Annotated in this window: 52 protein-coding genes, 1 tRNA gene, 1 pseudogene and 2 riboswitches (2 of these 56 only partly in view); of the genes and pseudogenes, 29 read left to right on the top strand and 25 right to left on the bottom strand. The window is 72.4% G+C overall.

What is annotated here, in order from left to right; all coding sequences use genetic code 11:
• The 7 genes from ygfZ to ADJ73_RS01275 form a co-directional block, all read left to right on the top strand.
• Positions 1-363, top strand: partial view of a CAF17-like 4Fe-4S cluster assembly/insertion protein YgfZ gene (gene ygfZ, locus ADJ73_RS01305; protein WP_050346760.1) — the 3' portion only. 684 nt of this gene lie to the left of the window's left edge; the window shows 363 of its 1,047 coding nt (coding positions 685-1,047); the start codon falls outside the window, past its left edge; it ends in the stop codon at positions 361-363.
• Positions 364-409: 46 nt separating this feature from the next.
• Positions 410-1,234, top strand: coding sequence for a 3-keto-5-aminohexanoate cleavage protein (locus tag ADJ73_RS01300; protein WP_050346759.1), 825 nt, complete (start codon positions 410-412; stop codon positions 1,232-1,234).
• Between the two features lie 110 nt (positions 1,235-1,344).
• Positions 1,345-1,806 (top strand): helix-turn-helix domain-containing protein, encoded by a 462-nt coding sequence (locus ADJ73_RS01295; protein WP_050346758.1) that lies wholly within the window; start codon positions 1,345-1,347, stop codon positions 1,804-1,806.
• The gene (locus ADJ73_RS01290) at positions 1,803-2,642 is read left to right on the top strand and encodes a hypothetical protein (RefSeq protein ID WP_050346757.1); all 840 of its coding nucleotides are present in this window, start codon (positions 1,803-1,805) and stop codon (positions 2,640-2,642) included. Before ADJ73_RS01295 ends, ADJ73_RS01290 begins: the two co-directional genes overlap by 4 nt.
• Before the next feature lie 67 nt (positions 2,643-2,709).
• The gene (gene dtd, locus ADJ73_RS01285; protein ID WP_050346756.1) at positions 2,710-3,135 is read left to right on the top strand and encodes a D-aminoacyl-tRNA deacylase; all 426 of its coding nucleotides are present in this window, start codon (positions 2,710-2,712) and stop codon (positions 3,133-3,135) included.
• Positions 3,136-3,158: 23 nt separating this feature from the next.
• Positions 3,159-3,464 (top strand): DUF2516 family protein, encoded by a 306-nt coding sequence (locus ADJ73_RS01280; protein WP_082176655.1) that lies wholly within the window; start codon positions 3,159-3,161, stop codon positions 3,462-3,464.
• 10 nt (positions 3,465-3,474) lie between these two features.
• Entirely contained in the window at positions 3,475-4,281 is an 807-nt protein-coding gene (locus tag ADJ73_RS01275) for an alpha/beta fold hydrolase (RefSeq protein ID WP_050346755.1), read from the top strand.
• Here ADJ73_RS01275 and ADJ73_RS01270 read toward each other — a convergent pair.
• Entirely contained in the window at positions 4,273-5,463 is a 1,191-nt protein-coding gene (locus ADJ73_RS01270) for an MFS transporter (RefSeq protein ID WP_050346754.1), read from the bottom strand. The genes ADJ73_RS01275 and ADJ73_RS01270 overlap by 9 nt on opposite strands.
• A gap of 73 nt (positions 5,464-5,536) precedes the next feature.
• Between ADJ73_RS01270 and ADJ73_RS01265 the strand changes: the two genes are divergently transcribed.
• Positions 5,537-6,613: a LacI family DNA-binding transcriptional regulator gene (locus ADJ73_RS01265; protein WP_050346753.1), complete on the top strand. Its 1,077-nt coding sequence runs from the start codon at positions 5,537-5,539 to the stop codon at positions 6,611-6,613.
• Positions 6,614-6,635: 22 nt separating this feature from the next.
• Here the strand turns inward: ADJ73_RS01265 and ADJ73_RS01260 are convergent, their stop codons facing one another.
• A complete protein-coding gene (locus tag ADJ73_RS01260; RefSeq protein WP_050346752.1) occupies positions 6,636-7,427 on the bottom strand; it encodes a hypothetical protein in 792 nt (263 codons plus the stop codon).
• An 80-nt stretch (positions 7,428-7,507) separates the two neighbouring features.
• Here ADJ73_RS01260 and mshA point away from each other — a divergent pair.
• From mshA to ADJ73_RS01245, 3 genes and pseudogenes are all read left to right on the top strand, one after another.
• A pseudogene (mshA, locus tag ADJ73_RS01255) lies at positions 7,508-8,772 on the top strand (D-inositol-3-phosphate glycosyltransferase).
• The gene (locus tag ADJ73_RS01250) at positions 8,769-9,335 is read left to right on the top strand and encodes a YbjN domain-containing protein (RefSeq protein WP_082176653.1); all 567 of its coding nucleotides are present in this window, start codon (positions 8,769-8,771) and stop codon (positions 9,333-9,335) included. The pseudogene mshA and the gene ADJ73_RS01250 overlap by 4 nt, the downstream one beginning before the upstream one ends.
• A 9-nt stretch (positions 9,336-9,344) precedes the next feature.
• On the top strand, positions 9,345-10,088 hold the full coding sequence (locus tag ADJ73_RS01245; protein WP_050346751.1) for a phosphoglyceromutase: 744 nt from the start codon (positions 9,345-9,347) through the stop codon (positions 10,086-10,088).
• A gap of 97 nt (positions 10,089-10,185) precedes the next feature.
• Here the strand turns inward: ADJ73_RS01245 and phoU are convergent, their stop codons facing one another.
• Positions 10,186-10,875 carry a phosphate signaling complex protein PhoU gene (gene phoU / locus ADJ73_RS01240; RefSeq protein ID WP_050346750.1) on the bottom strand — a complete coding sequence of 230 codons (690 nt, stop codon included), beginning with the start codon at positions 10,873-10,875 and terminating at the stop codon, positions 10,186-10,188.
• A 329-nt stretch (positions 10,876-11,204) separates the two neighbouring features.
• Between phoU and ADJ73_RS01235 the strand changes: the two genes are divergently transcribed.
• Together ADJ73_RS01235 and ADJ73_RS01230 are read left to right on the top strand one after the other, a co-directional pair.
• On the top strand, positions 11,205-12,386 hold the full coding sequence (locus ADJ73_RS01235; protein ID WP_253272699.1) for a sensor histidine kinase: 1,182 nt from the start codon (positions 11,205-11,207) through the stop codon (positions 12,384-12,386).
• Between the two features lie 41 nt (positions 12,387-12,427).
• The gene (locus tag ADJ73_RS01230; RefSeq protein WP_050346748.1) at positions 12,428-13,108 is read left to right on the top strand and encodes a response regulator transcription factor; all 681 of its coding nucleotides are present in this window, start codon (positions 12,428-12,430) and stop codon (positions 13,106-13,108) included.
• A gap of 70 nt (positions 13,109-13,178) precedes the next feature.
• Here ADJ73_RS01230 and ADJ73_RS01225 read toward each other — a convergent pair whose 3' ends face one another.
• On the bottom strand, positions 13,179-13,820 hold the full coding sequence (locus tag ADJ73_RS01225) for a hypothetical protein (protein WP_050346747.1): 642 nt from the start codon (positions 13,818-13,820) through the stop codon (positions 13,179-13,181).
• A gap of 374 nt (positions 13,821-14,194) precedes the next feature.
• Here ADJ73_RS01225 and ADJ73_RS01220 point away from each other — a divergent pair, with 374 nt between their 5' ends.
• The 3 genes from ADJ73_RS01220 to ispF all read left to right on the top strand — a co-directional run bounded on the left by ADJ73_RS01220 (position 14,195) and on the right by ispF (position 16,050).
• Positions 14,195-14,677, top strand: coding sequence for a CarD family transcriptional regulator (locus tag ADJ73_RS01220; RefSeq protein ID WP_050346746.1), 483 nt, complete (start codon positions 14,195-14,197; stop codon positions 14,675-14,677).
• A gap of 150 nt (positions 14,678-14,827) precedes the next feature.
• Complete coding sequence (gene ispD / locus ADJ73_RS01215; RefSeq protein WP_253272631.1) at positions 14,828-15,559, top strand: 2-C-methyl-D-erythritol 4-phosphate cytidylyltransferase; 732 nt, start codon at positions 14,828-14,830, stop codon at positions 15,557-15,559.
• Positions 15,556-16,050 (top strand): 2-C-methyl-D-erythritol 2,4-cyclodiphosphate synthase, encoded by a 495-nt coding sequence (gene ispF / locus ADJ73_RS01210; protein WP_050346744.1) that lies wholly within the window; start codon positions 15,556-15,558, stop codon positions 16,048-16,050. The genes ispD and ispF overlap by 4 nt, the downstream gene beginning before the upstream one ends.
• Before the next feature lie 63 nt (positions 16,051-16,113).
• Here ispF and ADJ73_RS01205 read toward each other — a convergent pair whose 3' ends face one another.
• Positions 16,114-17,784, bottom strand: a complete 1,671-nt coding sequence (locus ADJ73_RS01205) for a phospholipase C (RefSeq protein WP_050346743.1) — start codon at positions 17,782-17,784, stop codon at positions 16,114-16,116.
• Between the two features lie 211 nt (positions 17,785-17,995).
• Between ADJ73_RS01205 and cysS the strand changes: the two genes are divergently transcribed.
• On the top strand, positions 17,996-19,435 hold the full coding sequence (cysS, locus tag ADJ73_RS01200) for a cysteine--tRNA ligase (protein ID WP_050346742.1): 1,440 nt from the start codon (positions 17,996-17,998) through the stop codon (positions 19,433-19,435).
• Positions 19,436-19,438: 3 nt separating this feature from the next.
• Entirely contained in the window at positions 19,439-20,431 is a 993-nt protein-coding gene (rlmB, locus tag ADJ73_RS01195) for a 23S rRNA (guanosine(2251)-2'-O)-methyltransferase RlmB (RefSeq protein ID WP_050346741.1), read from the top strand.
• Between the two features lie 49 nt (positions 20,432-20,480).
• On the opposite strand, the gene ADJ73_RS01190 is transcribed toward rlmB, so the two are convergent.
• Together ADJ73_RS01190 and ADJ73_RS01185 are read right to left on the bottom strand one after the other, a co-directional pair.
• Positions 20,481-21,725: a DUF4032 domain-containing protein gene (locus ADJ73_RS01190; protein WP_050346740.1), complete on the bottom strand. Its 1,245-nt coding sequence runs from the start codon at positions 21,723-21,725 to the stop codon at positions 20,481-20,483.
• A 124-nt stretch (positions 21,726-21,849) separates the two neighbouring features.
• Positions 21,850-22,929 carry an ABC transporter ATP-binding protein gene (locus ADJ73_RS01185; protein ID WP_050346739.1) on the bottom strand — a complete coding sequence of 360 codons (1,080 nt, stop codon included), beginning with the start codon at positions 22,927-22,929 and terminating at the stop codon, positions 21,850-21,852.
• A gap of 312 nt (positions 22,930-23,241) precedes the next feature.
• Between ADJ73_RS01185 and ADJ73_RS01180 the strand changes: the two genes are divergently transcribed.
• From ADJ73_RS01180 to ADJ73_RS01165, 4 genes are all read left to right on the top strand, one after another.
• Positions 23,242-24,603 carry a sugar ABC transporter substrate-binding protein gene (locus ADJ73_RS01180; RefSeq protein ID WP_050346738.1) on the top strand — a complete coding sequence of 454 codons (1,362 nt, stop codon included), beginning with the start codon at positions 23,242-23,244 and terminating at the stop codon, positions 24,601-24,603.
• Positions 24,604-24,693: 90 nt separating this feature from the next.
• The gene (locus ADJ73_RS01175; protein WP_050346737.1) at positions 24,694-26,229 is read left to right on the top strand and encodes an ABC transporter permease subunit; all 1,536 of its coding nucleotides are present in this window, start codon (positions 24,694-24,696) and stop codon (positions 26,227-26,229) included.
• Positions 26,230-26,395: 166 nt separating this feature from the next.
• Positions 26,396-27,190, top strand: a complete 795-nt coding sequence (locus ADJ73_RS01170; protein WP_253272630.1) for a sugar ABC transporter permease — start codon at positions 26,396-26,398, stop codon at positions 27,188-27,190.
• Between the two features lie 76 nt (positions 27,191-27,266).
• Positions 27,267-28,280 carry a LacI family DNA-binding transcriptional regulator gene (locus ADJ73_RS01165; protein ID WP_050346735.1) on the top strand — a complete coding sequence of 338 codons (1,014 nt, stop codon included), beginning with the start codon at positions 27,267-27,269 and terminating at the stop codon, positions 28,278-28,280.
• A 161-nt stretch (positions 28,281-28,441) separates the two neighbouring features.
• On the opposite strand, the gene otsB is transcribed toward ADJ73_RS01165, so the two are convergent.
• Positions 28,442-29,230, bottom strand: a complete 789-nt coding sequence (gene otsB, locus ADJ73_RS01160; RefSeq protein ID WP_050346734.1) for a trehalose-phosphatase — start codon at positions 29,228-29,230, stop codon at positions 28,442-28,444.
• Positions 29,230-30,717, bottom strand: a complete 1,488-nt coding sequence (locus ADJ73_RS01155) for an alpha,alpha-trehalose-phosphate synthase (UDP-forming) (protein ID WP_050346733.1) — start codon at positions 30,715-30,717, stop codon at positions 29,230-29,232. The genes otsB and ADJ73_RS01155 overlap by 1 nt, the downstream gene beginning before the upstream one ends.
• Before the next feature lie 157 nt (positions 30,718-30,874).
• Between ADJ73_RS01155 and ADJ73_RS01150 the strand changes: the two genes are divergently transcribed.
• The 5 genes from ADJ73_RS01150 (at position 30,875) to ADJ73_RS01130 (ending at position 35,938) form a co-directional block, all read left to right on the top strand.
• Entirely contained in the window at positions 30,875-31,303 is a 429-nt protein-coding gene (locus ADJ73_RS01150; protein ID WP_050346732.1) for a CBS domain-containing protein, read from the top strand.
• A 72-nt stretch (positions 31,304-31,375) separates the two neighbouring features.
• Positions 31,376-33,259 (top strand): protein kinase domain-containing protein, encoded by a 1,884-nt coding sequence (locus ADJ73_RS01145; protein ID WP_050346731.1) that lies wholly within the window; start codon positions 31,376-31,378, stop codon positions 33,257-33,259.
• Between the two features lie 329 nt (positions 33,260-33,588).
• Positions 33,589-33,754: riboswitch (cyclic di-AMP (ydaO/yuaA leader) on the top strand.
• Positions 33,755-33,758: 4 nt separating this feature from the next.
• Positions 33,759-34,559, top strand: coding sequence for a transglycosylase family protein (locus tag ADJ73_RS01140; protein WP_050346730.1), 801 nt, complete (start codon positions 33,759-33,761; stop codon positions 34,557-34,559).
• A gap of 399 nt (positions 34,560-34,958) precedes the next feature.
• Positions 34,959-35,143: riboswitch (cyclic di-AMP (ydaO/yuaA leader) on the top strand.
• An 11-nt stretch (positions 35,144-35,154) separates the two neighbouring features.
• Positions 35,155-35,685: a transglycosylase family protein gene (locus ADJ73_RS17390; RefSeq protein WP_050346729.1), complete on the top strand. Its 531-nt coding sequence runs from the start codon at positions 35,155-35,157 to the stop codon at positions 35,683-35,685.
• A 180-nt stretch (positions 35,686-35,865) separates the two neighbouring features.
• Positions 35,866-35,938: transfer RNA gene (locus tag ADJ73_RS01130), tRNA-Thr, on the top strand.
• Between the two features lie 902 nt (positions 35,939-36,840).
• Here ADJ73_RS01130 and ADJ73_RS01125 read toward each other — a convergent pair.
• Positions 36,841-38,025, bottom strand: a complete 1,185-nt coding sequence (locus ADJ73_RS01125; RefSeq protein WP_050346728.1) for a Fic family protein — start codon at positions 38,023-38,025, stop codon at positions 36,841-36,843.
• Between the two features lie 423 nt (positions 38,026-38,448).
• On the opposite strand from ADJ73_RS01125, the gene ADJ73_RS01120 reads away from it, so the two are divergent.
• Complete coding sequence (locus tag ADJ73_RS01120) at positions 38,449-40,047, top strand: GGDEF domain-containing protein (protein WP_156188055.1); 1,599 nt, start codon at positions 38,449-38,451, stop codon at positions 40,045-40,047.
• Between the two features lie 60 nt (positions 40,048-40,107).
• Here ADJ73_RS01120 and ADJ73_RS01115 read toward each other — a convergent pair whose 3' ends face one another.
• The 5 genes from ADJ73_RS01115 to ADJ73_RS01095 form a co-directional block, all read right to left on the bottom strand.
• A complete protein-coding gene (locus tag ADJ73_RS01115) occupies positions 40,108-42,003 on the bottom strand; it encodes an ABC transporter ATP-binding protein (RefSeq protein WP_082176652.1) in 1,896 nt (631 codons plus the stop codon).
• 99 nt (positions 42,004-42,102) lie between these two features.
• The gene (locus ADJ73_RS01110) at positions 42,103-42,528 is read right to left on the bottom strand and encodes a hypothetical protein (RefSeq protein WP_050346726.1); all 426 of its coding nucleotides are present in this window, start codon (positions 42,526-42,528) and stop codon (positions 42,103-42,105) included.
• Between the two features lie 159 nt (positions 42,529-42,687).
• Positions 42,688-43,194: a YbaK/EbsC family protein gene (locus ADJ73_RS01105; RefSeq protein ID WP_050346725.1), complete on the bottom strand. Its 507-nt coding sequence runs from the start codon at positions 43,192-43,194 to the stop codon at positions 42,688-42,690.
• A gap of 70 nt (positions 43,195-43,264) precedes the next feature.
• Positions 43,265-43,729 carry a DoxX family protein gene (locus tag ADJ73_RS01100; RefSeq protein WP_050346724.1) on the bottom strand — a complete coding sequence of 155 codons (465 nt, stop codon included), beginning with the start codon at positions 43,727-43,729 and terminating at the stop codon, positions 43,265-43,267.
• Positions 43,730-43,919: 190 nt separating this feature from the next.
• On the bottom strand, positions 43,920-45,032 hold the full coding sequence (locus ADJ73_RS01095; protein WP_050346723.1) for a PLP-dependent cysteine synthase family protein: 1,113 nt from the start codon (positions 45,030-45,032) through the stop codon (positions 43,920-43,922).
• 113 nt (positions 45,033-45,145) lie between these two features.
• Between ADJ73_RS01095 and fgd the strand changes: the two genes are divergently transcribed.
• Positions 45,146-46,180: a glucose-6-phosphate dehydrogenase (coenzyme-F420) gene (gene fgd, locus ADJ73_RS01090; RefSeq protein WP_050346722.1), complete on the top strand. Its 1,035-nt coding sequence runs from the start codon at positions 45,146-45,148 to the stop codon at positions 46,178-46,180.
• Positions 46,181-46,193: 13 nt separating this feature from the next.
• Here the strand turns inward: fgd and ADJ73_RS01085 are convergent, their stop codons facing one another.
• From ADJ73_RS01085 to ADJ73_RS01040, 10 genes are all read right to left on the bottom strand, one after another.
• Positions 46,194-46,793, bottom strand: a complete 600-nt coding sequence (locus ADJ73_RS01085; protein ID WP_050346721.1) for a thiamine phosphate synthase — start codon at positions 46,791-46,793, stop codon at positions 46,194-46,196.
• Entirely contained in the window at positions 46,793-47,605 is an 813-nt protein-coding gene (locus tag ADJ73_RS01080) for a thiazole synthase (protein WP_050346720.1), read from the bottom strand. Before ADJ73_RS01080 ends, ADJ73_RS01085 begins: the two co-directional genes overlap by 1 nt.
• A 6-nt stretch (positions 47,606-47,611) precedes the next feature.
• A complete protein-coding gene (thiS, locus tag ADJ73_RS01075; protein WP_050346719.1) occupies positions 47,612-47,812 on the bottom strand; it encodes a sulfur carrier protein ThiS in 201 nt (66 codons plus the stop codon).
• A complete protein-coding gene (gene thiO, locus ADJ73_RS01070) occupies positions 47,809-49,005 on the bottom strand; it encodes a glycine oxidase ThiO (protein ID WP_172669674.1) in 1,197 nt (398 codons plus the stop codon). Before thiO ends, thiS begins: the two co-directional genes overlap by 4 nt.
• A gap of 171 nt (positions 49,006-49,176) precedes the next feature.
• Positions 49,177-50,691, bottom strand: a complete 1,515-nt coding sequence (locus tag ADJ73_RS01065) for an acetyl-CoA hydrolase/transferase family protein (RefSeq protein ID WP_050346718.1) — start codon at positions 50,689-50,691, stop codon at positions 49,177-49,179.
• Between the two features lie 210 nt (positions 50,692-50,901).
• Complete coding sequence (locus ADJ73_RS01060; RefSeq protein WP_172669671.1) at positions 50,902-52,200, bottom strand: trypsin-like serine protease; 1,299 nt, start codon at positions 52,198-52,200, stop codon at positions 50,902-50,904.
• Between the two features lie 211 nt (positions 52,201-52,411).
• Positions 52,412-53,176 (bottom strand): SDR family NAD(P)-dependent oxidoreductase, encoded by a 765-nt coding sequence (locus ADJ73_RS01055; protein WP_050346716.1) that lies wholly within the window; start codon positions 53,174-53,176, stop codon positions 52,412-52,414.
• A 43-nt stretch (positions 53,177-53,219) separates the two neighbouring features.
• Positions 53,220-54,368 carry an acyl-CoA dehydrogenase family protein gene (locus ADJ73_RS01050; RefSeq protein WP_050346715.1) on the bottom strand — a complete coding sequence of 383 codons (1,149 nt, stop codon included), beginning with the start codon at positions 54,366-54,368 and terminating at the stop codon, positions 53,220-53,222.
• 85 nt (positions 54,369-54,453) lie between these two features.
• On the bottom strand, positions 54,454-55,473 hold the full coding sequence (locus ADJ73_RS01045; RefSeq protein WP_050346714.1) for an LLM class F420-dependent oxidoreductase: 1,020 nt from the start codon (positions 55,471-55,473) through the stop codon (positions 54,454-54,456).
• A gap of 130 nt (positions 55,474-55,603) precedes the next feature.
• Positions 55,604-55,614 carry the 3' portion of a DUF559 domain-containing protein gene (locus tag ADJ73_RS01040; RefSeq protein ID WP_050346713.1) on the bottom strand. 907 nt of this gene lie beyond the right edge of the window, so only the last 11 of its 918 coding nucleotides appear in the window; its start codon lies off the right edge, out of view; it ends in the stop codon at positions 55,604-55,606.

Genomic DNA, 55,614 nt, shown 5'->3' with positions numbered 1-55,614 from the left:
CCCCGGCTCGGCTTCGAGACCGACCACCGCACCATCGCGCACGAGGTCGACTGGCTGCGCACCGCCGTGCACCTGCACAAGGGCTGCTACCGGGGCCAGGAGACGATCGCGCGGGTGCACAACCTGGGGCGGCCGCCGCGTCGGCTGGCCTTCGTCCACCTCGACGGCTCCGGGCACGTGCTGCCCGAGCGGGACGCCGCGGTGGAGGTCGAGGGGCGCGCGGTGGGGCGGCTGACGTCGGTGGCGCGCCACTACGAGGACGGCCCGATCGGCCTGGTCATGCTCAAGCGCAACACCCCCCTCGAAGCAGAACTCATGATTTCCGGCATCAGCGCCGCACAGCAGGAGATCGTCCCCCGCTGAGCCGTCCGCCCGGGAGGATCCACGTCGCGTGTGCCAGGATGGGCCCATGTCAGCGTCGACCCTCATCACCGTCGCCACGACCGGCGCCGAGTCCACCAAGCAGGACGTCCCCGCCCTCCCCACGACCCTGGAGGAGCTGGTCGAGACCGCCCAGCGGTGCGAGGCCGCGGGCGCCGCGCTGATCCACGTCCACGTCCGCGACGCCGACCACCGCCCCTCGCTCGATGTGGCACGGCTGCGCGACACGGTGGCGGCGCTGCGCGAGGCGACGGACCTCGTGGTGCAGCTGTCGACCGGGGGAGCGGTCACCGACTCCTTCGAGGCGCGGCTCGCGGTTCTGGACGCCGAGCCCGACTCCTGCTCCCTCACCTGCGGCACGACCAACTTCGGCGACGACGTCTTCCTCAACCCCTATCCCTTCATGCGGGACCTCTACCTCAAGGCGCGGGAGCGCCGGGTCGTGCCCGAGTTCGAGCTCTTCGACCTGGGGCACGTGCACGCGCTGGGCCGGCTGCTGCGCGAGTGCGGGCTGCCCCACGGCGGCGCGGTGCACTGCGACGTCGTGCTCGGGGTCCCCGGCGCCGCCCCGGCGACGCCCGAGAGCCTGCTGGCCTGCGTCGCGGCGCTGCCGCCCGAGGTCACGTCGTGGTCGGCCACCGGCGTCGGTCGCGGGCACCTGCCGATCATGGCGACCGCGCTGGCGGCGGGCGGCCACCTGCGGGTCGGCATGGAGGACAACCTGCTGCTGGCGCGGGGCGTGCCGGTTGAGCACAACGCACAGCTGGTCGAGCGGGCGGCCCGGCTGGCCGAGCTGATGCAGCGCCCCGCCATGTCGACGAGCCAGGCGCGCGAGCTGCTGCACCTGGGCTGAGGCCTGGCCGGCGACGCGGCCTGCCGGTGGGTGGTGACGTGACGCATCTGACGCGACGCGGCCGCTTGCAGGTGTTGCGGCCTGCTTGCAGGTGCAAGCACAATGGGGTCATGCCCCGCCTGCCCGGCACCACCCTGACGGTCACCGACCTCGGTGACTACCTGCGCGAGCAGCGGGAGGCGGCGCAGCTGAGCCTGCGTCAGCTGTCCGAGCTGGCCGGCGTCAGCAACCCCTACCTCTCCCAGATCGAGCGCGGACTGCGCCGACCGAGCGCCGAGATCCTCAGCGCGCTGGCCAAGGGCCTGCAGATCTCCGCCGAGTCCCTCTACGTCCGCGCCGGGCTGCTCGAGGAGACCCCCCGCGACGAGCGCCACGAGCCGTATGCCGACCACCCCCGCGCCTACCCGCCGGGCGTGGTCGCCGCCATCGAGGCCGACCCGCTGCTCACGCCGCGCCAGCGCCGCACCCTGGTCGACCTCTACCAGCAGCTGACCGACGGCGCCGGGGCCGCCCCGCGGCACCGGACCACCCCACGTCCCACCTCCACCACGTCCACGAGGAGCACGTCATGACCAAGAAGTCCGCCAAGCAGCCGACCGCCGGGCCCGTCTACGCCGCCGTCGGGGCAGCCGACCTGGCGGTCGAGCAGCTGCGCAAGACGCTCGGCCAGGTCGAGGCGCTCGCCGAGCAGATCCGCAAGGACCTCGAGGAGCGCGTCGCCAAGGCCAACACCGACGCCCAGCAGGCCGCCTCGCGCGCGGGCCGGGCCGCCCAGGAGACGCCGGAGCAGGTCATCAACCAGGGCCTGTCGGTCGCCAGCCTCGCCTCGCACGCCTACCAGGAGATGACCCAGCGCGGGCAGCGCGTCGTCGGCAAGGGCGTCGAGGACCTGCGCGCCGACAAGCGCGTCAAGGCCGCGACCGAGCGGGCCGAGACCACGGTCAAGGCCGCCACCGACACCGCCGCCACCGTCCGCGGGCTCGCGGACAAGGCCCTCGGCAAGAAGGACGCGGCGGCGGTCACCGTCCCGAGCACCGTCGTCGCCGGCGAGGCCGCCACCCCCGAGCCGGTCAAGAACGTCCGCGCCGCCGCGGCCGCCAAGGACAAGCCGGCCACCCCGCGCAAGCGCACGACCAAGCGCGCCACCACCGCGGAGGACCTCGCGCCGGACGCCCCGGCCACGCCCGCGAGCCGCCGGCCGTCCCGCGCCTCCGTGACCAAGGCTGCCGCCACCCCCGCCCGCGCCGCCAAGCAGGCGTCGGGCCGCCCCTCGCGGCGCACCGCCGGGTCGGCCGACCCGGTGGCCGCCTCCTCCGGCAACGCCGCGGCCACCAGCACCCCGCCGGCGACCTCCGACGTCGCGTCGTCCGCCGTCGAGGCGAGCGCCGCGCAGGCCGCCACCGAGTGAACCTCCCGCCGCCCGCGGGGCGGTTAGGGTCGGGGCCGACCCGACGTCGCCACCCGAGGAGCCGCCCGTGAGAGCCGTGATCAGCCGTGTGACCGCAGCCAGCGTCGTCGTCGCCGGCGAGGTGGTCGGGCAGATCACCCGGCCCGGGCTGCTGGTGCTCCTCGGGGCGACCCACGACGACGGGCCGGACCAGGTCGCCGCGATGGCCCGCAAGATCACCGAGCTGCGGATCCTGCGGGACGAGCGGTCGGTGCTCGACGAGGGGGCGCCTGTGCTGCTTGTCAGCCAGTTCACCCTCTACGGCGACACCCGCAAGGGTCGCCGCCCCTCGTGGAGCGCCGCCGCGCCCGGCCCGGTGGCCGAGCCCCTCGTCGACGCGGTCGTCGCCGCCGTGCGGGAGCGCGGCATCCACGTGGAGACGGGCAGGTTCGGCGCCGCCATGGACGTGGCGTCGGTCAACGACGGGCCGTTCACGATGATCGTGGAGGTCTGAGCCGTAGGCTGTCGCTCGTGCCGATGTACTCCCTGCAGAACCTCGTGGCCACCGGCCTCATGCTCGTCGTCGTGCTCGCGGGCGCCGTCGCCTTCGTGCAGTGCCTGATGACGCGACCCGACGCGTTCGTGGCGGCCGGCAAGCTGAGCAAGCCCGCCTGGAGCGCGATCACGGGCGTCGCGACGCTGGTGGCCTTCGCGTTCGGGCCGATCAGCCTGCTCGGCCTGATCGCGGTGGTCGGGATCGTCGTCTACTGGGTGGACGTGCGGCCCGCGCTGCAGCGGGTCCTCGGCCGCGGCGGCAGCGACGGGCCCTACGGCCGGTGGTGACCCGGCCGCGATGACCCCCGGGACTCGCTGGGTCGAGGGGCCCGCGGGCCCGCTCGAGGTGCTCACGGCCGGTCGCGGCGAGCCGGGCACGGTCTTCGCCCACGGCGTCGGGGCGGACATCGGGTCGACGCGCCCGTTCGCGTCCGGGGTGCGGGGCGCCCGCACCTTCTTCCACTTCCGCGGTCACGGCGCCTCGGTCCTGCCCGACCTCCCCTGGTCGTATGCCGACCTGGCCGCCGAGCTGCGTGCCGTCGCGGACCACGTCGCCGCCTCCCGCGCCGTGGGCATCAGCATGGGGGCCGGGGCCGTGCTGCGGCTGCTGGCCGAGACGCCGGACCGGTTCGAGCGGGTGGTGCTGGTGCTGCCGGCGACCGTCGACCAGCCCCGCCGCGGCCACGGCGTGGACGAGCTGCAACGGCTCGGGCGCCGGCTCGCCGAGGGGGACGACGCGGCCGCGCTGGAGTTCTTCGAGAGCGACGCCGGGGCAGGGTCGGCCGCTGCCGCGGCGGCCCGGGACTGGGCGAGAGACATGGCGGCCGAGGTCACCGGCGGGCGCCTCCGGCGGGCCGGCCTCGCGCGGGCGCTCACGACGATGCCCGGCCAGGCGCCGCTCGCCGACCCCGAGCCGCTGCGGCAGGTCCGCCGCCCCGTGCTCGTCCTGGGGCAGGACGGTGATGCGGTGCATCCGGCATACGTCGCGCGACACCTGGGTGAGCTGCTGCCCAGGGCGACGGTCCACGTGCTGCCGCCCGGCGGGCTGCTGTGGGCGCACCGGGACGAGGTGCGCCGGCTGGTCGGCGGGTTTCTCTCAGGCTGAGCGCTGCTCGCGGGTCGCGGGCACCAGCACCAGGGCCACGACCGCGAGCGCTCCGACCAGGAGCAGCGAGCGCAGCACCCCGACGTGGTTGCCGAGGAAGCCCAGGAAGGGCGGCCCGGCCAGGAAGGCCAGGTAGCCGATGGTCGACACGACGCTGACGCGGGCGGCCGCGTGGCGCGGGTCGTCCGAGGCGGCGGACATGCCGACGGGGAAGCCCAGGCTGGCCCCGATGCCCCAGATCGCGGCGCCGACGTAGGCCAGCATCGGGTTGCCGAAGACCACCAGCAGCGAGCCGAGGGCGGCCAGCACGAAGAGGCCCCGCAGCACGGGCACGCGACCGTAGCGGTCCAGGGCGCTCGTGCCGACGAGCCGGCCCAGCGTCATGGCGGTCAGGAAGGTCGCGAAGGCGAGCACGCCGGCCCACTGCGGCAGGTGGTGGCCCTCGATGAAGGCCACGGAGACCCAGTCGTTGGCGGTGCCCTCGGTGAGGGCGGCGACGAGGACGACGACCCCGATGAGCAGGGTGCGGCGCTCGGTCCACGCCTTGGCGCTGGACGGGCGGGGCTCGCGCTCCTCGTGGTGCTCCTCGGCCGTGGCGGGCAGGAAGCCGCGCACCGCGAGCCAGCCGATGAGGGGCCACAGCACGGCGACCGTCACGAGGTGCGCCCACACCGGGACGTGCAGGAAGGACAGCCCCGCGGTGAGCAGCGCCATCACGACGGTGCCGCCGCTGAAGCCGGCGTGGAACCACGGCATGATCGCCCGGCCGAGGTGCTGCTCGACGGCGGCGCCCTCGATGTTCATGGCGACGTCCCAGGTGCCGAGGCCGATGCCGAGCAGGGCGAAGCCGGCCGCGGCCAGCAGGTGCAGGTGCAGCAGGTCGGTGGCGATGCCGAGCAGGGCGAGGCCGACGCAGAAGACGGCGAGGCCCCCCATGACGGTCCGTGCGGCCCCGATGCGGCTGGTCACGGCGCCGGCGAGCGGGAGCCCCACCAGCGACCCGATCGATCCGCACATGAGCAGCCCGCCGAGCTGGGCGGGGTCGAGGTCCAGCGCGGCCTTGATCGCCGGGATGCGCGAGGACCAGGTCGCAAAACCCATGCCGTTGACGGCGAAGACGGCGGCCACCGCCCAGGCGGCGCGGCGCGCGGCCAGCTGGTCGACGGGAGCGATGGTGGGCACGGCGGGTCCTCTCGGGCGGGGTGTCAGCGCGGATCGAATCGTTTCGATCGAATCGATTCGATAGTATGTCGACATGGCTGGTCCCCGTCAATCCGTCCCGCGCCGCCCCACGCTCCGTGACGTGGCGACCGCGGCCGGGGTCTCGATCTCGACCGCGTCGCTGGTCTACAGCGGCAAGCAGGGCGTCTCCGACGCGACGGCGGAGCGCGTGCGCGCCGCGGCGGACCAGCTCGGCTACGCCGGGCCCGACCCGCGCGCGTCGTCGCTGCGCCAGGGGCGCTCGGGCGTCGTGGCCGTGCACGTCGAGGGCACCTTGGGCTACGCCTTCCAGGACCCGTATGCCGTCTCCGTGCTCGACGGTCTCGCACAGTCGCTGGACGAGGTGGGCATGGGCATGCTGCTGGTGCCCGAGCCGGCCGGTCGCAGCGAGGACGCCGCCCGGCTGGTCGGGGGGCAGGCGGTCGACGCCGTCGTCTTCGCCCTCTGCGGTCCCACCCGGTCCCCGCTCGTCGAGCAGGTCGCGGCCCGGGGGATCCCCATGGTGGGGACGGGCGCGCCGGTCGACGACCGGGTGGTGCAGCTGCGCGTCGACGACCGCGGCGCCACCCGCCGGCTGCTGGACCACCTGCTCGAGCTCGGCCACGAGCACGTCGCCATGCTCACGATGCCGCTGCACCCCGGCTCGCAGACCGGCCCCATCGACCTCGCCCAGGTCGAGGCGGCGAGCTACCCGGACACCCGGGACCGCGCCCTGGCCTTCGTGGACCGGCTCGGTCCGGACCGTCCCATGGTGCAGTCGGCGAGCCTGTCGATCGACGGGTCCGCCCAGGCGGCCGCGCTGCTGCTCGACGCGGACCCCCGCCCCACCGCCGTGGTCGCGCAGTCGGACCTGCTGGCGGCGGGGGTCATCCGGGCCGCGGCCGACCGTGGCCTGAGGGTCCCCGAGGACCTGAGCGTCGTCGGCTTCGACGGGGTGGAGCTGCCGTGGTTCGACGGGCGGCTGACCACCGTCGAACAGGACGGGCGGGGCAAGGGGCGCCGGCTCGGCGAGCTGGTGCAGCGGCTGCTGGCGGGGGAGGCCGTGACCGACGAGGACCACCCGGTGCGGCTCCGGATCGGCACGACCACCGCGCCGCCCCCGCGCCGCTGAGCGCACCCAGGACCCGACCCGGTCAGCCGGGCCGGACCGCCTGCCACGCCACGGTCAGCTCGCCCAGCCGCCACCGGGCGGGACCGTCGAGCACCGGCCAGCCGGCCCGCCGCAGCTCGGCCGCCGTCGCCACGAACCTCTGCCGCACGCCGTAGCTCGCCAGCGGCGCCTGCCGCGCCCACTCCTCGTCGACCGCCGCCAGCCAGGCGTGCACCCGCTCGCCGGGGACGTTGCGGTGGATCAGCGCCTTGGGCAGCCGCTCGGCGACGACGCCCGGGCGGACGAGCCCGCGCAGGTGCCAGGAGCAGGTCAGCGACAGCGGACCGGTGCGGTCGAGGGCGACCCAGGAGGCGAGCCGGCCGATCTCGTCGCAGGTCCCGTCGACCAGCAGCCCGTCAGGGCTCAGCCGCCCGCACAGCCGCTCCCACGCAGCCGGGACCTCCTCCTCGGGGTATTGCCGCAGCACGTTGAAGGCACGGATCACGGTCGCGTCCCGGCCGTCCAGGGGCACCTCGAAACCCCCGAGCCGAAACCGCAGCCCGGGGTGCTCCAGCGGCCGCCCGAGCGCCACCCGGGACGGCTCGATCTCGATGCCGACGACCGCCACGTCCGGGCGCACCCTCGCGAGGCGCGCGTGGAGCTCGACCGCCGTGACGGGGGAGGCGCCATACCCGAGGTCCACGGCGATCGGCGCGCTCGCGGCGCGCCGCAGCCGCCACGCCTGCGGCCCGGCCAGCCAGCGGTCGCACCGGCGCAACCGGTTGGGGTTGGTGGTGCCCCGGGTCACGGTCCCGATCGGTGCGTTCCTGGCCACCGGGTCAGCGTAGGGGGAATGCCCGGGCGACCTGTCGAGGTTGCCGACCTCAGGCGCCCCTCACCACCACCGGAGGTCTCATGCCCGAGCTGCAGCGGATCGCGATGCTGAGCGTCCACACCTCGCCGCTGGCGACGCCGGGGAGCGGGGACGCCGGGGGCATGAACGTCTACGTCGCCGAGACGGCGCGCCGGCTGGCCCGCCGGGGGGTCGAGGTGGACATCTTCACGCGGGCGACGTCCGGGCGGCTGCCGCTGGTCGTCGAGCTCGACGAGGGGGTGCAGGTGCGGCACGTGACGGCGGGCCCCTTCGAGGGGCTCAGCAAGCTGGACCTGCCCGGGCAGCTGTGCGCCTTCGCCGCCGGGGTGATGCGCACCGAGGCGCACAACCCCGAGGGTCACTACGACCTGATCCACTCCCACTACTGGCTGTCGGGGCAGGTCGGGTGGCTGGCCGCCGAGCGCTGGCAGGTGCCGCTGGTGCACACCATGCACACCATGGCCAAGGTCAAGAACCTCCAGCTGGCCCACGGGGACTCGCCCGAGCCCCCGGGCCGGGAGATCGGGGAGGAGCAGGTGGTGGCCGCCGCCGACCAGCTGGTCGCCAACACCGAGACCGAGCGGCGCGAGCTGGTCGACCTCTACGGCGCCGACCCCCGCCGCGTCGCGGTCGTCCCCCGGGCGTGGACCTGGACACCTTCCACCCGGGCGACCAGGGCGGGGCGCGGCAGCGGCTACGGGCCACCGGCGCGGACCTGCCGGACGACGCGGTGCTGCTGCTCTTCGTCGGACGCATCCAGCCCCTCAAGGCCCCCGACGTCCTGGTCCGCGCCGCCGCCGAGCTGCTGCGCGAGCGCCCGGGTCTGCGGGACCGGTTGCGCGTCGCGGTCCTCGGCGGGGACAGCGCAGGCGGGTATGGCGATCCCGACGCCCTGCCCCGGCTCGCCGCCGAGCTGGGGATCGGCGACCGGATGATCTGGCACCACCAGTCCACCCGCACCGAGCTCGCCGACTGGTTCCGGGCGGCCGACGTCGTCACCGTCCCCAGCCACAACGAGTCCTTTGGGCTGGTCGCGGTCGAGGCCCTCGCGTGCGGCGCCCCGGTGGCGGCGACCCGGGTCGGCGGCCTGCCGACGGCGGTCGGGGACGCCGGCCTGCTCGTCGACGGTCACGACCCGCGAGACTGGGCCCGGGCCATCGCCTCGCTGCTCGACCACGGCGACCCGGGCGGCATACGGGCTCGGGCCGCGAGGCATGCCGAGCGGTTCTCCTGGGAGGCGACCACGGACCGGTTGCTCGCCGTCTACGACGGCGCGATGACCGGCCGACGTAGCCTGGCCTCGTGACCACTGACGCGCACGACGGCCGCCGCCCCAGCCCGCAGCAGGTGCTGCAGGTGGTGCAGGACTTCCTGACCGCCCAGGAGCTCGAGTGGGAGCCCGGCGCCCGCGACGGCGAGGTCGTCGTCACCCTCCCCGGCGAGCGCAAGCTGCGGACCGTGGTCTCGCTGCTCGTGAGCGCGCGGGGGATGTCCAGCAGCGCCTTCGTGATCCGCCACCCCGACGAGGAGCACGAGCGGTTCTACCGCTGGCTGCTGCGGCGCAACCTGCGCCTGGCCGGGTTGGCCTACGCGATCGACGCGTCGGGCGACGTCTACGTCACCGCGCAGGTGCCCCTCGCCGCCGTCGACGACGACTACCTCGACCAGCTGCTCGGGACCGTCCTGCGGGCCGCCGACGAGCCCTTCAACGAGCTGCTGGAGATCGGCTTCCTCACCTCGATCCGCAAGGAGTGGGCGTGGCGGCTGTCCCGGGGCGAGTCCACCCGCAACCTGGACGCCTTCCGCCACATCCTGGACACCGGTCCGCAGGACGAGGCACCGGGTGAGGGCCGCGCGCACGAGGGATAGGGTCGCACCATGACCTACACCCTCATCCTGCTTCGCCACGGCGAGAGCGAGTGGAACGCCAAGAACCTCTTCACCGGCTGGGTCGACGTGGAGCTGTCCGACAAGGGCCGGGCCGAGGCCGCGGCCGGCGGGCGCCAGCTCAAGGACGCGGACCTGCTGCCGGAGATCGTGCACACGTCGCTGCTGCGCCGCGCGATCAACACCGCCAACGCCGCGCTCAACGAGTGCGACCGGCACTGGATCCCGGTCAAGCGGTCCTGGCGCCTCAACGAGCGTCACTACGGCGACCTGCAGGGCAAGGACAAGAAGCAGACCAAGGAGCAGTACGGCGACGAGCAGTTCATGCTGTGGCGCCGCTCCTACGACACCCCGCCGCCGGACATCGCCGACGACAACGAGTTCAGCCAGGCCGGGGACCCGCGCTACGCCGACCTCGGTGACGCGATGCCGAGGACCGAGTGCCTCAAGGACGTCGTGGCCCGGATGGTCCCCTACTGGGAGTCCGACATCGTCCCGGACCTCAAGGACGGCAAGACCGTGCTCGTGGCCGCCCACGGCAACTCGCTGCGTGCCCTGGTCAAGCACCTCGACGGGATCAGCGACGACGACATCGCCGGCCTCAACATCCCGACGGGCATGCCGCTGGTCTACCGCCTCGACGAGTCGCTGCGCCCGACCGTCCCCGGTGGGGAGTACCTCGACCCCGAGGCCGCCAAGGCCGCCGCGGAGGCCGTGGCCAACCAGGGCAAGTGACCTGCGGCCGGTCCGTCACCGGCGCGTATGACGAGAGCCGCCCCTCCCGGTCTCACCGGGCAGAGGCGGCTCTCGTCATGCAGGTCACGAGGCGGGATCAGTCACCGTCGTCGCCGACGTTGACGCCGGGGACCTCGACGCCCTCCTGGGCCCACTCGCCGGTGACGAGGTAGACGACGCGGCGGGACACCGAGACGGCGTGGTCGGCGAACCGCTCGTAGTAGCGGCCGATCAGGGTGATGTCGACGGCGGCCTGGATGCCGTGGCCCCAGTGGCCGCCCAGCAGGTGCTCGAAGACCTGGCGGTGCAGGGCGTCCATCGTGTCGTCCTCGGCCTCGAGGGCCACGGCCGCCTGGACGTCCTTGCCGGCGATGATCGAGCCGGTCTGGGCGACGATCTTCTCGGCCGCGTGACCCATCTCGGTGATGGTGCCGCGCAGCTCGGCCGGGACCGCGGAGTCGGGGTAGCGCAGCCGCGCGACCTTGGCGACGTGACGGGCCAGGTCGCCCATCCGCTCCAGGTCGGCGCTCATGCGCATCGCCGTGACGACCATGCGCAGGTCGGTGGCCACCGGCTGCTGACGGGCGAGCAGGTCGATGGCCGTGTCGTCGAGCTCGCGGCGGATGGCGTCGATGGCCTCGTCGGCCTCGATGACGGACTCCGCCAGCGCGAGGTCGGCGTCCAGGAGGGCGTGGGTGGCGCGGCTGATGGCCGAGCCGGTGAGGCGGGACATCTCGACCAGCCTGTCGGAGATCTTGTCGAGGTCCTCGTGGAACGCGTCGCGCATGGATTCCTCTCGCTGCTTCTCATGTCGTCGGCGCAGTCCAGGACGGCTGCGCGACTCATCGTAGTGGGGGGCCGTGGCGGTCGCACCGGTGGCGTCGGTGCGGGGGCTGACGGGTTGTCGTGGCGCCCTGCGGGGCTCAGGCGCCAGGGAAGCCCAGCCGAGCGTCCCAGCGGTGCATGAACGAGTCGCAGACCGCGGGTGAACTCTTGGCGATCACAGGGTGTGGTCGAGGCCTGCTGCAGCGTGACGACGGGCGTCCGGGCCTGCGCGCCGGGGTCGCGCGCCGCGGACCGGTCGACGGCGTGCGTATCCTCGACCGCGTGGAACCCATGGTCATGCTGGTCAGCGCTGCCCTGGCGGGTGTGCTGGCCGGAGGGGCCGTGGTCGCGTCCTGGTCACTGCGCCGCCGCCCCAGGAAGAGACCCGTCGAGATGGCCTCAGCCCCCAGCCCCAGCGCTGACGACGACGGCGAGCTGCAGCCGGGCGTCGAGGACGTCCTCGCCGTGCTGCGCTCGATCGGGATCGTGCTCGACGAGTCCGACGCGGTCATGCGCTCCACGCAGCCCGCGATCCAGCACGGTCTGGTCCGGGAGGGCGAGCTGGTCCACCGGGACCTGGTCGAGCTGGCCCGCCAGGTGCGGTCCAGCGGGGAGATCCGCGAGGCCGAGCTCGACCTGCCGCGGGGACCGCTCGGCCGGGGCCGGATGGTCGTGCACGTGCGCGCGGCCCGGCTGTCCACCGGGCACGTCCTGCTCCTGGTCGAGGACCGCACCCACGCGAGTCGGGTGGACGAGGTGCGCCGCGACTTCGTCGCCAACGTCTCCCACGAGCTCAAGACCCCGGTGGGCGGCCTGGTGCTGCTGGCCGAGGCGATCCAGGACGCGGCGGACGACCCCGAGGCGGTGGAGCGCTTCGCCGGGCGGATGATCATCGAGGCGGAGCGCCTGACGCTGCTCGTCAAGGAGATCGTGGACCTGTCGCGGCTGCAGGTGGCGGACACCCTGACCGAGCCGGTGCCCGTGGACGTCTCGGGCGCCGCGGCGGATGCCGCGGACCGGTGCCAGCTCGTCGCCGAGGGCAAGGGCATCACGATCGAGGTCACCCCCTGCGAGGGCGCCGTGATCTTCGGCGACCGCGAGCTGCTCACCACGGCGATCCGCAACCTCGTCGACAACGCCGTCGCCTACTCCGGCGAGGGGACCCCCGTGCGCGTCGTCGTGTCGCGCACCCGAGAGCTCGTGGACGTCGTGGTCAGCGACCTCGGGTCGGGCATCCCGGCCGACGAGCAGGACCGGGTGTTCGAGCGCTTCTACCGGGTCGACCCGGCCCGCTCGCGCTCGACCGGCGGCACGGGGCTCGGGCTGTCCATCGTCAAGCACGTCGTGGCCAACCACGGCGGCGAGGTGCGCCTGTGGAGCCGGGAGGGTCAGGGGTCGACGTTCACCCTGTCCTTCCCGGCGGCGGGTCTCGCCGATCTGGCGGCCGGCGCCGGCCCGCAGACGGCATCCTAGGTACGAGCGACGCCCGTCCCGGGCGCAGGAAGGTAGTGAGCATGACCCGCATCCTGGTGGTGGAGGACGAGGAGTCGATCTCCGACCCGTTGTCCTACCTGCTGCGCAAGGAGGGCTACGACGTCGCCGTGGCGGCGACCGGCCCCGAGGCGCTCTCGGAGTTCGAGCGCTCCGGCAGCGACCTGGTGCTGCTGGACCTCATGCTCCCCGGCCTGTCCGGCGTCGACGTGTGCCGCTCGATCCGGCAGCGCTCCTCGGTGCCGATCATCATGCTGACGGCCAAGGACAGCGAGATCGACAAGGTGGTCGGGCTGGAGATCGGCGCCGACGACTACGTCACCAAGCCCTACTCCGGCCGGGAGCTGCTGGCCCGCATCAAGGCGGTGCTGCGCCGGATGAGCGAGCCCGACGAGCTCGTGCCCTCCACCCTGGAGATCGGGCCGGTGCGGATGGACGTGGAGCGGCATACGGTCAATGTCCAGGGCACGCCGATCGCGTTGCCGCTCAAGGAGTTCGAGCTGCTGGAGATGCTGCTGCGCAACGCCGGGCGGGTGCTCACCCGGATGCAGCTCATCGACCGGGTCTGGGGCAGCGACTACGTCGGCGACACCAAGACCCTGGACGTCCACATCAAGCGGCTGCGCGCCAAGATCGAGCCGGACCCCGGCAACCCCGTCCATATCGTCACCGTGCGCGGGCTGGGCTACAAGTTCGAGATGTGACGGGGACGGCGAGGGCCCGGGAGTTCTCCCGGGCCCTCGCCGTGCGCAGGTCGTGTGCCGTATGCCGGCGTCAGCCCGCCGTGGTCGTCGGCGAGGCCGACGGGGTGGCGGAGCCCGAGGAGGACCCGGTGGTGGGGGAGGCGCTCGAGGTGGCCGTGCCGCTGGGGGTGGCCGTGCCGCTCGGCGTCGCGGCGCCGCTGGTCGCGCCCGCGGTCGGCGTCATGGTCGCGTAGGGACCGACCGGCGCCAGCACCGGCACGAGGGGGGACTGCTGACCCGCCGACGGGGAGGACACGACGATGTTGGTCATGGTGCCCGGCTTGCCGGGGACCTTGGGCAGCGAGAGGTGCTCGTGGCTCAGCGTGACCGCCTGGCCCGGCTTGACGGTCGTGGTCACCGGGGTGCCACCGTCGGGCAGCGCGAAGGACACCTGGGCGTCCTGCTGGCCCTGGTTCACCACGAGGCCGTCCAGCATGCCCGGCTTGCCCTCGCCCTCGGCCACGACCAGCAGGTTGCGGACCTTGACCTGGTCGAGGCTCAGCTCCACGCCGTCCGACGGGGCATAGCTGGTGTCCGTCTGCTGCGGGGACAGCTTGTTGCAGGCGGCCAGGCTCGTGGCGGTCAGGGCCACGGCGGCCAGGGTCAGGGCGGAGCGGGAGACCGACGTGGCGCGGGCGGCAGCGCGCGTCGGGATGGAGTCGTCGCGGGTCACGGCGACACCTTATCGCCTCGGCCCCCGGGCGGCCCGGTTCGCGGCGGTCGGCCGGTCGGTCAGCCGGCCGGGCGGTCGGGCGGGCGGTCGGTCGGGCGGGCGGTCGGTCGGTCAGGCGATCGGCCTGGACCGGCTCCCCGCCGGCGGAGCACGTCATTGGTCCAGGAGCCGCGGCAGGCGGTGCAGGGGGTGGGGCAGCGGCGGTGCCCGCGCGCGTAGCGCCCGATCGGGCGTCCGTCAACCCCTGTTTGAACGATCCCCAGTTTGCGCAAAGCGGAGCAGGTGTGCCTCTGACCTGCACAAACGCATCGCTCCGGACTTCTGCGTGCAGGCTGGGCGTGGTAGGATGGTGGTCGCGAAAGGGGCTTGACTACATGGCGTTCAAGGTCGGAGAAACGGTCGTCTACCCGCATCACGGGGCGGCACTCATCGAAGAGATCAACACCCGCACGATCAAGGGTGTGGACAAGATCTACCTGAAGCTCAAGGTGTCCCAGGGGGACCTCACCATCGAGGTCCCCGCCGAGAACTGCGACCTCGTCGGGGTCCGCGACGTGGTCGGCCAGGAGGGCCTGGACCGCGTGTTCGAGGTGCTGCGGGCCCAGTGCGCGGAGGAGCCGACCAACTGGTCGCGCCGCTACAAGGCCAACTTGGAGAAGCTCGCGTCCGGCGACGTCATCAAGGTCGCCGAGGTCGTGCGTGACCTGTGGCGCCGGGACAAGGACCGCGGCCTGTCCGCCGGCGAGAAGCGCATGCTGGCCAAGGCCCGCCAGATCCTGGTCTCCGAGCTGGCCCTGGCGGAGAAGACCGACGAGACCAAGGCCGAGTCGATCCTCGACGAGGTCCTCGCCTCCTGAGCCCCGCGCTCACCCTGTCCTCGAGGCCCGCACCCTGACCGGGTGCGGGCCTCTCCGCGTGCCCGCACACCACGACCGCGACTCGACCGGGCCACGACCGCGCCATGACCGCGCCATGACCTGGCGGCGTCCCGCGCTACTGTGACGCCCGTGAGCGTCGCCGTCATCATCGTGGCCGCCGGCACCGGGACCCGGCTCGGCGCCGGGATGCCCAAGGCCCTGGTGGAGGTGGCCGGCCGCACGATCCTCGAGCACAGCCTCACGACGGCGCTGGCCGTGCGCGACCTGGGTGAGGTCGTGGTGGTCGCCCCGGGCAGCCACCTGGACGCCGTCTCCGAGCTCGTCGACCGGCAGCGGCCGGCCGTCCCCGTCACGGTGGTGGCGGGGGGCGCGGACCGCACCGCCTCCGTCGCGTCCGGGCTCGCCGCCCTCGGTGACGCGCTCGAGCGCGACGACGCCGCCCCCGCCGAGCCCGAGCAGGTGGTCCTGGTCCACGACGCCGCGCGCTGCTTCACCCCCGTCGAGGTCTTCGACCGGGTCGCCGACGCGGTCCGGGACGGCTGGGTCGCCGTGGTGCCGGGCCTGCCGGTCGTCGACACCGTCAAGGTCGTCGATGCGCGGGGCGTCGTGCAGTCGACGCCGGCGCGGGAGGCGCTGCGGGCCGTGCAGACGCCGCAGGGGTTCCTGCGCAGCGAGCTCGAGGCCGCCCATGCCGGCGGCACCTCCGCCACCGACGACGCGGCTCTGCTGGAGGCGCTCGGGCACCGGGTGCTCGTCGTCGACGGCGACCCCGCGGCGTTCAAGGTGACGCTGCCCGCCGACCTCGACCGCGCCCACCGCCACCACGCCGACCTGGTCCGCACCCCGCAGGAGACCGTATGACGCCCCCCGTCCTGCCCCGCGTGGGGATCGGCACCGACACCCACGCCTTCGCCGAGCCGGGGTCCGGGCGCGAGCTGTGGCTGGCCGGGCTGCGCTGGGAGGGGGAGGTGGGGCTCGAGGGGCACTCGGACGCCGACGTCGTGGCCCACGCCGCGTGCAACGCCCTCTTCTCCGCGGCGGGCCTCGGCGACCTGGGGGCGCACTTCGGGACCGACCGACCGCAGTGGGCCGGAGCCTCGGGCGCCTCCCTGCTCGCGGAGGCCTGCCGGATCGTGGGCGAGGCCGGGTGGGAGATCGGCAACGTCGCGGTGCAGGTCGTCGGCAACCGCCCGCGCATCGGGCGTCGCCGCGCGGAGGCCGAGGCCCGGATGAGCGAGGTGGTCGGCGCTCCCGTGTCGATCAGCGGCGCCACCACCGACGGCCTGGGCTTCCCGGGCCGCGGGGACGGGCTGACCGGGATCGCGACCGCGCTGGTCTACCGGGTGGGGTGAGACGGCGGCGCCCGCCGCCCGCGGTGATCCGCGGGACGGCGGGCGCTGCGGCATACGGGCTGGTCAGTGGCGGCCAGGCCCGCCGGGGCGGCTCTTGCCCGCGGCGATCGCGGGGCCGAGGTTGTTGACCATGCCGTCGCGCGTGCCCACGGGCGCCAGGCCGAAGCTGTCCTCGATGGTCGCGAGGATCGACGTGGTGTCGTAGACCGTGTGGTCGACCGAGGACTTCTTCATGGCCGAGGAGATCGCCAGGGCCGGGATCCGGGTCCCCGGGCCCCACGCGTCGTAGGCGCCGCGGGTCGACGAGCCCTTGCCGGGAGGCGCCACGTGGTCCCACTGGCCGCCGAACTCGTCGTAGGTGACCAGGACGAGGGTGTTCTTGCCCTCCGGCCCCTCGGTCGCGGCCTTGATCAGCTCGACGAGGTGGTTGGAGCCGTAGTGCTCGGAGGCGTAGCCAGGGTGCTCGTTCTCCGCGCCGTAGGGCTTGACGAAGGACACCGCGGGCAGCGTCCCGGCCTTGGCGGCGGCGAAGAACTTCGTCTCGTCCTGCAGCTTGTCGCGGTCCTTGCCGCCGGGCGCGGTGTTGGCGAAGTAGGCGAACGGCTGGTGGTGGAACTGGAAGAGCGGGCCCGGCTTCCCGGCCGCCGCGTCGTCCCAGCCGCCGGCGTACCAGCTCCAGGTGATCCCCTTGGAGTCGAGGCGGTCCCCGATGTTGGGGTACTTCGCGTTGTCGATCAGCGGCATCCGCGCGCCGTTGCCGTAGGGCGCGGCGCCGGGCTGGGTGGTGTTGACCGCGAGGTTGCCGCAGGCCCGCAGGTAGTCCGCCGGGTTGCCGTCGCCGCAGCGGACGGTCAGCTGGCCGTCCTTGAGGTCGGTGGCCGCCGCGGGCGAGCGGTACTGCGCGTAGGAGGTCGGCATGCCGTTGGCGTCGATCTTGGAGTTGGCCGCGCCCATCGCACCGGCCGAGGTGTCCTCCGGCGCGCGCCCCGCCACGAGGTACTGGTGGTTGAGGAAGGACCCACCGAAGGCGCCCTGGAAGAAGTGGTCCATCACCACGTAGTTGGGGGCCTCGTGGGAGTGGAGGTACTTGTAGATGGCCAGGTCACGGGTGTCGTAGGTGCCCATGGTGAGCCCCAGCGCGTCCGAGCCCTGGACGTAGCGGTCCTGGCGGCCGCCGTTGATCTGGAACTGCTCCTGGTAGAACCGGTGCACCAGGTCCTCGGTGCAGCCGCCGGTCAGGCCCTGCCCCTTGAGCACGCCGTGCGGCGCGTAGACCCCGGCCGGGGCGCAGGTGGTGTCGTCCTTGCGGATGTAGTCGGTGACCTGGAAGGGCCGGTTGTCGAAGGCGCTGGCGGTGATGCCGTGGCCGGGGTCCTGCCGCAGGTTGGGCAGCGGCGGGGAGGTGAGGTTGACGTCGTTCTGGGGGAGCGCGGTGAAGGGCTTGCCGTCCTGCCCGACCTGGGTGCGGGTGCTCGCGGAAGCCTGCCGCAGCCCCTCGACCTGCTTGCCGCCGACCTTGCCCCAGGAGCCGTAGATGTTGTCGAACGAGTGGTTCTCCTGGTAGATCACCACGAGGTGCTGGTAGCCGCCCAGGATGGTCTGCTGCTGGGTGGGGGAGGGCTTGCCGTGCCCCTTGCCGCGCGGACCGTCGTGGTCGTGGGCTGCGGCCGTGGTGGAGCCAGCCAGGGCGATGGCGATCGCCGCGCTGGCGCCGAGGGTCAGTGAACGCTTCATGACGTTCCTCGTTGCTCGGTGGGGAGCCTGGTGCTCCTCAGCGCAGATCGTCCTCCCTGGACCGGCCCGGTGGCGCCTCGTGCAGCGAATACCAGGGGACGCCCAGGTGAACAATCGTTTACCTCGTCACGCCGGGTCCACCACCGCCCGACGACCCGTCGCGCACCGTCACCGGCGGGGCGGCGGGTGCCGGTCGCCTAGGATTGGGTGGGTGAGCCTCCATCTCTACGACACCGCCGCGCGCGAGCTGCGCGAGTTCCACCCGCTGCGCGAGGGCCAGGTCGGCATCTACATCTGCGGGCTCACCACGCAGGGCGCCCCCCACATCGGGCACGTCCGCTTCGCCGTCGCCTTCGACATCCTGCGCCGGTGGCTGACGGCCGGGCACGGCTACGACGTCACCCTGGTGCGCAACGTCACCGACATCGACGACAAGATCCTGCGCAAGGCCGCGGACCACGACACCGAGTGGTGGGCCTGGAGCTACACGCACGAACGCGAGACCTCGGCGGCCCTGGAGCTGCTGGGGGTGCTGCCCGCCACCTACGAGCCGCGCGCCACCGGCCACATCCCCGAGATGGTCCAGCTCATGGACACCCTCGTGGACAAGGGGCACGCCTACGCCGCGCCCGACGCCAGCGGTGACGTCTACTTCGACGTGCGGTCGTGGCCGGCATACGGCGAGCTGACCCACCAGTCGATCGACGACATGGAGGCCGCCGAGGACGCCGACCCGCGCGGCAAGCGCGACCCGCGCGACTTCGCCCTGTGGAAGGGCTGGAAGTCCGGCGAGCCCGTCACCGCGAGCTGGCCCACGCCGTACGGCGCCGGCCGCCCCGGCTGGCACCTCGAGTGCTCGGCGATGGCCCGCAAGTACCTCGGCGACGAGTTCGACATCCACGGCGGCGGCGTCGACCTGCGCTTCCCCCACCACGAGAACGAGCAGGCCCAGTCCCGCGCGGCCGGCCTGGGGTTCGCGCGCTACTGGATGCACAACGCCTGGGTCACCGTGCAGGGCGAGAAGATGTCCAAGTCCCTCGGCAACTCCCTGGTCGTGACCGAGATCGCCCGGCAGACCCGGCCGCTGGCGCTGCGCTACTACCTCGGGGCCGCGCACTACCGCTCGACCATCGAGTTCCACGAGGGCTCGCTGCGCGAGGCCGAGGCCGCGGTCGAGCGGATCGAGGGCTTCCTGCGACGAGCCCTCGAGGACCGTATGCCGCCCGCCGCGCTCCCCGAGGCCTTCCCCGACGCCTTCCGCGAGGCGATGGACGACGACCTGGGGGTCTCCGGGGCGCTCGCCGTCGTCCATGACACTGTCCGCGCCGGCAACACCGCGCTCGACGACGGCGACCGTGCGCTCGCCCGCGAGCTGGCCGCGCAGGTCGTCGCGATGACCGACGTGCTCGGCATCAACCCCCTCGACCCGCAGTGGGACTCGTCCGCCGGCGCGTCCGACGTGGCGCGCGGCGCGCTCGACGTGCTCGTGGCGGCCCAGCTCGAGCGGCGCGCCGCGGCCCGCAAGGAGCGGGACTTCGCGACCGCCGACGCGATCCGCGACGACCTCGCGGCCGCGGGCATCACCGTCGAGGACTCCCCGTCCGGGGCGCGCTGGTCCCTGGCGCACCCCACCACCAACCCCGAGGACTGACCCATGGCAGGCAACTCCCAGCGTCGCGGCGCCGTCCGCAAGGGCGCCTCCCGCAAGGGCGCGAGCGTCGGCAGCGGCGGTCAGCGCCGCCGCTCCCTGGAGGGCAAGGGCCCCACGCCCAAGGCCGAGGAGCGCCCCAACCACAAGGCCTACAAGGCCGTCCAGCGCGCCGCGAGGTCCGCCGGCACCGGGGGCGGCTCGCGGCCCACCGGGCAGCGCGGCGGGGACCGAGGCGGCCGCCGCACCCGCTCGTCCACCGAGGTGGTCGCCGGCCGCAACTCGGTGGTCGAGGCGCTGCGGGCCGACATCCCCGCGTCCACCCTCTACGTCGCGAGCCGGATCGACTCCGACGACCGGGTGCGGGAGGCGCTGCGGCTCGCCACCGAGCGCGGCATCGCGCTGCTCGAGACCCCGCGCGGCGAGCTGGACCGGCTCACCGACGGCGCCGTGCACCAGGGGCTGGCGCTGCAGGTGCCGCCCTACGACTACGCGCACCCCTCCGAGCTCGTCGACCCGCAGAGCGTGGGCATCCCCCTCGTGGTGGCGCTTGACGGCATCACCGACCCCCGCAACCTCGGGGCGATCATTCGCTCCGTGGGTGCCTTCGGCGGTCACGGCGTCGTGGTGCCCGAGCGTCGCAGCGCCGGCATGACCGCGGCGGCCTGGAAGACCTCCGCGGGTGCCGCCTCCCGGGTGCCTGTCGCGCAGGCCACCAACCTCACCCGCACGCTGCAGGACTTCCGCAAGGACGGCTACTTCGTCATCGGCCTGGACATGGACGGAGACGTCGAGCTGCCGGACCTGGACCTGGCCGACCAGCCGCTCGTCGTCGTCGTGGGCTCCGAGGGCAAGGGCCTGTCCCGGCTCGTCGGCGAGCAGTGCGACCAGATCGTCTCGATCCCGATGGCGTCGGGCACCGAGTCCCTCAACGCCGGGATCGCCACCGGGGTGACGTTGTACGAGATCGCCCGGCAGCGGGGGACCGGCCGCCGCTGAGCGGCTGCCGCTGAGGGGCCTGCTGCTGGGGCCTGCTGGGGGCCCGCGATCAGCTGGGCATGGCCACGATCGGCATCTCGACGGTGTCGACGCCGACGACGGTCTCCTCGCGCGGCTTCTCCGGCAGGATCCGCAGGATGTAGTCGGCGAGGCTCTGCCCGAGCGGCGTGTCGTGGCCGCTGCGCTCCGAGAGGTACCACCGGTGCTCGAGGATCTCGTGGAAGAGCTCGGCGGGCTCGAGCTTGCCCCGCAGGTCGTCCGGGATCGCGCGGGTCACCGGCAGGTAGACCTCGTTGAGCCAGCGCGTGGCGGTGATCGCCTCGTCCTCGCCCTGCACGTCGGTGGCGGCGCGGTAGGCGTCGAGGTCGTTGAGCAGCCGGCGGGCCTGGTTCTCCTCGACGTCGAGGCCGGTGAGGCGCAGCAGCCGGCGCGAGTGGTGACCGGCGTCGACGACCTTGGGCTGGATGCGCAAGGTGGTGCCGTCGACGTCGGTGGAGATCGCCAGCTCGTCGACGTCGAAGCCCAGCTCGTTGAGCCGCCGGATCCGCTCGTCCACCCGCCAGCGCTCCCCGACGGTGAAGGTCTCCAGCCCGGTCAGCTCCTGCCACAGCGCGCGGTACCGCTCCATGATCTGGTTGGACACGTCGATCGGGTCGTTGCCCTCCGGCAGCAGCCCGCCCGCCTCGAGGTCCATGAGCTCGCCGGCGATGTTGACCCGGGCGATGTCCAGGTCGTGCTCGCGCTGGCCGTCGGACAGCCGGTCGCGCAGCTCACCGGTCTCGGCGTCCACGACGTAGGCCGCGAACGCCCCCGCGTCGCGCCGGAACAGCGTGTTGGACAGCGACACGTCACCCCACCAGAAGCCCTGCAGGTGGAGCCGCACCAGCAGCACGGCCAGGGCGTCGATGAGGCGGGTCGCGGTGTCGGGCCGCAGCGTCTGGCTGAACAACGCGCGGAACGGCAGGGAGTAGTGCAGGTGGTGCGTGAGCAGGCAGGAGTCCAGCGGCTCGCCGTCGGACCCCACCCGCCCGCTCACCACGCCGTAGGGCCGCACGCACGGGATCGCGAGCCGGTTGAGGGCGCGGAGCATGTGGTACTCCCGCCGGGCGATCTCGTCCTTGATCTCCTTGATCGCGATCACGCCCGCCGGGACGCGGACGAACCGGACGATGTGCCGGGAGATGCCGCGGGGGAGGGCGGCCAGCTGGGACTCGGGCCAGTCCTCCAGCGGCGTGCTCCAGGGCAGGTCCAGCAGGGCCGGGTCCGGGTTGGCCGCAGTGATCTCGAGCGCCATCCGTCCATGGTGACAGACCCCGGCGGCGCAGCGCGGGATCCCAGGACGGTCGTATGACGCAGCGGCGGCCACCCCCCGGGGAACGAGCTCGGAGTGGGGTGGCCGCCGCCGGCGCTGCTCGACCTCAGTCGTTGAGGCGCAGCCCGCTCTCGGCGTCGAACACGTGGATGTGGTCGGCCTTGGGCTTGAAGAAGACGCTCTCGCCCTTCATCGGGGGGCGGCGACCGTCGACGCGGGCGATGATCTGGCCCGAGCCGTGGGCGTCGTCGGTGGAGCCGTAGACGTAGGCGTCGGCGCCCAGCTCCTCCACGACGTCGACGGTGACGGGCAGGCCCTGGCCGTCGTCGGCGAGCTCGAGGTCCTCGGGGCGCACGCCCATGATGACCCGGCGACCGGCGTCGCTGAGGGCGTCGCGCGGCACCGGCGTGGTGTGGTGGCCGAGGCGGACGCCACCGTCGGTGACCGGCACCTCCATGATGTTCATCGCGGGGGAGCCGATGAATCCGGCGACGAAGACGTTGTCGGGGTGGTCGTACATCCGGCGCGGGGAGTCGCACTGCTGCAGGATGCCGTCCTTGAGCACCGCGACGCGGTCGCCCATCGTCATGGCCTCGACCTGGTCGTGGGTGACGTAGACGGTGGTGACCCCGAGGCGACGCTGCAGCGACGCGATCTGGGTGCGGGTCTGCACGCGGAGCTTGGCGTCGAGGTTGGACAGCGGCTCGTCCATGAGGAAGACCTGCGGGTTGCGGACGATGGCGCGGCCCATGGCGACACGCTGCCGCTGACCACCGGAGAGGGCCTTGGGCTTGCGCTCGAGGTACTGCTCCAGGTCGAGGATCTTGGCGGCCTCCTCGACGCGCTTGCGGATCTCGCCCTTGTCGACGCCGGCGATCTTGAGCGCGAAGCCCATGTTGTCGGCGACGCTCATGTGGGGGTAGAGCGCGTAGTTCTGGAAGACCATCGCGACGTCGCGGTCCTTGGGGGACAGGTTGGTGACGTCGCGGTCGCCGATCCAGATCTTGCCGCCGTTGACCTCCTCGAGGCCCGCGAGCATGCGCAGGGAGGTGGACTTGCCGCAGCCGGAGGGACCGACGAGGACCAGGAATTCCCCGTCCTCGATGTCGATGTTGAGCCGGTCCACGCTGGGCTTGTCGTTGCCCGGGTAGAGCCGGGTGGCGTTGTCGTACTTGACCGTTGCCATGGGGTGCCTTTCCTTCACCGGCAGGAACGTGCCGGACGATCCGTCGTAAAGGGTGACCCGGGGCCGGGAGACCACGGGCGGCGACTCCGTGCCGTGCGAGGCGGACGTCGTTGTCGCTGGGAGGAAGTATGCAACACGTTGCACGCCCTGGGGACGTTGCCCCGGGTCAAACGCGTCACGCCGGGGGCGTTGCGATCGTTCAACGCGCCAGTGGCGAGGAGATCGATGCAACTTCTTGCAATCGCGGACGCGGTGTTGCAAGATTTTGCGCAGACTCGCGGAGCCGCGAGGTTCACCATCAAGGGAGATGACATGCACAAGCGTGCGTTTGGGCCGGTCGCCGTCGTGGGTGCCGCCGCCCTCCTCATGACCGCCTGCGGTGGCGGCAGCAGCACCACGACGACCACGAGCGCCACGACGTCCGCCGGCTCGAGCGGCTCGAGCGGGTCCTCCAGCGCCGCCGCGTCCGACACCTCGACGGCCGCCGCCCCCGCCACCTCGACCAGCACCGGCGCCCCCGTCCGCGACGCCAACGCCGACCTGGTCATCTGGTGCGACTCGACGCACGGCCCGGCCCTGAAGAAGATCGCGGACAAGTTCGCGGCCGACCAGGGCATGAAGGTCGTCGTCCAGACCACCCCCGACACCGAGACCCGCCAGCAGTTCGGCGACGCCACCAAGGTCGGCAAGGGTCCGGACATCGTCGTCGGCGCGCACGACTGGCTGGGCGAGTTCGTCCAGAACGGCGTCGTCGCGCCCGTCCCGCTGGACGCCGCGATCGCCGCGAAGTTCCAGCCCTCCACCGTCGCGGCCGTGAAGTTCAACGGCCAGAACTACGGCATCCCCTACGCCGTCGAGAACCTCGGCCTGGTCTACAACAAGGACATGGTGCCGACCCCGCCCAAGACGCTCGACGAGCTGGTCAAGCAGGGCCAGGACCTGGTCAAGGCCGGCAAGGCCAAGCAGGTCCTCGCGCTCAACGTCAGCAAGAAGGGCAACCCGTACATGGCGTACCCCTTCTTCTCCGCCTTCGGCGGTGGCGTCTTCGGGCAGAAGGCCAACGGCGACTACAACAAGGACGAGGTCATCGTCAACAACGCCGGGTCCGTCAAGGCCGGTGAGCTCCTCGCCAAGCTCGGCAAGGACAAGGTCATCTCCACCAACGTGGACGACACCAACGTCGACCAGCTCTTCGGCTCCAAGGCCGCGCCGTTCCTGGTGGGTGGCCCCTGGAGCATCCCGCCCGCCAAGAAGGCCGGCGTCAACTACGGCATCGCGCCGCTGCCCACCGTCGAGGGCGGGGGCCGGATGACGCCCTTCCTCGGCGTGCAGATGTTCTTCCTGTCCTCCAAGGCCAAGAACACCCAGATCGCCCAGGAGTTCCTCACCAACTACGCCACCACCTCGGAGGCGCAGGAGGCGCTCTTCGCGGAGGGCCAGCGTCCCCCGGCCCTGAAGGAGGCCTATGACAAGGTCTCCGCCTCCAACCCCGACATGAAGGCGTGGTTCGAGGCCGGCCAGGGCGGCAAGCCCATGCCCAACATCCCGGCCATGAACGCCGTGTGGGGCCCGTGGGGCCAGGCCGAGGCTGACATCGTCAGCGGCGCCGCCCAGCCCAAGGCCCGGCTCGACGCCGCCGCCAAGGAGATCCAGGCCGCGATCGCCAAGGGCTGAGCCCCGGCGTGAGCACCTGACGTCGGCCCGGCCCGGAGCGATCCGGGCTGGGCCGACCCCGCTCGCATCCCCACCCCCGAGGACCTGTCGATGAAGACCGTGTACCTGGCCATCAAGTGGCTGCTCGTCGCAGCGGCGCTGGCCGTCTGCTTCTGGCTCGCGACCCAGCTCGCGACCCAGGGCTACGCCCTCGCCGTCGCGGTCGTCGCCTTCGTGGCGATGGCCATCCTGCTCATCTACTCGACCCGACGCTTCGTCCCCATGAAGTACCTCTTCCCGGGGATCCTGGCGCTCATCGGGTTGCAGATCTGGCCCATGGTCTTCACCGTGTCCATGGCCTTCACCAACTACGGCAACGGCCACCTCGGCACCAAGCAGGAGTCGGTCCAGTCGATCGTGGCCAACTCGGTGCAGCAGGTCCCGGGCGCCCCGAAGTACAAGGCGTCGATCGCCGTCCCGAGCGGGGCGGACGTCGCCACCGGGGAGCTGCACATGCTGCTCGCGGACCCGACGACCAAGAAGGTCTACGACGGCACCACCAAGGAGCTGAAGGACCTCGACCCCGGCAAGGTCACCCAGTCCTCCGTCGGCAAGATCACCGCCGCTGAGGGCTTCACGGTCCTCAAGCCGCGCGAGGTCAACGCGCGCAGCAAGGACCTCGGCACCTTCGCGGTCCCCACCCAGGACGGCGGCGGGATCAAGCTGCTCGGCCTGTCCGAGGCCTTCGTCGGCAAGGCGGCGGTCATCTACGACGCCGGCAAGGACCAGCTGACCGACACCAAGACCAACAAGACGTATGTCGCCAAGGACGGCCGCTGGGTCGCGACCGACGGCTCGGGGGCGTTCTCGCAGGGGTGGAAGGAGAACGTCGGGCTCAAGAACTTCCAGACGATCTTCAGCGACCCCAACATCCGCGGGAAGTTCCTCGGCATCTTCGTCTGGAACGTCTTCTTCGCGGCGGCGACCGTGGTGCTGACCTTCCTGCTGGGCATGCTGATCGCGCTGCTCTTCAACACCCCCAACCTGCGGTTCAAGGGGCTCTACCGGTCGCTGCTGATCCTGCCCTACGCCATCCCGTCGTTCGTCACGGCGCTGCTGTGGCGGGGCATGTTCAACCAGGACTACGGCCTGATCAACACGGTCCTGCACCTCGGGGTCGACTGGTTGGGCAACGACTGGGCGGCCCGCGCGGCGCTCATCATCACCAACCTGTGGCTGGGCTTCCCCTACATGTTCCTCGTGTGCACCGGCGCGCTGCAGTCGATCCCCGGGGACGTCAAGGAAGCCGCGAAGATCGACGGCGCCAACGGCGTCCAGACCCTGGTGCGCATCACGATGCCGCTGCTGCTCGTCGCGGTCGGGCCGCTGCTGATCGCGTCATACGGCTTCAACTTCAACAACTTCTCCCTGGTCTACCTGCTCACCGAGGGCGGGCCGTTCAACAGCGGCAACTCCCAGATGGGCGCGACGGACCTGCTGATCACCTACGCCTACCGGGTCGCGTTCGCCGGTGAGGCTCCCAACTACGGTCTGGCAGCGGCGGTCTCGGTCGTCATCTTCGCGCTCGTCGCGGTGATGAGCCTGCCCGGCTTCCGGGCGACCAAGGCGCTCGAGGAGGTCAACTGATGTCGATGATCGATCCCGCCCACGGCGCTCCCGCGGCCGGCAGCGCCGCCGGGCGCCTGCAGGCGGCCCTGCCCCCGAGGAGCAGCAGCAGCTCACCAAGCCCCGCAGCGGCGGTGCCCAGGAGGGCAGCCACTGGTGGCGTCACGCGCTGGGGATCATCGCCCTGGTGTGGGCGCTGTTCCCCATCATGTTCCTGGTCTCCGCCGCGCTGAACCCCTCGGGCCAGCTGGCGACGTCGTCGCTGCTGCCCACGGCGTTCTCGACCGACAACTTCGCGGCGCTGGCCCAGGACCCGGGCCGGCCCTACTGGAGCTGGTATAAGAACTCCCTGATCATCTGCCTGGTCGGCTCGCTGCTGTCGATGTTCATCGCGGCGCTGGCGGCGTACGCCTTCTCGCGGCTGCGGTTCGCGGGGCGTCGGGTGGGCCTGCTGTCGCTGCTGCTGCTGCAGCTCTTCCCCGCGATCCTGGCGCTGGTGGCCATGTACATCACCTTCGCGAAGGTGGGGGACATCGTCCCGGCGTTCGGGCTCAACACGACGATGGGTCTGATCCTCGCCTACATGGGCGGGGCGATGGGCTCCAACGTGTGGCTGCTCAAGGGCTACTTCGACACCATCCCCAAGGAGATGGACGAGGCCGCCATCGTCGACGGGGCCAGCCACGCGCGGATCTTCTTCACGATGACGCTGCGGCTGGTCGGCCCGATCCTGGTGACGGTCTTCATGCTGTCCTTCGTCGGCCTCTTCGGAGAGTTCATGCTGGCCAGCGTCTTCCTGAAGGATGTCGACCAGCAGACCCTCGGGGTGGGGCTGTGGTCGCTGTCCAAGGGTCGTGACGCCAACGAGCGGTTCGGCTTCTTCGCGGCCGGATCCCTGCTGTGCTCGCTGCCGGTGATGCTGCTCTACCTGGCCTTCCAGAAGCAGCTCGTCGGCGGCCTCACCCAGGGGTCGGTCAAGTAACCAGCTCCGCGGGCGGGGGGCGACCTCCCCCTCCAGGCCCCCGCCCGCGGTCACCGCAACGCTCGAGGAGACAGCCATGCGTCCGCCACGTCTCGTGGACATCGCCGCTCACGCCAAGGTGAGCGAGGCGACCGTGAGCCGTGTGCTGAACGACAAGCCCAACGTCGCCGAGTCGACCCGCCAGGCGGTGCTCACCGCGCTGGACGTCCTCGGTTACGAGCGCCCCTTCCAGCTGCGCCGCAAGACCGCCGGGCTGGTGGGGCTCATCGTCCCCGAGCTCGACAACCCGATCTTCCCGATCCTCGCGCAGATCATCGAGACCGCGCTGGCGCAGCACGGCTACACGGCGGTGCTGTGCACGCAGACCCCCGGCGGGATGCACGAGGACGACTACACCGAGATGCTGCTCGACCGGGGGGTCGCGGGGATCATCGTCGTCAGCGGGCAGCACGCCGACACCACCACCAGCCCGGACCGTTACCTGCGGCTGCGGGAGGGCGGCCTCCCGCTGGTGCTCGTCAACGGCTACTACCCGGGCATCGACGCGTCCTTCCTGTCCAACGACGACGTCGCGTCGATGGACCTGTCACTGACCCACCTCGTGCAGCTGGGCCACACCGAGATCGGGCTGGCGGTCGGGCCGGACCGCTACGTGCCGGTCATCCGCAAGATCGAGGGCTACCGCGCCGGGATGGAGCGGCTGCTCGGCCGCACCGACGTGGACGGCCTGGTCGAGACCACGTTGTTCAGCGTCGAGGGCGGGGCGTCGGCGGCCACCCGCCTCATCGGCAAGGGCTGCACCGCCATCGTGTGCGGCTCGGACCTGATGGCGCTCGGGGCGATCCGCGCGGCCCGGGCGCTGGGGCGGCGCGTCCCGGAGGACGTCTCGGTCATCGGCTACGACGACTCGGCGCTGATGGCCTTCACCAACCCGCCGCTGACGACGGTGCACCAGGCGGTCGTCGCGATGGGGGAGGCGTCGGTGCGCTCGCTGCTGGACGAGATCGAGGGCAGCCCCGTGCCGCGCACCGAGTTCCTCTTCCAGCCCGAGCTGGTCGTGCGCGCCTCGACCGCCCCCGCCCCCCGCTGACCCCCTCTCCCGACAACGTGGTCCCTTTTGGTGCGTGGAGCGCCAACAGAGACCACGATTGTGGGGCCCCTCCCGACAACGTGGACGGTTTTGGTGCGTGGGGCGCCAAAAGGGACCACGATCGTGGGGAGGGAGGGGAGGGGAGGGGACGTCGTGGGTGGTCAGCCGGCCGTATGCCGCTGCCGCTGCTCGACGAGGTGCTGCAGCACCTCTGCTGCGGCCTCCGGGGAGTCCACCCGCCACCCGGCCCGGGTGTCGCCCTCCCCGACCTTGAGGGACAGGTCGTGCTCGCGGCCGGCGGCGGCCATGGCGGCGAAGGCGCGCTCGTCGGTCACGTCGTCCCCGGCGTAGAACACGGCGTCCGCGCCGCACCACGCCGCGAGGTCGGTGACGGCGGAGCCCTTGTCGGCGTCCACCACCGACAGCTCCACCACGCACTTGCCCGGCATCACGTGGGCCTTGGAGTGCTGCGCCGCCAGGGCGACGGTGTCGGCGGTCGCCGAGTCGGCCACGGGCTCGTAGACGCCGCGGGTGTGCAGGACCACGGCGGCGGGCTTGCGCTCGATCCGGGTCCCCGGGTGCCGCTCCACGATCGCGGTGAGGCCCTCGTCGAGCGAGGCCAGCGCGAGCCGCTGCGGCCCGGTCAGCTCGTGCAGGCCGGCCTCGGGGCGGGAGGACTGGGCGCCGTGGCTGCCCACGAGCACCACGCCGTCGTCGGGCCCGATCCCCGTGAGCCGGGCCAGGGTGTCCAGGTCCCGCCCGGAGACGGCGGCCACGGTGGTTCGCGGCATACGGGCCAGGCCGCGCAACGCCTCGACCGTGCCGGGGAGGGGTCGCGAGGTCGACGGGTCCTCCACGAGGGGGGCGAGCACCCCGTCGAAGTCCGTGGCCACCAGGACCGTCGGGCTCGAGGCGAGCTCCTCGATCGCGGCCCGGATCGCGTCGTCCATCAGTGCTCCTCGTGGGTGTGGTCGCGGGTGGGCTTGCGGACCGGGCGCACCGGCTTGTTGGGGGCGGCCTCGAGGGCGTCGAGGAAGGCGCCGGCCCAGTGCTGCACGTCGTTGCGGCGGACCCGCCGGCGCAGCGCCTTCATCCGCCGTGAGCGCTCCTGCGGCGAGGCGTGGGCGGCGTCCAGGATGGCCCGCTTGAGACCGACGATGTCGTGCGGGTTGACGAGGAAGGCCTCGCGCAGCTCCTCCGCCGCGCCGGTGAACTCACTCAGGAGCAGCGCGCCGCCGTTGTCGTGGCGGCAGGCGATGTACTCCTTGGCGACGAGGTTCATGCCGTCGCGCAGCGGCGTGACGACCATGACGTCCGCGGCGAGGTAGAGCGCGGCGAGCTCCTCGCGCCCGTAGGCCTGGTGGAGGTACTCCATGGCGGGGGAGCCGATGGCGGAGTAGTTGCCGTTGATCCGCCCCACCGCCCCCTCGACGTGCTCGCGCAGGTCGATGTAGGCGTCGATGCGCTCGCGGCTCGGCGTCGCGATCTGGATGAAGGTGGTGTCGGCGCCGTCGAGCGAGCCGTCCTTGAGCAGCTCCTCGTAGGCCTTGAGGCGGTGCCGGATGCCCTTGGTGTAGTCGAGCCGGTCGATGCCGAGCAGCAGCAGGCTCGGGTCGCCCAGCGACGCGCGGATCTCCCGGGCCCGCGCCCGGACGGAGGGGGTCCGGGCCAGCTCGTCCATGGACCGGAAGTCGACGGAGATCGGGACGCAGGCGGCGCGGACGTCGTGGCCGCCGGTGACCTTGCCGACGTGGATGACGTCGCCCTTGACGGTCATCCCGAGGATGTGGCGGCAGGCGCGCAGGAAGTTGCCGGCGTCCCCGGGCCGCTGGAAGCCCAGGAAGTCGGCACCGAGCAGTCCCTCGAGGATCGCTGCGCGCCAAGGGATCTGGGCAAACAGCTCCACCGGCGGGAAGGGGATGTGGTCGAACCAGCCGATCCGCACGTCGGGCCGCAGCTGGCGCAGGAAGGCCGGCACCAGCTGGAGCTGGTAGTCGTGGACCCAGACCGTGGCGCCCTCCGCGGCGACCTCGGCGAGGGTCCGGGCGAACCTCTCGTTGACCTCGCGGTAGACGTTCCACCACTTGCGGTGGAACTGCGCGGGCACGATGACGTCGTGGTAGACCGGCCACAGGGTGTCGTTGCTGAACCCCTCGTAGTAGGCCTGCACCTCGTCCTCGGAGAGAGGCACGGGGTGCAGCCGCATCCCGGCCTCGTCGAACGGCTCGGGCGCCTCGCCCGCCTCACCGGACCACCCCACCCACACGCCGTCGCGGTCGGCCATCACCGACTCCATGGCCGTCACCAGGCCGCCGGGGCTGCGGTGCCAGCTGACGTTGCCGTCCTCGTCGACCACGCGGTCGACGGGCAGCCGGTTGGCGGCGATGACGAAGTCGAAGGTGGATGAGGGTCGGGACGATCCAGCCGAGTCCGCCATGGTCGGGCTGCTCCTTCGGGTCACGTGGATGGGTCGGCGGCCGTATGCCGGTCACGCCGCCCCTGCACCTACCCGGTGCGCTGCCATCGTAGGCACAGCGGTCCGGGGAGCGACCCCCTGGTGGCGCGCCCGGGACCGCACGGACTAGCGTTCTGACATGAAGATCTCCGACGTGGTCAAGAGCAAGGGCGCTGACGTCGTGACCCTGCGACCGGACGCCACCGTGAGCGAGCTCCTGCGGGTGCTGGCCGAGCACAACATCGGGGCCGTGGTCGTCAGCGACGACGGCGAGGCCGTGAGCGGCATCGTCAGCGAGCGCGACGTCGTCCGGCACCTGGGTCGCGCCGGCGCCGAGATCCTCGAGCAGCCGGTCACCCACATCATGACGGCCGAGGTCCACACCTGCTCGCTCGGGGACGAGATCGAGGAGCTGGCGGGGGCCATGACCGAGCGGCGGATCCGGCACGTGCCGGTGGTCGAGGACGGCCGGCTGACCGCCATCGTCACCATCGGCGACGTCGTCAAGCACCGGATCAGCCAGCTGCAGGACGAGCGCGACCACCTGGTCGGCTACATCAACCAGTAGTGACCGCATCGTCACCTGCCCGCTGAGCCGGGGCCCAGCGGGCGCCGAGGCCGACGCCGTACCGTGGACGTCATGAGCACGTCGTCGACCACGCCGCCCGCAGGGCTGCCCCAGGCCTACGACACCCTGGGCCCCTACCGCCTGGCCGGGACGCTGGGGGAGGGCGGCATGGGGGTCGTCTACCTCGGCCTGGACCGGGCCGGGCGGGCCGTCGCGATCAAGGCGCTGCGGTCGCACATCGCCGGGGACCCCGAGGCGCGGGCCCGGCTGGCGCGCGAGGTGACGACGCTGGAGCGGGTGCAGCACCCGCGGGTGGCTGCGGTGCTCGACGCCGACCCCGACGGGCCGCGGCCCTACATCGTGACCCGCTACGTCCCGGGGCCGCCGCTGGACGACTACGTCCGCGTGCACGGGCCGTTCCGCGGCGACGCGCTGGTGCGCTTCGCGCGCGGGCTCTACGAGGCGCTGCAGGCGATCCACGCGGCGGGCGTGGTGCACCGCGACCTCAAGCCGGGCAACGTGCTCATCGTCGACGACGAACCGGTCGTCATCGACTTCGGCATCGCCCACGTGGCCGACGACGTGAGGCTGACCAGCACCGGCCTCGTCATGGGGACGCCCGGATACCTCTCGCCCGAGGTCCTCGAGGGCGGCCGGGTCACCGAGTCCACGGACTGGTGGGGCTGGGCGGCGTCCCTGGCGTATGCCGCCACGGGGTCACCCCCCTTCGGCAGCGGCCGGGTCGACGTCATCCTCGACCGGGTGCGGGCCGGCCACCACGACCTCGCGGGCGTGGACGCCCGGCTGCGGCCCCTGCTCGCGGCGGCGCTCGCGCCGGACCCGGTGCAGCGGCCCGCGGCGGGCACGGTCGTGGAGGCGCTGGAGCAGGCCGCCCGCGGCGACACCCCGCGTCTGGGGATCGGGGCGTCGGGGCGCACGGAGCTGATCCCGGTCGTGGGATCGTCCGCGGCGACGCAGCTGGTCTCGCCCGCGACGGAGCACGTCCCGGCGGCGACGGAGCACGTCTCACCTGCCGGGGGGCGCGCCGAGCCGTGGGCCGGGCAGGCGCCCGCGCCCACCCGGGGCGCTCCGGCCGGGCCGGGCAGCACCCGGGTCATGCCGGCGGTCGGTGGCGGGGCGGCCTATGCGGGGTTCCGGCCGGCGCCCCAGGTCGGGGGTGCGGGAGCCGGTGGGGGCTCGGCATACGGGCCGGTCGCCCCGGTGCAGGGGGCGCCTGTGCAGGGGGCGTCTGTGCAGGGGGCGCCTGTGCAGAGAGCCTCCGTGCAGGGGGCCTTCGTGCACGAGACGCCGGTGCAGGGGGCCTCGGTGCTGCCGGCCGTCGATCCTCGGCTCGGCAAGCCGGCCCGCACCGGGCAGCTGATCGGGCTCACGGCCGTCGTCGCGGCGCTCGCGACGGCCTGGCCGGTGCTCGCGCTCGCGGTGGGCGTGGTGTGGTCGGTGCTGGCGCGGACCGTGGACCGGTCGGTGACCGCCACCGTGATCCGACGCCACGAAGCGGGTGGGGCCCGGAGCACCGACGTGGCGGTGGCGGCGGTGCGCAGCCCGTTCCAGCTGGTGGCGGCGGCCGCCTCCACCGTGCTGTGCGGGCTGCTCGGGCTCGTCGCCGCGGTGGCCGTGAGCTTTGCCACATCCCTGCTGCTGCGGCTGGCGCTCGGCCACTCCGTCCCGCCGACCGCCTCGATCCCGCTCGCGGTCGGCGCGCTCGCGGGCTGCTGGACCTGCTGGTGGGGAGCCGGGGGGATCTCGCTGCGGCGGGGCTCGCGGATGCTGATGCGCGGCCTCACTCCCGGGCCGCTGACCAGGGACGTCGTTACCGCGCTGCTGGTGGCGCTGGCCGCCGGGCTGGCCCTGTGGACGCTGCTGCGGCATGGCGTGCCGGGGTGGTGGCCGCTGCAGGAGGCGCCGCTCGGCGGGGCGGTGGACTGGCAGTTCTGAGGCGGCGTGCGGCCGGCGCCGAGGCGGCCTGAGCCGGCCTCGAGCCGGCCTCGAGCTGGCCCCGATCCTGCCTCGACCCCGCCTCGATCCGTCCAGGGCGGGCCCAGGGTGACGGCGAGGGTTCCCCCGGTCGAGGGGAGATTCGTGCGGGGCGGCGTGGCTCGGTTTGGGATCGGGTGCCGATCGTGCCTAGGGTCGTAGACGCGGCGACCACCCGTCCTGGACGTGGTCGGATCGTCCGTGTCGCGGGGTACCACCTCGCCTCGGGGAACAATTTGATAGTCCCGAATTCATTTGTCGGACACGCCCGTTGCGCCGAGCAGCACCCGACGGGCGGCATGCCGGACCACCTCTGTCGTCCGGGTCCCAGGGTGCTGGTGGAGGACCCACTCGTGACTCGCGTCTCGCGAGTCTTGGGGTGAAGCCGCGTCAGCGGCCGGACACCTGACCGTCCGAACCCGACAGCTCACTTCACAGGCGTCGTCAGGAAAGGAACCCTGTGCGCAACGCACCTCGTCACGCCATCAAGACCCCCCGTACCGCTCGCTGGGCCACCACCGGCCTCGCCGCTGCGGCCCTGACCGTCGGAGGTGGCATCGCCACCGCGGGCTCCGCCCACGCCGACGACGTCTGGGACCGCGTCGCGGCCTGCGAGTCCGGTGGCAACTGGAACATCAACACCGGCAACGGCTACTCCGGTGGCCTGCAGTTCACCCCGAGCACGTGGCGCGCCTACGGCGGCTCCGGCTCCGCCCAGAACGCCTCCAAGGCCGAGCAGATCGCGGTCGCCAAGCGCGTCCTGCAGGGCCAGGGCCCGGGCGCGTGGCCCGTCTGCTCCCGCAAGGCCGGCCTGACCCGCGGCAGCGGCGGCGCCGCCTCCGGCACCGCCGAGGTCCGCGCCTCCCGCTCGACCGAGCGCAAGGCCGTCTCCACCGAGCGCTCCTCGCGCAAGGTCTCGGAGCAGGGCACCAAGCGCTACACCGAGAAGACCGTCTCCACCCCGAAGAAGTCCTCCACCAAGACGACCTCCGCGTCGACCCGCGCCGCCTCCACCGTCGGCTACCCGGGCGCCTCGGCCTTCGTCCTGGGTCACAAGGACGACGCCGTCACCCTGCTGGGCAAGCGCCTGCAGGCCCACGGTTTCGGCAACTTCTACAAGGTGGGGCCCGGCCCGACCTTCACCGAGGCTGACAAGGCTGCCGTGGCCGCCTTCCAGAAGTCCCTCGGCTGGACCGGCTCGGACGTCAGCGGTTACCCCGGCCCGGTCACCTGGGCCAAGCTGATGGCGCCCGCCAGCTGAGCTGACGCTCTCCGTCGCAGGGGGCCGATCCCGATGGGGTCGGCCCCCTGAGGCATGCCCGCGGAAGGTCCGACCGTGTCCGAGCTCTGTCTGAATGTGCTGTGCTCGTGTGGGGTCGGACGCGCACGGGCATGGCACATGTGAGGAACGCCACAATCACTACGCTGGGTGACCGGTCAACTGTGACGCCACGGGGCAAATCCGCCCAGGAGATCACCGCTGCGTGACCGAGCGGGCCGCGGAGACGCTCCCGACCGCCCACCCCAGGTTTGTCTCAGAAAGATAACGGCCCTTAAGGTTGCTCCCAGCCGCGACTGCCATGGGCAGGGGCGGCTGATCGCGGAGAGGCCCTCTCCGTCTCGGGACACAACTCCATAACCCCGAAATTTGAGAATGCGCATGCCCACCACGCCGAAGGTCATCCGGTGGGCATCGGCCGCCGGAGCCACTTCCGGGCGCGGGATGACCGTGGAGGACCCAATCCGACCCTGTGCGCAGGGTCTTGGGGTGAAGCCGCAGCAGCGGCCGGGCACCTGACCGCCCGAACCCGACAGCTCACTTCACAGGCGTCGTCAGGAGAGGAACTCCCCCCACCATGCGTTTCACCCCCCGTCACGCTGCCCCGAAGCGCGCCACCAAGCGCATCGCCACCGTCGGCCTGACCGCTGCTGCCCTCACCGTGGGCGGCGGCCTGGCCACCGCGTCGACCGCCTCCGCCGCCACCAACTGGGACGCCATCGCGGCGTGCGAGTCCGGCGGCAACTGGTCGATCAACACCGGCAACGGCTTCTACGGCGGCCTGCAGTTCACCCGCTCCACGTGGCTCGGCTACGGCGGCGGCGCCTACGCCCCCACCGCCAACCGCGCCTCCCGCGCCCAGCAGATCGCCATCGCCGAGCGCGTCATGGCCTCCCAGGGCCCCGGCGCCTGGCCGGTCTGCTCGCGCCGCGCCGGTGCGACCGCGTCCCGCTCGACCGTCCGCAAGCCGGTCCAGCGCGTCGTCAAGACCACCAAGAAGCGCGTCGTCAAGAAGAAGCGCTACGTCTCCAAGAAGCGTTACGTCATGAAGAAGCGCTACACCCGCTCGGGAAAGCGCTACTACGTGCGCGTCTACGTCCGCCGCTGATCCCGGGCGCCCCGGCGCCTGCTCAGCTCGCGGAGGGCCCGCTCCACCCCGACTCGGGGGAGGGAGCGGGCCCTCTGGCGTCGGGGTCGGGTGCAGGGGAGTTCGTCCCGGCCGACCGCCCCCACTAGGATCGGACGGCACGTATGACGGAAGCCCGCCCGTAGGGGCCACCGTCATCCCGCTGGAGTGGCGCAATCGGTAGCGCACCTGTCTTGTAAACAGGTGGTTGAGGGTTCGAGTCCCTTCTCCAGCTCTGTTCCCGCAGGTCACAGCCCGTTTCTCGGCTTCACGGGTCACCCGTCTCAGCCCCTTCCAGGCCTGTTTCGGGTCCGACACGCCGAGGAGCCCCCCCAAACTGAGTTGTGGGCTGCTCCCGGTTAGCGGCTCGCCTTAAGACGAGCCGGTTCCCCAGGTGCTTGATTCATCTCGGCGGGCGGGCTCATCACTGCTCTGCCGTCGGTAGGCCGTTGACGCAATCTCGCGGCGTGTGTCATCCACGACCTCGGCCTCGAAGGCCAGGGTCTTGATGAACGCGCTGATTCTCTCGGCCTCACGTCGCGACAGATTCTCGGGGAGCGTGATCTTCCCCTGCAAACCGGCCCTGATCGGGAACGGGTACGTGATGAGGCCAGGGGCGACAGGCAGTGAACGTCGGCGTCACTGCTGACGCCCGCCGCGAGGTAGACGCGGGCGAACACGTGCCACAGGTCATGGAGTCGCGTGCGGGGCGAAGTTGCGCCGGTCGCGTGCCGTCTGCCTCGATGCGCTGCGGAGCATCCTCCGTAGGGTTTAGCCGGCCGCTCGCGAAGTTCGGGGCGGGCGGGTAGACGAGCCGGTCGCGAGGCTCGGCATGGGCGTACGGGGCGCGAGTGGCGGGGTCGATTGCTGAGTCGCAACCGGTCCGTTTTAGGTCCGAAACCGGCGAGTCGGGGTGGGGCGGCGTGCCCAAAGTGGTGACTGTGCAGATCAGGGCGGGTGGACAGACGTCTGAGCAGGTCAGAGCGGGTATCCGGCCCGACTCGTCCCGCCCCGTAGCCGACGCCTCGGGAACAGGTGGTTGAGGGTTCGAGTCCCTCCTCCTGGGCCGTCTGTGCAGCCCAGGGGCTTTGCGTACGTCTTCGAGCGGCGGGGTGATGGCCCTCGGCCAGGTGGCGGCTAGTCGAGGGCAGGAGGGTCCGCATAGAGCATGGGTGCCTCCAGCACGTCGAACACCTCCTGTGCGAGCCAGGTCTCCCGACCGCCGCGTCCGAAGGTGCCCAGACTGCGAACAAAACCTTGGTCCTCGGCGCGACGGATGAGGTTGCGCGCCCCCTGGTTGGTCACCTCCAGCGCTGCCTGTACAGACCGTACAGTCAAGAAGGGGTTGTGGACGATGAGCTCCACCAGCGCCGGCAGACGCGATCGGTCCTGCGCTACGCGGGCCCGGTAGCCTTCTCTGATTCCGATCAGCCGTTTCGACCTAGCCACGCCATCGTTCGCCTGCTCGGTGACGGCGTGCAGGAAGAAGTGGAGCCAGCTGTCGATGTCACCACGCTCACGCACGCCCTGGAGCGCGGCGTAGTACTCCTGCCGGTGGGCCTCGAAGTAGCTCGACAGGTAGAGGAGCGGATGGGGGAGGCGCCCTCGCTCCTTCAGTATCACGTTGATGAGCAAGCGACCGATGCGGCCGTTGCCATCCAAGAAGGGGTGGATGGTCTCGAACTGATAGTGCATCATCGCCGCGTGGACGAGGACAGGGAGGGTGGGGGCGGGTTCATTTACGAATCGCTCCCAGTCGGTCAGGAGCGCCCCGATCTCGTCGGGGAGCGGCGGCACGTAGGTGGCGGTCTCCGGAGTCGCGCCGGCGTGGCCGACCCACACGGGTGTGAGTCGGAAAGCGCCAGGATTCTTCTCCTCCCCGCGGACGCCACGGAGCAGGGTCTCGTGAACTTCCAGGATGAGCCGCTGGGTGATGGGGAGCTCTGCGCTGAGGCGGTAGGCAAGGTCGGTGGCGTCCAGGTACCGGCGAACCTCATCGACGTCATCACTGCCCGCCTGGGCGTCGACCTCGGCCTGAAGGAGGTCCGACAGCGAGGCTTGGGTGCCTTCGATGCGAGACGAAGCGAGAGCCTCGCGACGCAGGTAGGGCCCGATGAGCGTGCTCGGATCGGTGATGAGGGTGCTGAGCCCGGCCAGGTTGCCAAGGGCCGTGTCGGCCTCCGATAGCGCCATCACCACGTGCATCGGCAGCGTGAGGCTTCGGGGGATGGGCTTCGGTTGGTAGTGCGTGAAGGCCCACCTGTCCCCAGGGCGGCGCACCGCAGCGCCGAACTGGCTGTCGATGAAGTCTGACGGGTCCACGCGAGACTCCTAACTCGATGGGAGATCGTTGGGAGCGGGTCTCTATCCCAACCACTTGGAGCGTGACGGCGATACTCCAACTATAGACGTATCTGTGTTGGAGCGATGGCCTGCATTGTGGGTATGCGTTGGAGCGTTCGCCGAGAACTCCAAGTCGGAACCCGGGCCATTGGGAGCGTGGCCTGAACCAAGGGCGGAGCCAGCCGACATCAGGCCGCGCCTCGAGCATGCACGGGCACCAGTGCTTGGCCTGGCCGCGGGTGGCGCGATTCAGGAACGCGCTGCAGGTCCGAATTGTCCTGACCCGCAAACTGATCCGCCGCCCACCCCGCCACCCCCGCCCCGGCGGCGCGCTTCGACCCGGCACCCCGACCGTCCGCGTGCCAAGGTAAACCCCTCACTCAGAGTGCACAGGGGGTGACGGTGCAGCGAGAACGCCTCGACGAGCTGCTGCTGCAGCGGCTCGGCCTGCCCGGGCGGGGCTGGACGACGACCACGCGCTGTGCGCATCTCGGGCTCGTCGGCGCGGGGCTGGTCCTCGTCACGGCGGTCGCGCTGGGTTCCCCGCCGTTCCTGGCACTGGGGGAGCACGCCGGGTTCGTGGCACTCCTGGTGGGGCTGCGGTTCTGGGCCGGCCTCAACCCCATCGTCATCCGCCGCGCCGGCATCGCCAACGAGACCATCCTCGAGGGCGGGGTCCTGGTCCTCGCGCTCGCCGCGCTGGGCCCCGGCCCCGGCACCGCGCTGTGGCTGGCCAGCTCGCTGGCGCTCGAGCTCGTCCAGCGCCACTACCTGTCGATCGCCCTGCTCAACACGGCGCTGCGGACCTTCCCCGGCGTGGCCGCAGCGGGCCTGCAGGTCGCCGTGACCGCCGGCGGCTGGCCGACCAGCCGCGCCGACCGCAGCGCGGTGGTGGGGCTGACGGTGGGGGCGGCATACGGGCTGGTGGAGTCGATCCTCAGCGACCTGGCGTCGCGGTGGATCTCGGGGCAGCTGGGCGCGCCGGTGCGGTGGTCCTCCCTGGGTCTCGCCGCCCTGGTGGGGGCGGGGCTGGGCGTGCTCGCCGGGCTCGCGCTCTGGATGTCACCGCCGGTCGAGGCGGCGATCGTGCTCGCGCTGCCGCTGGTGCTGGTGGCGCGCCTCGTCCGCGTCACGGTCGAGCGCGCCGACGGCCAGCAGTCCAACTGGATCCTGCTGAACGCCATCACCCGGCTCGCCTCGGCCGAGGAGCTGGTGGAGGTCGAGCGCGTCGTGCTCCAGGCCGCGACCGCCCTCGCACCCGCCTGCACCGTGGACATCACCACCGAGCCGCCGCTGCGCAACCGCCGCAAGCTCTGGTTGCCGCTGTCGTCACCCGGCCAGCCGACCGCCCCGCTCGACCACAGCCACGCCGCGGAGACGCGCTGGCTGCGGGCGACCCTGCGCACCTACGACGTGTCCCTGCCCTGCCACGAACGCGAGGCGCTCAGCGCCCTCGCCGCGGCCGGCCACGCCGCCACCGACCGCATCACCGAGCGCAACGACATGCACTGGCTCGCGCGGCACGACGCCCTGACCGGGCTGCTCAACCGCAACGGATACTGGCAGCTCGCGTTCGACGAGCTCCCGGACGGTATGCCGGCCGGCGCGCTGCTCATCGACCTGGACCGGTTCAAGACCGTCAACGACGTCTTCGGGCACGCCGTCGGCGACGAGGTGCTTCTCGCGGCGGCGGAGGCGCTGCGGGCGGTCCTGCCCAGCGACGCGGCCGCGGCTCGCTGGGGCGGCGACGAGTTCGTGGTGCACGTGACCGGCGACGCCGCCGTCGCCCGGCTCGAGCAGCTCGGCCACGAGGTCATCGTCGCGGTCGAGGACGCGGCCGCCGAGCTGATCCCGCGCGGGATGGTCTCGGCCAGCGTGGGATACGCCACCACCGAGGACGGGACCCGCGTGGACGCCGTCGAGCTGCTGCAGCGCGCCGACCAGTCGATGTACTCCGCCAAGCGCGCCGGGCGGGCGACGGTGCGCGGCCACCGGCTGTGAGGCGGGAGCGCCGGCGGCGGCTGAGGCGAGCTGCGGCGGGCTGAGGCGGGCTGAGGCGGGTTACTGCGCCGTCTGGTAGGCGTTGAGGTAGGAGTCCTCGCCGCGGCGCTGCAGGGCCAGGAGCTCGGCATACACCCCGCCGGAGGTGGCCAGCTCGGCCGGTGAGCCGATCTCGTCCACCTGGCCGTCCTTGATCGTGACGATCCGGTCCACGCTCGCGATCGTCGACAACCGGTGCGCGATGATCAGCGAGGTGCGGCCGGCCATCAGCTGCTCGAGCCCGGCCTGCACGGCCCGCTCGGAGCGCGTGTCCAGGGCGCTGGTGGCCTCGTCGAGCACCAGGACCGAGGCGTCCTTGAGCATGGCGCGGGCCACAGAGATGCGCTGCTTCTGACCGCCGGAGAGCTTGAGCCCGCGCTCGCCGATCATGGCGTCGAGCTCACCGTCCAGGCCCCCGATGAAGACGCTGGCGTTGGCGCGCTCCGCCGCGAGGGCGACCTCGTCCTCGGTGGCGGTGGGGTGGCCGTAGCGGATGTTCTCCCCGACGGTGTCCGAGAAGAGCGAGGGGTCCTGGAAGACCAGGGAGATCCGCCGCCGCAGCTCGTCGTGGGGGAGCGTGGCGATGTCGACCCCGTCGATCCGGATCTGCCCGCCGCGCAGGGGATAGAGGCCGAGCAGCAGGTTGACGAGCGTCGTCTTGCCGCCGCCGGACTCGCTGACCAGGGCGACCCGCTCGCCGCGCCGCAGGTCGAAGGTCACGTCGCGCAGCACGTCCGGGCCGTCGCCGTAACCGAACCGCACGTCCTCGAACTCCAGCACCGGCGCGTGCTCGTCGCGGACCGGCAGCTCGGGCATCTCGCTGACGTGCTGCACCTCGGCCGCCGCCATCACCCGGAAGTAGTCGCGCGACCCCGCCACCGCCCGCTGCGACGCGTCGAGCACCCAGCTCATCATCTCGACGGGCATGCGGGCCATGGCGATCAGCTGGATCAGCAGCACCATCTGCCCGACCGAGAAGCCGCCGTCGAGGGTGCGCCAGAAGATCAAGAGGTACATCGCGGCGAAGGTCAGGTTGAGCACGCCGCGACGGATCACGTCCATGGTGTGCCAGTGCCGCGACTGCTTCTTGGTCGTGGCGTCGGTGCGCAGGAAGTGGTCGGTGAAGGTGTCGAGCTCGTGCCGCTCGCGGGTGAACGACCGCACCACGCGGATCTGCCCCACCACCTCGGCGAAGCGACCCCCGGCGGTGTCGACGTGGAGGTTCTTGTCGGCCTCGAGCCGCTGCCAGGTGCGCGACGTGAGCCCGGTCAGCCACACGTAGGTGGGGAACACGAAGGCCAGCAGCAGCGCCAGCGGCCAGTAGTAGATCGCGCTGATGACCAGCACCGCGGCGGTCTGGATCAGCATCGTGAAGAACGTGTTGGCCAGCGACTTCGCGAAGTTGGAGACCTCGGTGATCGACCGGTTGAGCCGCGACACGATCGACCCGGTCATCTCCTCGTCGAACCAGCTCTGCGGCAGCCGCAGCAGCTTGTCGAGGTAGCGCGTAGACAGGATCGCGCGGATCCGGTTGCTGAGCACGTCGCCGGTGTAGCCCCCGATGTTGGACACCAGCGTGCTGATCAGCTCCGCCGCGAGGATGGCGAGCGTGAGCACCGCCAGCGTCGGCAGCACGCTCGTGCCCCGCCCATCGCGCACCGCGCCGACGATGAGGTCCGTGGCCCGCCCCACCAGGAAGGGGGTCGCGAGCCCCGCCGTCGCGGTGACCACGGCGCACGCCGCGACCCCCAGGTAGTAGGGGCGCAGCTCGCTCGTGAACCGGATGATGTGGGCCAGCGACGCGAAGAGACCCTCGGGGCGGGCGGGGTCGGAGGCGGTGCCGTCGCGGCCGGCGCCCTGGCCGGCGTCGCTGGCGTCGTCGGCGTCGCGCGTGGCAGGGCTCACGCTGGTGCTCATCGGGGACTCCTCGCTGGCGGTGCTCCGCGGCCGTCGGGGACTGCGCGGGGCGGACACCCGGTCAACGCCGCCGGCGGCGATCGTCTTCCCCGCGGCAGGTCAGCACAGGTCGAGCAGCGCCTCGGCATAGGCGCACTCGAGGTCCGTGTGCCTCGTATGCCGTTGCCGCTGCCCGTCGTCGGTGACGACCCGCCATACGGGCTGTGGCTCGGGGTCCTCGGTCTCGGGGTGCTCGGTCTCGCGGTGCACCGACCGGAGGCGGTCGCCGAGGAGCTCGCGCAGCTGGTCCTCGCGGGGCAGCCAGACGGTCTGGTCCAGGCCTACCGAGTCGAGGGCCCACTCGGTGGTGCCGTTGAAGCCGAGGACGGACTGGTCGGCGTAGTGGTGCAGCTCGATCGTCAGGTCGCTGATCCAGTAGGTCTGGTCGGCGAGGGTGTCGACGTCGATCGCGAACCGGTCGCCCGGCCGCGGCTCCCACAGCACGCCTGCCGCGGCGAGGCGACGGGCCAGCTCGAGCGTCAGCATCCGCCCATCCTGCCTCACGACGCCCCCTGGCCTCGCCATTGGTCACCAATGACCGGATCGGCCCCGATGTGAACGATCCATAACGTCATTGGTGACCAATGGCGCCAGCAGCAGCAGCAGCAGCAGCAGCGGCAGCGGCAGCGGCGGCGGGGGTGGGCGTCAGTCGTGGGCGACCTGCACGACCTCGCCGCCCGTGATGCGCACGAGCTCGTCGAAGGTCGTCGGGAAGAGGGTGTGCGGCGTGCCGCCGGCGGCCCACAGCTGCTCATGCCCGCGCAGCGCCTCGTCGACCGCGGTGCGCAGCGGCGCCGGGTGACCCAGCGGAGCCACGCCACCGATGACCTGCCCTGTGGCCGAACGCACCTCGTCGGCGTTGGCCATGTGCGCCTCGACCACCCCGAGGGCTCGCTCGAGGACCTCGAAGTCGACCCGGTGCGCCCCGCTGGTCAGCGCGAGGATCGGCGCCCCGTCGGCCATGATCACGAGCGAGTTGGCGATGGCGCCGACGTCACACCCCATCGCGTCCGCCGCCTCCCGAGCGGTGCGGGCCGAGTCGGGGAGCAGGCGGATCCGGCCGGAGGCGCCGGCGGACTCGAGCGCGGCCTGCACCTCACGGCTGCGGCGCGGGAGGTCGGAGGGGGAGGTGGCGTCGGGCGCGGTCGTCATACGGCTCAGCCCATCACGGGCGCCCGTATGCCGCCAACCGCCGCCCGCCCCTCGGTGCGGCAGCGACCGCTCAGGAGCGGCGGCGACGGCGTCGGCGCTCGCCGTCGGGGGATGTCAGCACCTGGTCGAGCGAGAGGTCCCCGGGGCTGGTCAGCGCGAGCAGCAGCGCCGCCACGCCGATGGCGGCCACCAGCTCCCACCCGCCCTTGTCGACGAGCACGCCGTGGCCGCGGTGGACGAAGGCATAGGCCCCGCACATCAGCAGCGCCACCAGCGCGCTCGCCACCCACGTGAAGAGCCCGAGCAGGATGCAGATCCCGCCCACCAGCTCGATCGTCGCGGCGAGGATCGCGGAGAGGGTGGGGACGGGCACCCCTGACCGCGCCATCTGCGCGGCCACCCCGTCGATCCCGAGGATCGTGAACTTCTGCCACCCGTGGGCGATCAGCACGAGCCCGAGCAGGACCCGGCACCCCAGCAGCAGCACCGCGCGCACGGGGTTGTCCGAGAAGGGGGTCTGGTGGAGCGAGGCCATGCGGGCCACCCTAAGGTTCCGGCGGACGCCGCGGGGTGCTGGCGAGCCGTCGCAGAGTGGCCGCAGAGCCGTCGCAGAGTGGACGCAGGTACGACGTCTGGGGCGGCCTGGCGTGGCATCCGCGACCAGTCTGTGCCCATCACGCCCGCCACGCGCCCGTCGGCCCGCCCGACCCCCCCAGGTCGGAAGGTCAGGGCTCCAGCCAGACACCCTCGTCCAGGGCGCGCTCGAACGTCGGGATCCACCGGTCGATGTCGAGTCCCTTGCGCGACAGCCACTCTCGCGAGTAGTAGCTGTCGGCATACCGACCCCCGCCGTCGCACAGGAGCGTCACGACAGACCCCTGCTCGCCCCGGGCGCGCATCTCGCAGACCAGCTTGAGCGCCCCGAAGAGGTTGGTGCCGGTGGAGCCGCCCGCGAAGAGCCCGGTGCGCGAGCGCAGCACGTGGATCCCCGCGATGGAGGCGGCGTCGGGCACCGAGATCATGCGGTCGACCACCCCGGCGATGAAGCTCGGCTCCACGCGGGGCCGCCCGATGCCCTCGATCCGCGACGCGACGCAGGTCGTCACGCCCCGGTCCTCCTCGCACCACCCGTCGAAGAAGGCGGAGTTCTCGGGGTCGGTGACGCACAGGCGGGTCAGGTGGCCGCCGTAGCGCAGGTGCCGTCCGATCGTGGCCGAGGTGCCGCCGGTCCCGGCGGCGGTGACGATCCACGTGGGGTCGGGGTAGGGCTCCAGCGCCAGCTGGTCGAAGATCGACTCGGCGATGTTGTTGTTGCCGCGCCAGTCCGTGGCGCGCTCGGCGAAGGTGAACTGGTCCATGTAGTGCCCGCCGAGCTGCTCGGCGAGCTCCATGGCGCGGGGGTAGAGCTGCGCCGGGTCGTCCACGAACTCGCAACGCCCCCCGGCGAACTCGATGAGGTCGACCTTGGCGGGGCTGGTGGAGCGGGGCATGACGGCGATGAAGTCCAGCCCCAGCAGCCGCGCGAACCACGCCTCGCTCACGGCCGTCGACCCGCTGGACGCCTCGATGATCGGGGTGTCGGGGCCGACCCAGCCGTTGCACAGCGCGTAGAGGAACAGCGACCGGGCCAGGCGGTGCTTCAGCGACCCGGAGGGGTGGGTGGACTCGTCCTTGAGGTAGAGCCGGATGCCCCACGCCTCGGGGAGCCGGACCGGCAGCAGGTGGGTGTCCGCGGACCGGTTGCCGTCAGCCTGCACGGCCCGTATGGCGGCCGCCACCCAGGTCCGGCGGGCGGGGTCGAAGCGATCCACGTCACGGGCGACGGCCTGCTCGGTCATGGCCGCAGCGTAGCCCGCGGGCCTAGTGTGGGACGGGCCCGGGGCCCCGTCCCCGGGTGCCCGGCCCCCACCCTCACGGACGGGCACCGACCAGGTCGACGAAGGAGATCCCCATGGCGCCACGGATCGGGTACAAGGCATCGGCCGAGCAGTTCGCGCCGCGCGACCTCGCCGGCTACGCGATCCTCGCCGAGGAGCTCGGCCTCGACAGCGCGTTCATCGCCGACCACTTCCAGCCGTGGCGGCACACGGGCGGCCACGCCCCGTCGAGCATCCCCTGGCTCGCCCACGTCGCGGCGCGCACCGAGCGGATCCTGGTGGGGACCTCCGTGATGACGCCGACCTTCCGCTACAACCCCGCCATGGTGGCGCAGGCCTTCGCGACGCTGGCGTGCCTGCACCCGGGGCGCATCGTCCTCGGCGTCGGCACCGGCGAGGCCCTCAACGAGATCGCCGTGGGCTCCGTGGAGGGGGACTGGCCGGACTTCAAGGAGCGCTTCGCCCGGCTGCGCGAGGCCGTCGAGCTGATGCGTCGCCTGTGGACCGAGGAGCGCGTCACCCACGAGGGCACCTACTACCGCACCCAGGACGCCACGGTCTACGACCGCCCCGAGTCCCCCGTGCCCGTCTACGTCGCCGCCGGTGGCCCGATGGTCGCGCGGTACGCCGGGCGCAAGGGCGACGGCTTCATCTGCACCTCGGGCAAGGGTCGTGAGCTGTATGCCGACCAGCTCGTCCCCGCCGTTGTCGAGGGCGCCGCCAAGGCCGGTCGTTCCGCCGACGAGCTGGACCGGATGATCGAGATCAAGCTGTCCTACGACCCGGATCCCGCTGCGGCGCTGGAGAACTGCCGCTTCTGGGCGCCGCTGTCGCTGACCGCCGAGCAGAAGCACTCGCTGCACGACCCGGCCGAGATGGAGGCGGCGGCCGACGCCCTGCCGATCGAGCAGGTGGCCCGCCGCTGGATCGTCGCGTCGACCCCGGAGGAGGTCGTGGAGCAGGTGCGGGAGTACACCGACCTCGGCTTCGACCACCTCGTCTTCCACGGCCCGGGGCACGACCAGGAGAGGTTCCTGCGGACCTTCGCCGAGCAGGTCGTGCCGGCGCTGCGGTCGCTGACCGTCGGGCCGCTGCCGGCCGCCGGCTGACCCGGCCGCCGGCTCACCCGAGGGCTGCGAGCAGGTCCCGTATGACGCTCCCCGGGTCGCCGGCACGCATCACCTCGCCCATGACCGCCACGCCGTGGGCGCCGGCCGCTACCGCCTCGGCGGCGTTGCGCGGCGAGATGCCGCCGAGCGCAAGGACTCTCGTCCCGTCCGGTGGCGCGGCATCGAGGACCCGACGGAGGCCGGCAGGTCCGAGCGCGGGGCCGTAGCCGGGCTTGGAGGCGGTCGCGGCATACGGCGACAGCGTGACGTAGTCGCACCCCTGCGCCACCGCCGCCCGCAGCTCGGCCTCGTCGTGCACGGAGCGGCCCACGACCAGCGGACGGCCGGTCCAGGGCGGGTCGGTCGCGCGCAGGTGGAGGCCGTCCGCCCCTGGCCCGAGGTCCGGGGCGGCGACCAGGAGGCGGCCGCCGACGGGGTGCAGCAGCCGCGCGAGCTCGCTCGCCAGGCGGGTGCGCTCGGGGGTGGGCAAGGCGCGCTCGCGCAGCAGCACCCAGCGCGCGTCGGCGTCGACGCACCGCGAGACCTGCTCGACCAGCGACCGGCCGGGCGGCAGCTGGGACCGGTCGGTCAGCACGAGCAGCCGGGGCGCCATCAGTCGATGCGCCCCTCCATCGGCGAGGAGGCCAGCGCGTGCCGCCGCACCGGGATCCGCCCCGCCGACCAGGCGAGCCGCCCGGCGATCGTGGCGTGCCGGATCGCCGCGGCCATCGCCGCCGGGTGCTCGGCGCGGGTGACCGCGGACGCCACCAGCACGGCGTCGCAGCCGAGCTCCATGGCCAGCGCGGCGTCCGAGGCGGTGCCGATGCCGGCGTCGAGCACGACTGGCACGGATACGGATTCGCGGATCAGCTCGATGTTGTGGGGGTTGCGGATGCCGAGGCCGGAGCCGATCGGCGAGCCGAGCGGCATGACGGCGGCGCACCCGAGGTCGGCGAGCCGGCGGGCTACCACCGGGTCGTCGGTCGTGTAGGGCAGGACCGTGAACCCGTCGTCGACGAGCTGCTCGCAGGCGTCGAGCAGCTCGACGGCGTCGGGCAGCAGGGTGCGGTCGTCGGCGATGACCTCGACCTTGATGAGGTCGGTGCCGAGGGCCTCCCGGGCCAGGCGCGCGGTCAGGACGGCCTCGCGCGCCGTGTAGCACCCGGCCGTGTTGGGCAGCAGGCGGCAGTCGAGGCGACGCAGCAGGCCGAGCGTGTCGTCGTGGCCGCCGAGCGACACCCGCCGCATCGCCACGGTCACGAGGCTCGGGCGGGCGGCCAGCACGGCCTGCTCGAGGTCCTGGATGCGCCGGGCGCCTCCGGTGCCGAGGAAGAGGCGGGACTCCAGCTCGAGGTCGCCGAGGACGAGCCGGTCGTCGCCGGGGACCTCGGTGGCGGGGGCGATCTGGGCTGCGGTGTCGGTCATGGTGGATCAGCCTCCCTGCATGGCGGTGACGATCTCGACGCGGTCCCCGTCCACGAGGGTCCGCCCGGTCCAGGCGGTGCGGGGGACGACGTGCTCGTCCACGGCCACCGCGATGCCCTGCGGGACCAGCCCGAGGTGCTCGACGAGCGCCGCGACGTCGCAGGCGTCCGGGACGTCGCGGGTGTCGCCGTTGACGACGATCTTCATGGGGTGCTCCTGCTGGTCGGGGTGGGGGTCGGGGTCGGGGTGGGGGATGGGGTTCGGGACAGGGTGCCGGTGAACCGGTCGGGCGTGAACGGACGGGCGGCCGCCACCGACGTGGCGCCGTCCAGCACCAGCTCGGCCACGACCTGCGCGGTGACGGGAGTCAGCAGCATGCCGTGACGGAAGTGGCCGGTAGCCACCACGAGGCCGGGGGTCGTCGCGAGCCCGAGCAGGGGGGCGTTGTCCGGGGTGCCGGGCCGCAGCCGCGCGACGGCGTCCAGCAGCCGCAGCTCGCCCACCTCGGGCAGCAGCGCGGTGGCGGCCCGCAGCAGGTCCAGCAGGCCGCGCCCGGTGACGTGGGTGTCGTCGAGCTCCTCGGAGGTGGCCCCCACCACGAGCTCCCCGGTGCTGCGGGGGATCAGGTAGACGTGGTCGCCGTGCACCGTGCCCCGCACGGTGTGGCCGAGCAGGCCCTGGGCGCCGGCCAGCCGCAGGATCTGGCCCTTGACCGGCCGGATCGGGAGGGTGAGCAGGTCCGCGACGCCCGGCACGCGGGCGCTCTCGTGGCCGGCCGCGAGGACCACCGCGTCGCCGCGGGACTCCTGCGGGTTGCCGTGGTCGCTGGCACCGACGCCCACGACCCGGCCGTCGACGACCAGTGGGGCGCCCCGCCGCGGCACCAACGAGACCCCCGCGCGCAGGCAGGCCGTCAGCAGACCCTGCACCACCAGGCGGTTGTCGACGGACAGGTCGCTCTCGACGAGCAGCGCGGTGCGGGCGCCGGGCGCCAGGGCGGGCGACAGCCGACGCAGCTCCCGCGTCGACAGCCGCGAGTAGGGCAGGTCGTAGCGGTCGAGCAGCTCGGCGGCGCGCCATACCTGCCGGGCGTCGTCGAGGTCCAGGCCCACGTGCAGGGCGCCGGTCTGCTGCAGCTCGGGGTCGATGCCCGAGGCCGACCCCAGCCGCGCCGCGAAGTCCGGCCAGAGCCGGTGGGAGTCGAGCAGCAGCCCGAGCAGCTCCTGCTCGTCGTAGGACGCCTCGGACACCGGGGCCAGCATGCCCCCCGCCGCGTGGGAGGCGCCCTGGCCCGGGGTGGGGTCCCACAGCTCCACCGTGCTGCCGCGGCGGGCGAGCTCCCAGGCGCAGGCCAGCCCGACGACACCGCCGCCGAGGACGATCACGTGGGGGCCGGGCATCGGGGCCACCTTTCTCCCGGGCCCGCATGACCGGGCCGGTGCGGCGGTCGAGACCGGCGACAGGTCTCCTCTCAGCCCGGTGCTCCGGGCTCCCGCGAGGACGCTCGCAGTCTAAGCCGTATGACGACGGCCGCCCCACCCGCAGGTGAGACGGCCGTCGGGCGCGCCCGATCACGCCGGTCGCATCGTCCCCGTCTGCATGAACCTCTCGTGCCAGGAGAAGGCCTCGGCCAGCAGGTGCGGCGTCTGCAGGCCCCACGCGCCGCGCTGCGCCCGGTCGAAGTAGTCCTGCAGCATCGGCCTGAAGTCCGGGTGCGCGCAGTGGTCGATGATCCGCTGCGCGCGCTTGCGTGGCGAGCAGCCGCGCAGGTCGGCCAGGCCCTGCTCGGTGATCAGCACCTGCACGTCGTGCTCGGTGTGGTCGACGTGGGTGACCATGGGGACGATGCACGACAGCGCGCCGCCCTTGGCGGTCGACGGCGTCACGAACGTGGACAGGTAGGCGTTGCGGGCGAAGTCGCCGGAGCCGCCGATGCCGTTCTGGATGCGCGAGCCCATGATGTGCGTCGAGTTGACGTTGCCGTAGATGTCGGCCTCGATCAGGCCGTTGCTCGCGATGACGCCGAGCCGCCGGATGACCTCGGGGTGGTTGGAGATCTCCTGCGGCCGCATGATGATCCGCCTGCGGAAGAAGTCGATGTTGTCGTTGAACCGCTGAACTCCCTGCGGGGACAACGAGAATGCCGTCGCGGAGGCCACCTCGATGGTGCCGTCCTCGATGAGGTCGAGCATGCCGTCCTGGAGCACCTCGGTGTAGGCCTTCAGCCCCGTCCACGGCGACTCGGACAGGCCCGCGAGCACCGCGTTGGCGATGTTGCCGACGCCGCTCTGCAGGGGCAGCAGCCCCTCCGGCATACGGCCGGCGCGGACCTCGAGCTGCAGGAAGTCCATGAGGTGCCCCGCGATGGCCCTGGAGTCCTCGTCCAGCGCCTTGAAGGCGGTGTTGCGGTCGGGTGCGTCGGTCTCGACGATGGCGATGATCTTGTCCGCCGGGCACCGGAAGTGGGTCTCGCCGATGCGGTCCGCGGCGTCGACGATCGGCACCGGCTTGCGGTGCGGTGGCAGGGCGGTGCCGTAGTAGATGTCGTGCATGCCCTCGAGCTCGAGCCGCTGCCAGGAGTTGACCTCGAGGATCACCTTGTCCGCCTGGTCGATCCAGGTCTTGTTGTTGCCGACCGACGCCGACGGGAGCAGGGTGCCGTCCTCGGTGACCGCGGCGACCTCGACGAGGGCGACGTCGAGCCTGCCGAGGAAGCCCTCCCAGGTCATCTGGGCGACGTGGGACAGGTGGACGTCGATGTACTCCATCGTGCCGGCGTTGATCTTGGCGCGGCTGATCGGGTCGGACTGGTAGGGCAGCCGCAGCTCGACGCCGTCGGCCTCGGCGAGGGCGCCGTCGAGCTCGGGGGCGGTCGACGCGCCGGTCCACACCCCGACCCGGAAGTCGTCGCCACGGGCGTGGGCCTCGGTCATGCGGGCGGCGAGGGCTGCGGGGACGGCCTTGGGGTAGCCCGCGCCGGTGAAACCGCTCATCCCGACGTTGTCCCCGTGGTTGATCAGGGCCGCGGCGGCGTCGGCCGACATCACCTTGGCGCGGAGGGCAGGGTTGGCGACGCGAGTGCTCATCGGCGGTCCCGTCTGATAGGCGCGGAGCTGGATCGGTCCTCCCACCCTAGGGATCCGTCCGGGCGGGTCGGAGGGCGGGGTGGCCCGGGGATCGACGCATGCGACACAGATCTCGTATGCCGACGGCCGGCCGCCCCGGGGTGGGACGGCCGGCCGTGCTGCTGTGGTGCTGGTGGTGCGGTTGTGCTCTGGTCCGGGTGGACCGGGGTGCTACTGGACGGCGACGTCGTCGAAGACGAAGCTCGTCTGGGCCGAGGAGTCCTCGGTGGCGGCGAACTTCAGGGTGACGGTCTGCCCGGCGTAGCTGGACAGGTCGACGGTCTTCTGGACGTAGCCGCTGGTGGTGGTCAGGTTGCTGTAGGACGCGACGGTGGTGCCGTTGACGGTGACGGTGGCCTTGTCGTAGGCGGTGTAGCTGGAGGTCTCGTCGGTGTCGACGGCGACCCAGAAGGTGAGCTTGCCGTTGGTGGGGACGGTGACGCTCTGCTGCTCGGACTCGCTGGCGGTGGAGCCGTTGCCGCCGAGCCAGAGCTTCCAGCTGCCGGAGTGGGCGGCGCGGCCGGAGTTGTTGGTGATGGGGCCGCTGGTGCCGGTCCACCCGGTCTGGCCGGACTCGAAGCCGCCGTTGACGACCGTGTTGGTGCCCGGGGTCGGCGTGGGCGTCGGGGTCGGGGTCGGGGTCGGCGTCGGCGTCGGGGTGGGGGTCGAGCCGCCGGGCTGGGTCCCGCCGACCGCGTCGATGGCCGCGAGGATCTGGGTGCGGTAGGCCGAGATCTTGGTGTAGTGGCCGGGGTCGGTGGCCCGGGCGCAGCCGACGCCCCAGGAGGTGATGCCGACCTGCACGTCGCGGCCGTAGGAGTTCTTGGCGAAGAGCGGGCCGCCGGAGTCGCCGTTGCAGGTGTCCTTGCCGGCGGTGCCGTTGCCGCCGGCGCAGATCTCGGCGTCGGCATACGGCAGGCAGCCGTTGCCGGTGTGCAGCGGCAGGTCGACCTGCTGGAGGTACTGCGTGCTGGCGCCGCCCTCGACCAGGCGGCCCCACCCGATGGCGGTGAACCACGGGGGGCGGTCGAGCGAGCTGTCCGCGGTGATGGGGGCGAAGGTCGTGATGGTGGACGGGCGGTCGAGCTTGCCGACGGCCCAGTCGCCGTTGCGCGGGCCGCCGCCGGTCTTCCAGCTGACCACCGCGCGGGACTCGCCCTGGGTGTAGTCGACCTTGCCGATGAGGGCCTGGACCTTCATCGTCGCGGGGGTCTCGTCGAGGCAGTGCTGCGCGGTGAGGATGGTGTCCGGGCTGATCAGGGAGGCGCCGCAGCCGAAGGTGCCGCCCGAGGTGGTCATCTTGAGCTTGACGGCCATGGGCCAGCGGCCCTCCGGGGCCTGGCTGCCGCCGACGATGGGGTTGATGGGGGTCCCGGCCTGGGCGGCGGGGGCGATCGCCCTGACGCCCGCGAGGGCGGCCGCGGCCGCGAGGGACACGAGGGCAGGGCGACGAACAGTCCGATGGCGCATCGATGACACCTGTGAGTGAGCACGGCCTGGGGATGGAAGGGCCGTATGGGCGATCATCCTGGCCTGCGGAGGGCCCCCTGTCTAGACCTTCCGGACACCCAATGTTTCTCGATCGGTCAACACGTCACTCAAGGCGCAGAGGGCACGCTCCGTCACGGAGCGTGCCCTCTGTCCAGGATCTGGTGCGGGTCAGCGGTCGTCAGCGCGGTCGTCAGCGCGGCGGCATGCGCAGCGCGCCGTCGAGCCGGATGACCTCGCCGTTGAGCATCGGGTTGGCGACGACGTGCTCCACGAGCGAGGCGTACTCCTCCGGGCGGCCCAGCCGGGAGGGGTGCGGCACCATGGCGCCGAGGGAGGCCTTGGTCTCCTCGGGCATGCCCGCCATCATCGGGGTCTCCATGGTGCCCGGCGCGATCGTCATCACCCGGATCGCCTTGTCCGCCAGGTCGCGCGCGGCGGAGAGCGTCAGCCCGACGATGCCGCCCTTGGAGGCGGCATACGCCGCCTGCCCCACCTGGCCGTCGAAGGCCGCGATGGAGGCGGTGTTGACGATGACCCCGCGGTCGCCGTCGACGGGCTCGTTGCCCATCATGGCCGCGGCGGCGAGGCGCAGGACGTTGAAGGTGCCGACGAGGTTGATGTCCACGACGGTCTGGAAGGTCGAGAGGGGGAGCGGGCCGCTGCGGCCGACGACCCGGCCGGGCGTGGCGACACCCGCGCAGGAGACCGCGACCCGCAGCTCGCCGAGCTCGGCGGCGGCGTCGACGGCCGCCTGGACCTGCGCCTCGTCCCGGACGTCCGCCGGGCTGAAGCGCACCCGGTCGCCGAGCTCCGCCGCGACCTGCTCGCCGCGCGAGCCCGGCAGGTCGACGATGACGACGGCGGCGCCGGCGGCGTGCAGGGCGCGGGTGGTGGCCTCGCCGAGGCCGGAGCCGCCACCGGTGACGAGGGCGACGGTCTGGGCGGTGATCTTCACGAGTTGTCCTGTCCGTGTGGGCTCGAGGTGGGGAGCGGCGGGGTCAGCCGCGCAGCAGCGCCCGGGAGATGACCAGGCGCTGGATCTGGTTGGTGCCCTCGAAGATCTGGGTCACCTTGGCCTCGCGCAGGTAGCGCTCGACCGGGAAGTCCGTCGTGTAGCCGGCGCCGCCGAGCACCTGCACGGCGTCGGTGGTGACCTGCATGGCGGCGTCGGTCGCCGTCAGCTTGGCCACGGACGCCTGCTTGCCGACGTTGCGTCCCGCGTCCTTCATCCGCGCCGCCAGGAGGTAGGTCGCGCGGGCCTGCTGCACCTTGGCCTCCATGTCGGCGAGCAGGAAGGCCAAGCCCTGGAACTCGCCGATCGTCCGGCCGAACTGCACCCGCTCCTTGGCGTAGCGCACCGCCACGTCCAGCGCCGCCTGGGCCAGGCCCGTCGCGCAGGCCGCGATGCCGAGCCGGCCGCCGTCCAGCGCCGCCAGGGCGATCGGCATGCCCTGGCCCTCCACGCCCACCCGGCGGCCCTCCGCGACCGGGACGCCCTCGAAGTAGACCTGCCCGACGGTGTCGCAGTGCAGCCCCATCTTCTTCTCGGGCTCGGCGAAGGTCAGGTTGGCCGCGTCACCCGGCACGACGAAGCACGAGATCCCCTTGGACCCCTCGTCGCTCGTGCGGGCGAAGGTCGTGTAGAAGTCGGCGTGCCCGGCGTGGGAGATCCAGGCCTTGGTGCCGCGCAGGACGTAGTCACCGTCGTCCCCGCGGGATGCGCGCGTCGTCATCGACGCGACGTCCGAGCCGGCCTGCGGCTCGGACAGGCAGTAGGCGCCGAGCTGGTCGCCCGAGAGCATCCCCGTGAGGAGCCGCTCCTGCTGCTCGGGGGTGCCGAAGGTCGCGACCGGGAAGCAGGTGAGGGAGTGCACGCTCACCCCGACCGCCACCGACATCCACGCGTAGGCGATCTCCTCGACCACCTGCAGGTAGACCTCATAGGGCTGGCCCCCACCGCCGAGCTCCTCCGGGTAGGCCAGCGTCAGCAGCCCCGACCGGCCGAGCAGACGGAAGACGTCGCGCGGGAACTCGTGCGCCGCCTCCATCGCGTCGACCTGGGGGGCGAGCTGGTCCTGGCAGATCTCGCGGGTGAGGGCGATCAGGTCCTGCGACTCGTCGTTGGGCATCAGGCGCTCTGCGGGCATGCCCCCAAGATAGGACTTGACGTGGCGGAAGGGCGTAGGTGGGGACCCCGCGCGGAGCGCGGCGGCATACGGCCTGCGCGCCCGGTCAGCCGAGGACCAGCTCCGCGATCTTGCGCACCGCCCGGGCGTCGCCGTGGACGACCATGGTCGTGACCAGGGAGTCCTCCCAGGCGGCGAGCTCGTCCCGGATCTTGGCGACGGGGCCCACGAGAGCGATCGTCGAGATCATCTCGGTGGTGACCGCCGCGACCGCCTCCTCCTTGCGGCCGGCGAGGAAGAGCTCCTGGATGCGGGCGCACTCCGCCTCGAAGCCGAGCCGCGCCACGGCCTCGTAGTGGAAGTTGGCGCCCTTGGCGCCCATCCCGCCGACGTAGAGCGCGACGTGCGGGCGCAGCCGGTCGGCGGCCTTCTCGACGTCGTCGTCCACCACGATCTGCACCGGCAGCGCGACCTCGAAGTCGGTCGGGCGCTCACCGCGCGCGGCGAAACCCTCGTCGAGGCAGCGGCGGTAGAAGGAGTCCTCGTAAGGGGAGTAGAACAGCGGCAGCCAGCCGTCGGCGATCTCGGCGGTGAGGGCGACGTTCTTGGGGCCCTCGGCCGCGATCAGGATCGGGATGGTGTCGCGGACCGGGTGCAGCGTGGACTTGAGCGGCTTGCCGAGACCCGTGCCTCCCTCGAGCGGCACCTGGTAGTGCCGGCCCTGGTGGTGGACGACGTCGCGGCGCATGGCCTGGCGCAGGATGTCGACGTACTCGCGGGTGCGGGCGAGCGGCTGGCGGTAGGGCTGGCCGTACCACCCCTCGACGACCTGCGGGCCGCTGGCGCCGATCCCGAGCGCGAACCGGCCGCCGCTCAGGTGATCCATCGTCATCGCGGCCATCGCGGTCGCGGCGGGGGTGCGGGCGCTCATCTGGCACACCGCCGTGCCGAGGGTGAGCCGCGTCGTGCGCGCGCCCAGCCACGCGAGCGGCGTGAGGGCGTCGGACCCGTAGGCCTCGGAGGTCCACACGCTCGAGAACCCGCTCTCCTCGGCGGCCTGCACGGCCTCCTCGACCCCGTCGGGTCGGCCGGCTCCCCAGTAGCCCAGTCCCAGGCCCAGCTTCATCGCGTCGCTCCTTCGCGTCGGTTACCGGTCAGTATGCCGGAGCCCGCCGCCCCCCGCACACCCGCGCGCCGCAGCCCGGCGCAGCCTGGCGGCGGCCGAGTGGCGGCCCTGGCGGCATACGCACGCTCGGTCAGGCCCACG

The organism is Arsenicicoccus sp. oral taxon 190 (assembly GCF_001189535.1).
GTDB lineage: Bacteria > Actinomycetota > Actinomycetes > Actinomycetales > Dermatophilaceae > Arsenicicoccus.
The sequence above is the reverse complement of the archived record's forward strand: the minus strand, read 5'-3'. Positions and strand labels throughout refer to the sequence as shown.

Coding starts and splice junctions, on each gene's coding strand:
- fgd (WP_050346722.1), top strand. CDS start 45,146: ATGGCGCCACGGATCGGGTACAAGGCATCGGCCGAGCAGTTCGCGCCG.
- ADJ73_RS01100 (WP_050346724.1), bottom strand. CDS start 43,729: ATGGCCTCGCTCCACCAGACCCCCTTCTCGGACAACCCCGTGCGCGCG.
- ADJ73_RS01110 (WP_050346726.1), bottom strand. CDS start 42,528: ATGCTGACGCTCGAGCTGGCCCGTCGCCTCGCCGCGGCAGGCGTGCTG.
- ADJ73_RS01205 (WP_050346743.1), bottom strand. CDS start 17,784: ATGAAGCGTTCACTGACCCTCGGCGCCAGCGCGGCGATCGCCATCGCC.
- ADJ73_RS01190 (WP_050346740.1), bottom strand. CDS start 21,725: ATGGCGCTCGAGATCACTGCGGCCAACCCGGACCCGGCCCTGCTGGAC.
- thiO (WP_172669674.1), bottom strand. CDS start 49,005: ATGCCCGGCCCCCACGTGATCGTCCTCGGCGGCGGTGTCGTCGGGCTG.
- ADJ73_RS01065 (WP_050346718.1), bottom strand. CDS start 50,691: ATGAGCACTCGCGTCGCCAACCCTGCCCTCCGCGCCAAGGTGATGTCG.
- ADJ73_RS01245 (WP_050346751.1), top strand. CDS start 9,345: ATGACCTACACCCTCATCCTGCTTCGCCACGGCGAGAGCGAGTGGAAC.
- ADJ73_RS01080 (WP_050346720.1), bottom strand. CDS start 47,605: ATGACCGACACCGCAGCCCAGATCGCCCCCGCCACCGAGGTCCCCGGC.
- ADJ73_RS01050 (WP_050346715.1), bottom strand. CDS start 54,368: ATGCCCGCAGAGCGCCTGATGCCCAACGACGAGTCGCAGGACCTGATC.
- ispF (WP_050346744.1), top strand. CDS start 15,556: ATGACGCCCCCCGTCCTGCCCCGCGTGGGGATCGGCACCGACACCCAC.
- rlmB (WP_050346741.1), top strand. CDS start 19,439: ATGGCAGGCAACTCCCAGCGTCGCGGCGCCGTCCGCAAGGGCGCCTCC.
- otsB (WP_050346734.1), bottom strand. CDS start 29,230: ATGGACGACGCGATCCGGGCCGCGATCGAGGAGCTCGCCTCGAGCCCG.
- phoU (WP_050346750.1), bottom strand. CDS start 10,875: ATGCGCGACGCGTTCCACGAGGACCTCGACAAGATCTCCGACAGGCTG.
- ADJ73_RS01150 (WP_050346732.1), top strand. CDS start 30,875: ATGAAGATCTCCGACGTGGTCAAGAGCAAGGGCGCTGACGTCGTGACC.
- ADJ73_RS01290 (WP_050346757.1), top strand. CDS start 1,803: ATGACCAAGAAGTCCGCCAAGCAGCCGACCGCCGGGCCCGTCTACGCC.
- ADJ73_RS01145 (WP_050346731.1), top strand. CDS start 31,376: ATGAGCACGTCGTCGACCACGCCGCCCGCAGGGCTGCCCCAGGCCTAC.
- ADJ73_RS01295 (WP_050346758.1), top strand. CDS start 1,345: ATGCCCCGCCTGCCCGGCACCACCCTGACGGTCACCGACCTCGGTGAC.
- ADJ73_RS01220 (WP_050346746.1), top strand. CDS start 14,195: ATGGCGTTCAAGGTCGGAGAAACGGTCGTCTACCCGCATCACGGGGCG.
- ADJ73_RS01165 (WP_050346735.1), top strand. CDS start 27,267: ATGCGTCCGCCACGTCTCGTGGACATCGCCGCTCACGCCAAGGTGAGC.
- thiS (WP_050346719.1), bottom strand. CDS start 47,812: ATGAAGATCGTCGTCAACGGCGACACCCGCGACGTCCCGGACGCCTGC.
- ADJ73_RS01105 (WP_050346725.1), bottom strand. CDS start 43,194: ATGACGACCGCGCCCGACGCCACCTCCCCCTCCGACCTCCCGCGCCGC.
- ADJ73_RS01045 (WP_050346714.1), bottom strand. CDS start 55,473: ATGAAGCTGGGCCTGGGACTGGGCTACTGGGGAGCCGGCCGACCCGAC.
- ADJ73_RS01280 (WP_082176655.1), top strand. CDS start 3,159: ATGTACTCCCTGCAGAACCTCGTGGCCACCGGCCTCATGCTCGTCGTC.
- ADJ73_RS01155 (WP_050346733.1), bottom strand. CDS start 30,717: ATGGCGGACTCGGCTGGATCGTCCCGACCCTCATCCACCTTCGACTTC.
- ADJ73_RS01085 (WP_050346721.1), bottom strand. CDS start 46,793: ATGGCGCCCCGGCTGCTCGTGCTGACCGACCGGTCCCAGCTGCCGCCC.
- ADJ73_RS01115 (WP_082176652.1), bottom strand. CDS start 42,003: ATGAGCACCAGCGTGAGCCCTGCCACGCGCGACGCCGACGACGCCAGC.
- ADJ73_RS01275 (WP_050346755.1), top strand. CDS start 3,475: ATGACCCCCGGGACTCGCTGGGTCGAGGGGCCCGCGGGCCCGCTCGAG.
- ADJ73_RS01235 (WP_253272699.1), top strand. CDS start 11,205: ATGGTCATGCTGGTCAGCGCTGCCCTGGCGGGTGTGCTGGCCGGAGGG.
- ADJ73_RS01180 (WP_050346738.1), top strand. CDS start 23,242: ATGCACAAGCGTGCGTTTGGGCCGGTCGCCGTCGTGGGTGCCGCCGCC.
- ADJ73_RS01265 (WP_050346753.1), top strand. CDS start 5,537: ATGGCTGGTCCCCGTCAATCCGTCCCGCGCCGCCCCACGCTCCGTGAC.
- ADJ73_RS01230 (WP_050346748.1), top strand. CDS start 12,428: ATGACCCGCATCCTGGTGGTGGAGGACGAGGAGTCGATCTCCGACCCG.
- ADJ73_RS17390 (WP_050346729.1), top strand. CDS start 35,155: ATGCGTTTCACCCCCCGTCACGCTGCCCCGAAGCGCGCCACCAAGCGC.
- ADJ73_RS01060 (WP_172669671.1), bottom strand. CDS start 52,200: ATGCGCCATCGGACTGTTCGTCGCCCTGCCCTCGTGTCCCTCGCGGCC.
- ADJ73_RS01095 (WP_050346723.1), bottom strand. CDS start 45,032: ATGACCGAGCAGGCCGTCGCCCGTGACGTGGATCGCTTCGACCCCGCC.
- ADJ73_RS01175 (WP_050346737.1), top strand. CDS start 24,694: ATGAAGACCGTGTACCTGGCCATCAAGTGGCTGCTCGTCGCAGCGGCG.
- ADJ73_RS01185 (WP_050346739.1), bottom strand. CDS start 22,929: ATGGCAACGGTCAAGTACGACAACGCCACCCGGCTCTACCCGGGCAAC.
- ADJ73_RS01300 (WP_050346759.1), top strand. CDS start 410: ATGTCAGCGTCGACCCTCATCACCGTCGCCACGACCGGCGCCGAGTCC.